Raw genomic sequence first — 56,340 nt, 5'->3', positions numbered from 1 at the left:
CTGATAGCGCGCCAGGCAGGCCTTGTCGCGCTCGATATAGCACTCGGTAAAAGGAATGCGCTCTTGCGTGAACCACGTGCGTGCGCGGTCGCAATAGGTGCATGTGGTGCTGGAGATCATCTGCAGCTGCCCGGGGCTCAGCAGCTGACGCAGAGCCTCAGCGTGGCGGTCCTGCTGCGACCAGCGCGCCCATTGCGACAAGCCCAGCACCACCCCCAACACCAAGGCCAGTGAACCCAGACCGCGCCAGCGCGACAAAAAGCTGCTCATCATGGGCGCCATGCTAGCGCCCCGGCCCGATTCAGTCGGGGATGCGGTAGTTGGCGCCGCTCATGAGGTCAATGCCGCAGTCCAGTTCGCGCGCCCAGTCGATGAACTGGCGCACCGCCGCACCCGCCATGGGCGAGCCGTGCTGGGGCACGATCATGTCAATGTCCAGCTGCGACACCATCTGCGCCCACAGCCGCATGACTTTGTTGGAGACCATGTAGCGGCGGTGAAAGCCCTCCATGCGCCCCACATGCGCGCGGTCCAGCTCCGTCACCACCTGGCTGGCCTGCAGCCCACTGCCCAGCGATGCCCCCAAGTCGCCCGAGAACAAGATGCGGCTGACCGGGTCGTAGAACTGGAAATTGCCCTCGGCATGCAGAAAGTGCGCAGGCAGCGCCCACAGTTCGAAACGGTCGTCGCCCTCGCCCAAGCTCAGCCGCGCACCCGCATCGGCAATGCCCTTCACACGGCCCACGGTTTTGCCGGGCTTGCAGAAGTGCGGAATGAAGCGCTCCCACACGCGCGAGATGTAGACCGGCGCACTGGTGGCCGTCATCCAGCGGTCCAGCGAGGCAATGATGTCGGGGTCGGCGTGGGAGGCCAAGATGCCCGCCAGCTTGTGCGGCGGGAAGTAGCGGTTCATCCCCAGGTACAAGTCGTTGTAGGCGAGATTGCCACCGGGGTCGAGGATGGCGCCGGTCTTGCCATTGACCAGCAGGAATTGGTTAGCTTGAACGCCCTCTTCGTCGCACGACACTTCCGAGAACATCAGACAGCGGTGCGAGCCGCGTTCAAACAACACCGTAGACATGCATCCCCCCAGCAGTTGGCAGCCGCTGCCTGGGGCAGCGGTCAAGCCGAGCACTCTAGGGGGCAGCGCGCTGAGCGAACTTGAGCGGCGTCAATTCCCGCTCGCTCAGCGGCGCACAGCTCACACCGCTGCGGTGATGACGATCTCCACCTTCCAGCCCGGGTTGGCGAGCGCGGCCTGCACGGTGGCGCGCGGCGGCGTGTGGCCGGGAGTGACCCAGGCATCCCAGGCCAGGTTCATGCCCGAGATCTCGCTGATGTCGGCGATATAGATCTGGGCGCGCAAGATCTTGCTCTTGTCGCTGCCCGCGCGCGCCAGCAGCGCGTCAATCATGTCCAGCACCTCTTGGGTCTGGCCGGTGATGTCTTTGCTGCAGTCGTTGGGCACCTGGCCTGCCAGGTAGACCACACCCTGGTGCACGGCCATGTCAGACAGGCGCGGGCCCACGTCGAAGCGTTCAATCGAGCTCATTTGCGAGAAGCCTTAGGTTTGGAGGAATGTTTGGCGTCGGCGGCGCTGGCGGCCTTGGCCTTGCTGCCGAGCTTGCTCTCGGTGCCGGCCAGCAGCTTTTTGATGTTGGACTCATGGCGCCAGATCAGCAGCAGGCTCATCAAGCCCACAGCCAGCACGCTGGGGCTGCCGCCCCAAACCAGCATCTGGAAAAAGGGGGCAAACAGCGCAGCACACAGCGCCGCCAGCGAGGAGTAGCGCGTGACATAGGCCACCGCCAGCCAGCACGCCAGTGTGGCGCCACCCAGCAGCGGATTGAGCGCCAGCAGCACCCCGGCCGCCGTGGCCACACCCTTGCCGCCTTGAAAGCGAAAGAACACCGGCCAGAGGTGGCCCACAAAAGCTGCCAGGCCCACCAGCGCGGCGCTGTCTTCGCCCAGGCCCAGGCGCTCGCCCCAGAAGTGCACGGCCAGCACGGGCAGCACGCCTTTGAGCGCATCGAACAGCAGGGTCAGCACGGCGGCTTTTTTATTGCCTGAGCGCAGCACATTGGTGGCCCCCGGGTTGCCCGAGCCATAGCTGCGCGGGTCGGACAAGCCCATGACGCGGCTGATGATGACGGCAAAGGACAGCGAGCCCAACAAATAGGCCGCCAAGGCGGCCAGCAACGGATAGAGGATGTCTTGCATGGGGCGCTATTCTGCACCGCCCACGCGCGCGGCCGGCCCTTGCGCGCAGCGCACCGCACGGGCCTGCAGCAGGGTTTGCAGCAGGCCCGGCTCCAGACTCACCAAATAACCGCGGCGCCCGCCGTTGATGTAGATGCGCGGCAGCGCCAGCACCGACTCCTGCACAAAAATGGGCAGCGGCTTGCGCAGCCCAAAGGGCGAGGTGCCCCCCACCTGGTAGCCGCTGTGGCGCTGCGCCACCTCAGGCGCGCAGGGCTCGACTTTCTTGCACGGAATTTGTCGCGCCAGCTCTTTGACGCTGACGGTGCAGTCCCCGTGCATCAGCACCACCAGGGGATGGGCATGCTCGTCTTGCATCACCAAGGTCTTGACGACGTGGTGCTCGTCCACGCCCAGCTGCCGGGCCGACTCGGTGGTGCCGCCATGCTCCACATAGTCGTAAGGGTGCTCGCCAAAAGCCACGCCGTGGCGGCGCAAAAACTGCGTGGCCGGCGTCTCGCTGACATGGGCTGATTTCTTGCTCATGGCGCCATTGTCCTCAAGCGCCAAGACGGGCGGACTGCGGCTTGCCCCAAGGCCGCAGGCCAAGGTTCTGGGCTACCTTCTTTCGGGGGGGCGGTGCTTGGCCCGCGCCATATGGGCCTATGCTGCGCCTACAGCGACCCAGCCCTGCGCGCCCCCTGAATGAACCTGCCGGACACTTCTACCCTGCCCCCGCGCCGCGCCAAACCCCAGCGAATTTTTGCCCTTTTGGCGGTGCTGGCTGGCCATGGATTGCTGGGCTGGATGGCGAGCCGCGCAGTGCTGAACACTCCGACCAAACCTCCAGACTCGGCCCAGTTCATCACCCTACGCTTGCTGCCTGAACGCACACAGCCCACCCCCACAGCAGCGCCCGCAGCGCAACCCCCGGCCGCCCGCGCTGTGCTGCAGCGGCCCCAGCGAGAACGCGACAGCCGCACACCGAGCGCCTCACCAGAGCCCACAACACCCAGCCCCGCGCCGCCGAGCCCCTCAAGCGCTGTGGCTGAGGCCGCCCTACCCAGCGAGGTCCCGGCTTCGGCCCCTCGTTACGGCAGCCTGCTGCAAAGCGCGGGCACACGCCATGCGCTGGGCCAGGCGGGCAAGGCACCGCTGCTGGCCGAGCGTGCTGACACCGCCACCCAAACCCCGCAGCGCCCCGATGCCAGCACCCGGCTGGGGCAAAACATTCAAAAAGCCGGTCACGGCGATTGCCTCAAGGGTGAGTTTGCCGGGGCTGGCGCCGGCCTGCTCAGCCTTCCCTTACTCGTTTACGCCCAAGCCACAGGCCAATGCGCACGATGAAACACTCCCTGAATCTCCTCACCGCCAGCTTGCTGATTTGCGGCGCCACCACCTGGCCGCCCCTGGCGGCACAAGCCCAAGCCACCCAGCCCCAAGCTGCGGCGGCCCCAGTGGCCGCTTCCGCCAGCCAGGACGCCGACCTGCCGCGCGTGGACTTGCAGCTCAAACGCGAAAACAGCGTGTCCATGGCCTTTGAAAAGTTCAACACCCTGCTGTGGACGCTGCAAAACCATGGTGAAGGCTTGTTTGCACTGACCATGAAAATCCAGAGCAAGGACAACACCCCCTTGCCCGACCCGCTCAAGTTGGCTCTGATCAGTGACGATCGTTACCTGCCCTTGGCCATCAATGCCCGCCACCGCTTTACGGTGCCCGCCGTGGCGCCAGAGCAAGCCAAGGGCTTGGAGCTGGTGGCCAATCTACCCAAAGGCAGCGCGATGTTTAACGGCTTCGTCACACTGACCACGCCCCCTGATCAGCTGGACCTGGCCACCGTGCGGCGCATCGTGCGCCTGGGGCAGAAGCTGCGCGGTGACCTTATTCCCTGGTATGTGCGTTGGATGATGCCCGAGCTGCGCGGCATCACCATCTGTTCCCCGTCCACCGACATGGCTCTGGAATGGCCCGAGCAAGGCCGCACGCTGCGCCTAGCACTCACACCCGACCCCAAGCGCCGCGACCCGGACCCCGAGGCCGATGGCTCCAAGCGCAGCTGCACCCAGCTCACCGGCCAGGAGCAGTGGCCTGACACCGCGCGCCTGGTGGCGGCACGCGGCACGCAAATCCACCCCTCATTCGCGGAGTAAGGCCGCTGCACAGAGCGCCCGCGCGTTGGCGCAAGCCCCATAAACTGTGCGGATGCTTCTGTATCACAACCCCCGCTGCTCCAAGTCTCGCGAGGCGCTGGCCCTGCTGCAGGAGCTGGGCCACGCGCCGGAGATCGTCGACTACCTCTCGCACCCTCCCACGCTGTCGCAGCTGCGCCAGCTCTGCAGCCTGCTGGGCGGCGGTGCGCGCGCCTTGCTGCGCGACGGCGAAACGCTTTACGGCGAGCTGCAGTTGCAGCGCCCTGAACTCAGCGACGAAGCCCTGCTGCAGGCCCTGGCCCAACACCCGCAGCTGCTGCAGCGGCCCATCGTCGTGCAAGGGCAGCGCGCCCTCATTGCCCGCCCGCCCGAGCTGCTGCGCCCCTGGCTGGACGCAGCCGCGCCGCAATCGTGAGCCTCTACACCCCCACCCGGACAGCGCGCAGCAGCTTTGTGACGCTGCGCGGGCTGCGCCAACACCTGCTGCAGTGGGGCCCACCGCCCGGCCCTGAAACACCCCTGCTGGTGCTGTTGCATGGCTGGATGGACGTGGCCGCCTCCTTCCAGTTTTTGGTCGACGCCATGGCCCAGGACCGCGCCGTGGTGGCCCTGGACTGGCGCGGCTTTGGCCACAGCGACGGCACCCCGGCCGACGGCTACTGGTTCCCCGACTACCTGGGCGACCTCGACGCCTTGCTCGACCTCCTCAGCCCCCAAGCGAGCGTGGACCTGCTGGGCCACAGCATGGGCGGCAATGTGGTGATGAGCTACGCCGGCGTGCGCCCGCGCCGGGTGCGCCGGCTCATCAACCTGGAAGGCTTTGGACTGCCCGACACCCAGCCCGAGCAAGCCCCCGGCCGCCTGGCAATGTGGCTGGACGAGCTGCGCCAACGCCCCGAGCTGCGCCACTACCCCAGTGCGGACGCGGTGGCGCTGCGCCTGCGCAAAAACAACCCACGCCTCAGCCCCGACAAAGCCCAGTGGCTGGCCCGTCAGTGGGCGCGGGAACTGCCCGACGGCCAGTGGCAGCTGCTGGCTGACCCGCTGCACAAACGCAGCCACCCCATGCTCTATCGCAGCGCCGAAATCCTGGCGGGCTGGCGCCTCATCCAGGCCCCCACGCTGTGGGTGCAAGGCGAGCACAGCAGCCCCACGCAAATATTTGGCGACCGCTACGGCGACGCCGAGCTGCAGCAGCGCCTGGCTTGCGTGCCACAGCTGCAGCGCCAGCGCCTGGCGCAAGCCGGCCACATGCTGCACCACGACCAGCCCCAGGCCCTGGCTCAGCTGCTGGAGCGTTTTCTGGCCTGAGCCCGCATCGCTCTCAAATCCCCAAACTCCGCCCCTGCACCACAACGTCCGCACATCACAGGAGATTGTTCGTCATGCACATGCCTCAGCCGCTCAAGCGCGCCCTCAAGCGCACGGCCCACGCCGCTGTTTTGGGCTTGGCCCTGCTGGGCGCGGCCAGCCAGGCAGAGAGCCCGCCCGAGCGCGTGCCCCCCGTGCCGCTGGAGTTCTTCTTCCAGCACGCGCGCACGCTGGAGGCCAAACTCTCGCCCTCGGGGGACTATCTGGCCCTGACCACCTCGCACGGCTCAGACCGCGTGGCCCTGGTGGTGGTGAGCTTCAAACCCTCCATCCAAGCCCAGCGCATTGCCCACTACAAAGACGCTGACGTCATCGACTTCCACTGGACAAGCGACCAGCGCCTGGTCTTCAGCGTGGGCGATCTCAAAGACGACGCCAACGCTGACGAATATGCCCCGGGCCTCATTGCCATGGACCGCGACGGCAAAAACCAGCGCCTGCTGGTCAAGCGCCAGGCTCAGTTTGTGACCGGTGGCGGGGCAGACCGCTCGCTGGAGTGGAACCACATGCTGTTGTGGAGCCTCCAAAACACCGCTGCCGAAATACCAAACGAAGTCATCGTTGGGCGCTTGAATTTCAGCGGCGACCGGCAGCTGCAATCCGTCACCCCGCTGTGGCTCAACACCGAAACCGGCCGCACGCGCAACGCCGGTGTCTTGGGCGCCCCCGACAACGTACAGCAGTGGCTGTTCGACAACAATGGGCAGGTGCGCCTGGCCATTGCCTTGGACAAAGGCCGGGTGAGCGCGCATTGGCGCGACCTCAAGGCCGAGAACACCTGGCGCACACTGTTTGACACCCCCCCGCTGGAGGCGCCGTTCGACCCCATTGCCGTCGACACGCAAGGCGCGCTCTACGTCAACACCAACACCGGCGCACAAGGCGAAGCCGAGCTCAAGCGCTTTGACTTCAGCAGCGGCCGCCCCGAGGCACAAGCCATCGTCTCCACACCGGGGTTTGACTTCACGGGTCGGCTGCGCATGGAGGCGGGCCAGCTCATGGGCGTGGACGTTCTGACCGATGCGCGTCAAACCGTCTGGCTCAAGCCTGAGCTCAAAGCCCTGCAGGCGCTGGCGGACGAAAAGCTGCCCGGCCGCATCAATGTGCTGAGCTGCCGCCGTTGCTCACAAGCCGATGCCGTGGTGCTGGTGCACTCCTACAGCGACCGCTCGCCCGGCGAGTACTGGATCTACCGCGCGGCAGAAAAGCAGTGGGAAACCATAGGCGGCGTGCGCCCGGAAATCGACCCACGCCGCATGGCCAGCGTGGACTTCCAGCGCATCAAAACCCGCGACGGGCGCGACATGCCGGTGTGGATCACCCTGCCCCAGGGCGTGAAGCCCGGCAAGCCCGCCCCCACGGTGGTGATGGTGCACGGCGGCCCCTGGGTGCGCGGTGGACAGTGGGAATGGGAGCCCATGGAACAGTTCCTGGCCTCACGCGGCTATCTGGTCATTGCCCCGGAATTCCGTGGCAGCACGGGCTATGGCGCCCAGCACTACCGTGCCAGCTTCAAGCAATGGGGCCAAGCCATGCAAGACGACGTGGCTGACGCCCTGCTGTGGGCCCGCAAAGAGGGCTTGGCCGATCCCGAGCGCGCCTGCATTGCCGGTGCCAGCTACGGCGGCTACGCCACGCTGATGGGCCTGATTCGCCACCCCGAGCTCTACCGCTGCGGCGTGTCTTGGGTGGCCGTGACCGATCTGCCTCTGCTGGTGGAAGGCTCGTGGCGCGTGAATGACGACACCGGCAACTTCCGCAAATACGGCATGGCCGACACCATCGGGCGCGCCAAAGAAGACCGCGCCATGCTGGAGGCCAACTCGCCCGTGCACCAAGCCGCGCGGCTCAAGCGCCCGGTGCTGCTGGCCATGGGTGAGAACGATGTGCGCGTGCCCCTGGCGCACGGCACCCGCATGCGCGAGGCCCTGGAAAAAGCTGGCAACCCACCGCAATACGTGGTCTACCCGGGTGAAGGGCATGGCTGGCGCAAGGTCAAAAACCGGGTTGATTTTGCGCAGCGCGTGGAAGCCTTCCTGCAGCAACACATCGGCAACGCGCCATGAGCATGGCCACCAGCACCCAGGCACACACAGCGCAGCCGGCGCGGCGTCGCCCGCTCCTGATGGGGCTGCTGGGCCTGCTGGGCGCCTTGAGCATGAGTGCTGCGACGCTGACACACGCCCAGCCCCGGGCTGAGCTGACGGTCTCCGCCGCAGCCAGCCTGGGCCCGGCGTACAAAGCCCTGGCCGCGCGCTTTGAGGCCCAAAACCCTGGCGTGCAGGTGCGGCTCAACACCGCGGCCTCAGGCACCCTGGTGCAGCAGTTGGCGCAAGGCGCGCCGGTGGACGTGCTGGCCACGGCCGATCAAGAAAGCATGGACCTGGCCCAGCGCCAGGGCTTGATTCAGGAGAGCAGCCGCCACAACGTGGTGGGCAACACCCTGGTGCTGGTCCAGGCCAAGGGTGGCGCCGCGCTGGGCAGCTTGCAAGCCTTGGCGCAGACCAAAGGCGTGCAGCGCATCGCCATCGGTCACGCAGGCAGCGTGCCCGCCGGGCGCTGGGCACGCGCCGTGCTGGAGCAGGCCGGGCTGTGGCAGGCCGTGCAAGCACGCCTCATCACCACGCTGAATGTGCGCCAGGCCCTGGACTACGTGCTGCGCGGCGAGGTGGATGCCGCCTTTGTCTACGCCAGCGACATCCATGGCAGCCAGGACCGATTGGGCCCGATGCTGCCCTTGGGCACACCCACCCCCATACGCTACGCCCAAGCCGTGACGCGCCACAGCCAGCAGCCTGTGTGGGCCCAGGCCTGGGTGAGCTACAGCCAAAGCCCCGCCGCCTTGCAGCTGCTGCGCGCGCATGGCTTTAGCGCGCCCTGAAAACCGACCGTCAGCACACCGTGCCTTTGGCTGAACTCTTCACCCCGGACACCTGGCAGGCCACCGCCGTGGCGCTGGGCCTCACGCTCAAAGTCGCGGCCTGGGCCACGCTCTTGAACCTGCTCACAGGCGTGGGCCTGGGCTGGCTCATGGCGCGGCGCAGCTTTGCCGGGCGCGGCCTGCTCGACGCCTTGCTCACCCTGCCCATGGTGCTGCCGCCCACGGTGCTGGGCTACTACCTGCTGGTGCTGGTGGGGCGCCAAAGCGCCCTGGGCCGCTGGCTGCAGGAGCAACTCGGGCTGCAGCTCATCTTCACCTGGCAAGGCGCCGTGCTGGCCGCCGCGCTGGTGTCCTTCCCCCTGGTTTACAAGGCCGCACGCGCCGCCTTCGAGGCCGTGGACCCGCAGCTCGAGCAAGCCGCGCAGGCGCTGGGCCTGCGCCCCTGGGCCGTGTTTTTGCGCGTCAGCCTGCCCCTGGCTTGGCGCGGCATTTTGGCCGGGCTGCTGCTGGCGTTTGCGCGCGGCATGGGCGAGTTTGGCGCCACGCTGATGGTGGCGGGCAGCATTCCCGGCCACACCCAAACCCTCTCCATCGCCGTGTACGAGGCCGTGCAAGCCGGGCAGACGCCGCTGGCCAACGCCCTGGTGCTGCTGACCTCCATCACCGCACTGGTGGTGCTGCTCAGCGCCAACCACCTGCTGGCCGGGCACAACACCCGCGCCCCTCAGCGACCATGACGCCCAACACCCCTCACCCACCCCTGGTGTGGGACGTGCAACTGCACGCCACCCTGGGCCAGGGCGCGCAGCGCTTTGAGCTCAAGCTCGAGCTGCGCAGCAGCGCGCGGCGCCTGGCACTGCTGGGGCCCTCGGGCTGCGGCAAAACCCACAGCCTGCGCCTGATTGCCGGTCTGGCCCAGCCCGACCCCAAGCACGCCAACCATGTGCGCATCCTCGGGCGCAGCTTGCTCGACAGCCGCGCCGGCACGGCGCTGGCGCCGCATGAACGCCAGCTCGGCCTGGTGTTTCAGGACTACGCGCTCTTCCCCCACCTCACGCTGCGCCAGAACATCGCCTTTGGCCTGCAAACCGGCTGGCTCAACCCGCGCCGCACCGCACAGGACGCGCGCGTCACGCAGTGGCTTGCACGCATGCAGCTGCAGGCCCAGGCCGAGCTGCTGCCCAGCCAGCTCTCGGGCGGCCAGCGCCAGCGCGCCGCCCTGGCCCGCGCCCTCGCTCCCGAGCCCCTGGCCCTGTTGCTGGACGAACCCTTTGCCGCCCTCGACAGCACGCTGCGCACCCAGCTGCGCCAGGACTTGGCCCAGCTCCAGGCCCACAGCCAAATCCCCACCCTGCTCGTCACCCACGACCCCGAAGACGCCGCGCTGCTGGCCGACGAAGTGGTGCGGCTGTATTGACAGCGCACCGCGGTGCGATTGACAGCAACTTCCCCCACAAATAGGGATGGGCTATCCGACTGAGCGCAGCTTCAATACCGCTCCCTCGTTCGGTGCGACGCACCGATAGCTCATCTACAACTGAAGTTCGTTATGAAGTCATCCGCAACAAAAGCATTCCTGGCATTGGCAACCGTGGCACTTACTGCATGCGGAGGCGGTGAAGGTGGCGACAGCAACGGCAACAACGTTGTCGTGAATGAGTCCGTCACGCTGTCTGAAGGCATGTTTCGCAGCTACACCTTGTCTGCTGGCAACTATCAAGCAGAAGTCACCAGCAGCACCAACGGCGTGATCGTGGAGTGGGTAGGCGGCAACAACTGCGCGAAATCCGCTGAAGTCAAGGCCTATTCACAAAGCTGCCAGCTGACCATCAACGGCCAGCTGCTGGTGACCAATCCTACCGTTTTGGGCTTGGGCGGTTCTGAAATCGTCACCGTCAAGGTGACCAAGCGCTAAGGCCACCAGCTCAACACAGTCGCAAGCGGGACCAACGGCCTTAGCAGTAAGGAGCGGCATATGCGTATGCCGCTCCTTACAATCCGCGCCCCGTCCCTGTGCTGTTGCTGTGCCATGAACATCGTTGTCCTAGAAGAACTGCGCGCCTATATCGACCCGCTCACCCCCGACGAGCACGCTGCGCTGGAGCGCTCCATCCTGGCCGAAGGCTGCCGCGATGCGCTGGTGCTGTGGGGCGATGTGCTGGTGGATGGCCACAACCGCTACGGCATCTGCACCAAGCACGGCCTGCCTTTTGAGACGGTGCAAAACCCGCGCTTCAAAAGCATGGAAGACGTGCACCTGTGGATGATTGACCAGCACCTGGGTCGGCGCAGCGTGTCGGATTTCCAGCGCGGCGTGCTGGCCCTGCGCAAGAAAGAGATTCTCGAAACCCGCCGCCGCGGCGCCCTGGCGCCCGACGACACGGCCGCCGCCACCGAAGCCGAGTCAGAAGCCGCACCCGCGCCCTGGGAGGGCGAAGACGGCAGTGGCGCAAGCGCCTCAGCCAGCCCCGAGCTGCCACCCGCACCCGCGCTCAAAAGCCGCGAGGCCGTAGCGCGTGCCGCGCGCATCAGCGCCGCCACGGTGAGCCAGATCGAAAAAATCCAAAAAGCCGCAGCGCCCGAGTTGGTGGCGGCGGTCAAGGCGGGGGAGATTTCCATCAGCGCCGCGGCCATCCTCACCGAGCTGCCCACGGAACAGCAGGCGCAGGCCGCCGCCGGGGGCAAGAAGGCGCTGCGCGACACCGCCAAGCAACTGCGCGCCACGCGCCAGCCACGCAAAGCCGCCGACAACGCCGAGCCCGCCAACAGCCAGACTGACAGCCAGACCGACACCCACAGCGGCAGCGCCGAGCCCCTCACCGACGCGCAGCGCGCCGGTTTTGAAGCCCAGGTCAGCGCCTTGCAGCAAGAGGTGCAGCGCCTGAACGCGGTGCTGGCCGAGCGCGACACCGCCCTCACCCAGCTGCGCCAGAACCTGGCGCGCGCGCAAACCCGCCTGGCCCAGCTCGGTCAGCCGCTGGAAGCGCCGGACGAAGGCGCCCCGGCCGCCTGAGGCTCCGCCGCCTCCTCGGCCGCGCACTGCGCGAGTGCGGCAGCGTGCAGCTCATCGAGCCGGTTCATGGTGCGGGCGTAGAAAAACACGATCAGGCAGAACACCACCAGGCCGCCTTGCGCGGCCATCCAAAAGCTGAAGGGCCAGCCGAAGAAGTCAAAGCTGAGCTCGCGCGCAAACCAGGTCACAACGACGCTGACCAAAAACCACACAAACAGCAAAGCCACCGTCAACGCCAGGGTGCTGCGCCAGAAATGGCGCTGCAGCGCGGCGCGGCGCAGGGCTGCGGGGCTTGGGGCGGCATCTGGGGGGTGCATGCGGTGATTGTGCGCGCTGGCTGCTGCACCATGCCTTGGGGCTTGTGCGGGCATGTGAAAATGGCGGGCTGACCGCGGCATGCTGCCGCCACAGAAGAGACACCATGGACATCGAACAGATCAACGCTATCGGCAATGCATTGGCCGATCTGCAAGCGCGTACCGACGCGCTAAGGGGGTATCTTTGACTACGACCGCAAAGCACTGCGGTTGAACGAAGTCAACGCTGCCCTGGAAAACCCCGCCGTCTGGAATGAGCCCAAGCGGGCGCAGGAACTGGGCAAAGAAAAGCGCTCGCTGGAGCAAGTGGTGGACACCATCAACCACCTCACCAGCAACCTGGCCGACAACCTCGAACTCTTCGAGATGAGCAAGGCCGAAGACGACTTCGACGGTTTGGCCGCCATTGAGGCCGACGCCCAGGGCTTGAGCGCCAAGGTCGAAGAGCTCGAATTCCGCCGCATGTTCAACAACCCCGCGGACCCGAGCAACTGCTTCATCGACATCCAGGCCGGCGCCGGTGGCACCGAGGCTTGCGACTGGGCCGGCATGCTGCTGCGCCAGTACCTGAAGTACTGCGAGCGCAAAGGCTTCAAGGCCGACGTGGAAGAGCAAACCGAAGGCGATGTGGCCGGCATCAAGAGTGCCACCATCAAGGTCGAGGGCGAGTACGCCTTTGGCCTGCTGCGCACCGAAACCGGCGTGCACCGCCTGGTGCGCAAAAGCCCCTTCGACAGCTCCGGCGGCCGCCACACCAGCTTCGCCTCGCTCTTCGTCTACCCCGAGGTGGACGACTCCATCGAGATCGAAATCAACCCCTCTGATGTGCGCACCGACACCTTCCGCGCCAGCGGTGCGGGTGGTCAGCACATCAACAAGACCGACTCTGCCGTGCGCCTGACCCACATCCCCACGGGCATCGTGGTGCAGTGCCAGGACGGCCGCAGCCAGCACAGCAACCGCGACGTGGCCTGGCGCCGCCTGCGCTCGCGCCTGTATGACCACGAGATGAAAAAGCGCCTGGCCGAGCAGCAAAAGCTCGAGGACAGCAAGACCGATGTGGGCTGGGGCCACCAGATCCGCTCCTACGTGCTGGACCAAAGCCGCATCAAGGACTTGCGCACCAACGTTGAAATCTCCAACACCCAGAAGGTGCTGGACGGCGACTTGGACGCCTTCATCACCGCCAGCTTGAAGCAAGGCGTCTGACGCCGCCTCACCCCCCGGCGCGCAGTTGCGCCGGGTTTGCCGGTTTGACCCGACACACCACACACCACTGGAAGGAAGCCCACCATGATGCGTGACGGCACCCCCACCTTGATCCGCCTCGAAGACTATGTGGCTCCCATCTACTGGATCCGCACGGTCGAGCTCAGCTTCGACCTGGACCCAGCCAAGACCCTGGTCACCAGCAAGATGCAAATCCAGCGCAACGCCGCTGTGCCACACGGCCCGCTGCGTCTGCACGGCGAGGAGCTGACGCTGCTGCGCGTGCTGATCAACGGCGAGAGCGTGTCCTTCCGCCAGGAGGGCCACGAGCTCATCATCGAAGGCGCGCCGGACGCGGACTTCACGCTTGAAATCCGCAACACCTGCGCCCCCGAGAAGAACACCGCGCTGTCGGGCCTCTACACCTCGGGCGGTGGCTTCTTCACGCAGTGCGAGGCCGAGGGCTTTCGCCGCATCACCTACTTCCTGGACCGCCCCGATGTGATGGCGGTCTACACCGTCACGCTGCGCGCCGACCAAGCCAAGTACCCCGTGCTGCTGTCCAACGGCAACCTGCTGGAGACGGGCGAGCTCGACAACGGCCGCCACTTCGCCAAGTGGCACGACCCCTTCCCCAAGCCCAGCTATTTGTTTGCGCTGGTGGCCGCAGACCTGGTCTCGCGCGAGCAGCGCATCCGCACCCGCGCGGGCAAAGACCATTTGCTGCAGGTCTATGTGCGCCGTGGTGACCTGGAAAAGACTGAGCACGCCATGAACTCGCTCATCGCCTCGGTGGTGTGGGACGAAGCGCGCTTTGGTCTGCCGCTGGATCTGGAGCGCTTCATGGTGGTGGGCGTGTCCGACTTCAACATGGGCGCCATGGAGAACAAGGGCCTGAACATCTTCAACACCAGCGCCCTGCTGGCTTCTGCGGCCACCGCCACCGATGCTGACTTCCACCGCATCGAGTCCATCGTCGCGCACGAGTACTTCCACAACTGGACCGGCAACCGCGTCACCTGCCGCGACTGGTTCCAGCTCTCGCTCAAAGAAGGCCTGACGGTCTTCCGCGACCAAGAATTCAGCCAAGACATGGCTGCCGCACCCAGCGCCCGCGCCGTGTGCCGCATCCAGGACGTGCGCGCCCTGCGCTCGGGCCAGTTCCCCGAGGACGCTGGCGCCATGGCCCACCCCGTGCGCCCGGACTCCTATGTGGAGATCAACAACTTCTACACCGCCACGGTCTACAACAAGGGCGCCGAAGTGGTGCGCATGTACCAGACCCTGGTGGGCCGCGCAGGCTTTGAAGCCGGCATGAAGCTCTACTTCGAGCGCCACGACGGCCAGGCCGTGACCTGCGACGACTTTGCCGCCGCCATGGCGGACGCCAACCCCGGCTCTGCCTTGGCCACGCGTCTGGAAGCCTTCAAGCGCTGGTATGTGCAAGCCGGCACGCCGCGTGTGCAAGCACGCGGCAGCTACGACGCTGAGACCCAGACCTACACGCTGACGCTGCGCCAAACCCTGCCCGACACCCCGGGCCAGACCCACAAGCAAGCGCAAGTCATCCCCGTGGCCATGGGCCTGCTGGGCGCTGACGGCCAGGCCCTGCCCCTGCAGCTGCAAGGCGAAGCCGCAGCCCAAGGCAGCGAGCGCGTGCTGGTGCTGGAGCAGCTGGAGCAGTCCTTCGTGTTCGTGAACGTGGCCAGCGCGCCCGTGCCCTCGCTGCTGCGCGGCTTCTCGGCCCCGGTGCTGCTGGACGATGGTCTCAGCGACACCGAGCTGCTCATGCTGCTGCAGCACGACGCCGACGCCTTCAACCGCTGGGAAGCCGGGCAGCGCCTGGCGCTGGCGCGCATCATCGGCGCCGTGCGTGCCGGGGCTGCGCTGCAGCTCGACGCCGCCTTCATCCAGGCCATGCGCGCCGTGCTGCGCCATGCTGAGCTGGACCCCGCTTTCAAGGCCCTGGCGCTGACCCTGCCCGACGAGGCCTACATCGCCGAGCAGCTCGCTGCCGCAGGCCACAGCGTGGACCCGCAAGCCATCCACGCCGCCGTCGAAGCCGCGCACATCCAGCTGGCTGATGCGCTGCACGAAGACTGGGCCTGGGCCTTCGATGCCCACCAGGTGCGCGGCGGCTACCAGCCCACGCCGCAGCAAGCTGGCCAACGCGCGCTGAGCAACCAGGCGCTGTCCATGCTGGTGCTGCACGCCACGCGCAGCGGCACCACGGTGTGGCCAGGTCGCGCCTACCAGCGCTTCAAGGACGCCAGCAACATGACCGACCGCCTGGGCGCGCTCTCGGCCCTGGTCAACGCCCACGCCGAGCTGGCCGTGCCCGCGCTGGAGCGCTTCCATGCGCAGTTCCGCCACGAACCGCTGGTGGTGGACAAGTGGTTTGCCCTGCAAGGCCGCGCCGCCGAGGTGGACGGCAAGACCTTTGCCCGCGTCAAGCAGCTCACCCAGCACCCGGACTTCACGCTCAAAAACCCCAACCGCGCCCGCAGCCTGATCTTCTCGCTGTGCATGTTCAACCCCGCGGCCTTCCACCGCAGCGACGCCGCAGGCTATGTGTTCTGGGCCGAGCAGGTGCTGCAGCTCGATGCCATCAACCCGCAAGTGGCGGGCCGCCTGGCGCGCGTCATGGACCGCTGGAACGTGCTGGCCCAGCCCTACCGCGACGCTGCCCGCGAAGCCATTGCCCGCGTGGCCGCCAAGCCCGAGCTCTCCAACGATGTGCGCGAAATCATCGAACGCGCACTGGCGCTGGACAGCCAGGGCTGAGGCCGGGGTCTCGATTTTTCAACTTCACGGAGCAAGTTCATGAGTCGTCGCGTCAGTCTGACCCAATACCTGGTCGAGCAGCAGCGCCAGCACGGCCACATCCCGCAGCAGCTGCGCCTGCTCATCGAGGTGGTGGCGCGGGCCTGCAAGCGCATTGCCATCAGCGTCAACAAAGGCGCGCTGGGCGATGTGCTGGGCAGCGCCGGTAGCGAGAACGTCCAAGGCGAGGTGCAGAAGAAGCTGGACATCATCGCCAACGAGGTCTTGATCGAGGCCAACGAGTGGGGCGGCCACTTGGCGGCCATGGCCTCGGAGGAAATGGAAGGCATCTACCTGGTGCCCAACCGCTTCCCCCAGGGCGAATACCTGCTGATGTTCGACCCGCTCGATGGCTCGTCCAACATCGACGTCAATGTGTCGATTGGCACCATCTTCTCGGTGCTCAAAAAGCCCGAGGGTGCCAAGGGCGTGAGCGAGGAAGACTTCCTGCAGCCCGGCCACCAGCAAGCGGCGGCGGGCTACTGCGTGTATGGCCCGCAGACCACCCTGGTGCTGACCGTGGGCGACGGCGTGGCCATGTTCACGCTGGACCGCGAGCAGGGCTCCTGGGTGCTGACCACGGAGGACGTGAAGATCCCCGAGGACACCAAAGAGTTCGCCATCAATATGTCGAACATGCGCCACTGGGATGCGCCCGTGAAGCGCTATATCGACGAGTGCCTGGCCGGTGAAGAAGGTCCGCGCGGCAAGAACTTCAATATGCGCTGGATTGCCTCCATGGTGGCCGATGTGCACCGCATCCTCACCCGCGGTGGCATCTTCATGTACCCCTGGGACAAGCGCGAGCCCAACAAGGCTGGCAAGCTGCGCCTGATGTACGAAGCCAACCCCATGGCCTTCCTGGTGGAACAGGCCGGGGGCGCGGCCACCAACGGCCGCCAGCGCATCATGGACCTGCAACCCAGCACCTTGCATGAGCGAGTGGCTGTGGTTTTGGGCTCCAAAAACGAGGTGGAGCGCGTGACGCAGTACCACCAGCCTCAGCCCTAAACAGGCCTCAAGGCCCCACAAGGGCCAACGCTGCGAAATTCTTCCACCCGCAGCGCCGCCACAAGGCTATAAGGACAGCCTCAGCACCCAACTCTTTTGGGGGGCCGAGGCTGTACATGGTTGACCTTCGTGCGCTGATCGTCCTAACTGCTCTGTTGTGCTGCCTGGTGGGAGGGATGCAGTGGCTTCTGAGGCGCAGCCTGCCTCAAGCCGTTCCAGGCACTGGGTATTGGGCGCTGGCCCCCTTTTGCGGGGCCTTGTCGGCAGCGCTCATCACCATGGTCCCCACCTGGCCGCATCTGCACTTGCCTATGGCGGGCAACGCTGCACTGTTGCTGGCGCAGATGCTGTACCTCCAGGGCACACGCCAGCACCTGGGCATGGCCCAACATGACCGCGCCATGCTCTGCGCCTGTGCACTAACCCTGCTGGGCCTGCTGCTCTTCACCTACGTCTGGCCGCACTATCGCGCGCGCGTTGCGCTGATGAGTTTTTGCATGGCGCTGATCTACGCGCGCCACGCCTGGCTTTTGTTGCGCCAGGGCGGCGCGGGCTTGGGCATGCGCTTTACCGGCTGCTGCCAGGCACTGATGTGCTCCATCATGATGCTGCGCTGTGTCTCCAGCCCCTGGACGCTGAACGACTCCAGTGCGCAACTGATGCCCACTCCCATGCAGGTGATCTACGTCGGCAGCTTCAGTCTGATGGTTTTGCTCATCAACATGGGCCAGCTGGTGATGGTCAGCGAGCGGTTGCGCGACGAGTACCGCCGACTGGCCACGCAGGACTCACTGACTGGCAGCCTCACTCGCCACGCATGGCTTGAGCTGTTCCACCATGAGCTGGCCCGCCTGCAGCGCCATCCCCAACCGCTGTGCGCCATGCTGATCGATATCGATTGGTTCAAAAACGTCAACGACCAATACGGCCATCTGGTGGGCGACCAGGTGCTGCGCCGCGTTTGTCAAACCCTGCATGCAGCCCTGCGCCCCAGTGACGGGCTGGGGCGCTACGGGGGTGAAGAGTTTGTGGTCCTGCTTCCCGCCGTCGACGCCCAGGGTGCGCTGCGCTGTGCGCAGCGTTTGTGCGCCGCTGTGGCGGAGTTGCCCTCCAATCAGGGCCTGCCCGGCTGCACCGTGAGCATTGGCGTGAGCGCCTGGCGTCCAGGCGAGAGCTGCCCTGAGCCCATGCTGGCCCGTGCAGATGCCGCGCTCTACCTGGCCAAAGCCCAAGGGCGAAACCGCGCCTGCCTGGACGAGGCGCTGCAGGACTCCGCCAACGTGGCCGCAGCAGGCAGCACCGTGCTGGCGGTGTAGCGAAATTTCCCTGAAATTTCACGCTATACTCTTAGGCTTCTGATTTTTCACAATCAGGCCGGCATAGCTCAGTTGGTAGAGCAGCGCATTCGTAATGCGAAGGTCGGGGGTTCGACTCCTCTTGCCGGCACCAGAACAGCACAACGCGCCATCCTTTACAGGGTGGCGCGTTGTTTTGCTTTGGGCCGCGAATTCATGTCGAATCAGCCGTCATCTGGTTTGTGTACGCTGCGGAAATTGGCCGAATCTTCCCCGTTTGCTAGCTCAAATGCCTCAGCACGGGGCGTGATTCACTCAACACCGCTCCCGCCCCCTCGGGCTGAAGCGCTGTGTTGCCGTACCAGGAGTCGTCATGAATCACCGCAATGTTCTTCAAGTGTTCGCAGCCGTTTTGGGCGCTTGCCTCACCTGGTGCGCCCAGGCCTCGGGCGGCCACCATGCCGTGGAAGACGCTGGGCTGTTGGAGCCCGGCCAATGCCAGGTGGAAATCTGGCAAGAGCGCGGCACGGATCACCGCCTCACTCATGCGGGTCCGGGCTGCCGTCTGGGGCCTGTGGAGCTGGCGCTGAACGTCGACAGGCTGCGGGAAGGCGGCACCACCACCGTGTGGGGCCCACAGGTCAAGTGGGGCACCGAGCTGGGTGCAGGCTGGAGCCTGGGGGCTGTTTGGCTGGTCAACCTGCAAGACCACCGACCCAAGTTCAGCGGGCACACCCTGGTGCTGCCACTGACCTGGCAAGCCAGCGAGGACTTTGCCCTGCACCTCAACCTGGGCCGCGATGTGCTGCGCGGCGCGGCCGACCGCACGCGCCGTGGCGCCGCGCTGGAGTGGCAGGCCACACAGCGCCTGCAATTGCTGACAGAGTGGTGGGACGACGGCAGCTTGCGCCACCGCCGCGCCGGTCTGCGCGTTTCGCTGCAAAAAGATCTGACCCTTGATTTCAGCCGAGCACGGCACAACGGCCCAGAAGGTCAGGGCTGGTGGACGCTGGGCTTGGGCTGGGTGTTTGACCGCTGAAGCTGCGGCCTATCACCGCACTTGCCCTTGCGCGGCAGCTCTGGCACGGCAACGAGCAGGGCTGCCGGACCTACACTGTGGCCCCGCTTTTGCTCTCGTCGCCAGACCTCTCGCCCATGCTGCGCCACATCAAATCCCCCACGCTGCGTTTTGCATTGCAGCTGTGCTTTGTGCTGATGGTGCTGGGCATTGCCACGCTGGCCTTCATGCCCCACCCGCCCCGGGAAGTGGATACGGGCTGGGACAAAGCCAACCACATACTGGCCTTTCTGGCCCTGGCCGCGGCCGGACGCTTGGCGTGGCGGCAACGCGCCCTGCCCTTGGTGGTCTTGCTGCTGGCCTACGGGGTGTTGATTGAGTTGGTGCAGGCCCGCATTCCGGGCCGCAGCGCCGACCCCCAGGACGTGGTGGCCGACAGCGTGGGCATTGCGCTGGGCCTGCTGCTGGCTGCCGCCGCCACCGCAGTGCTGCGGCGCTGGCGGCAAGCGCAGGGCTGAGGCTTCAGCCCTGCAGCGTGGGCAAGACCTCGCCGCTGCAACTGCCAAAGCCGATGCGCGGCGCACCCTCGCGTTGCGCATAGGCGCGCAGGGTGACGATGTCGCCGTCTTGCAAGAAGGTGCGCGTCTCACCGCTGCTCAGGCTCAGTGCCTGCTTGCCACCGGCGCTGAGCTCCAGCAGCGAGCCCCCCTCCTCAGGCAGCGGCCCGGACTGGGTGCCCGTGCCCAGCAAATCGCCCGGCTGCAGATTGCAGCCGCCGCTGGCGTGGTGCACCAGCATCTGCGCCAGCGTCCAGTAGGCGTGGCGGAAGTTGCTGCGCATGAGGCGCTGCGCGGCTTGACCGGCTGCGCGCATCTTGGCCGTCTGCAGCCACACTTCAAGCTCGATGTCGTAGCTGCCGCCCTCGGTGTTGGCTGCGCTGCTGAGGTAGGGCAGCGGCTGAGGGTCGCCTTCGGGGCGGGTGAAGGGCAAGCGGTAGGGCTCCAGCGCCTCCATGGTGACGATCCACGGCGAGACCGTGCTGGCGAAGTTCTTTGCCAGAAAGGGTCCCAGCGGCTGGTACTCCCAGCCCTGCACATCGCGCGCGCTCCAGTCGTTGAGCAAGCTCAGGCCGAAGAGGTGCTCGCTCACCGCCTCCATGGCAATGGGCTCGCCCAGGGCATTGCCGCGCGCCACATAAAGCCCCAGCTCCAGCTCGTAGTCCAGGCGGCGGCTTGGGGCGTAGCTGGGCACCTCGTGCTCAGGCCCTTTGAGCTGGCCTTGCGGGCGGCGCACCGGCGTGCCGTCCACCACGATGGACGAGGCACGGCCGTGGTAGCCAATGGGCACCCACTTGTAGTTGGGCAACAGCGGGTTGTCCGGGCGGAACAGCTTGCCCACCGTGGTGGCGTGGTGGATGCCGGTGTAGAAGTCGGTGTAGTCACCGATCTGGCAGGGCAGCGCCATCTCGGCCTGGCTTTGCGCCACCAGGCAGCGCTGCAGCGCGCCTTGCTGCGCACTGCCTTCGCACAGCGCCTCAAACAAGGCCGCACGCAGCGCACGGCGCTGTGCCAGCGGGGCGGCCATGAAGCGGTTCAAGTCGCCTTCGGCCAGCGCCTGCAGCCACACCTGCTGGCTGGGCTGCCAGCGCCCTTGGGCCGCGGCAGCGGCCAGGTCCAGGATTTGGCTGCCAATGGCCACGCCAATGCGCCAGCGCTCGTTGCTGCCAGCGCGGCGAAAGCGCCCATAGGGCAGGTTTTGCAGCGGGAAGTCAGACTCCGGCGCGTTGGCACAAGCCACCCAGCTGCGGGCTTCGGGGTCGTGGGTGTGATCCAGAAAACTCATGGCAAAAATCGGTGCAAAAGTGTGTAGGGAAAGCAGTGGCGGCGCTCAGTGTGGCGTGCCGGTGTCGAACTGCTTTTCGTGCATCCACGCGGCATGGCGCGGGGCTTTGCGCGTCTGCGCCCATTCATTGAGCATCTCCCACTTGCAGGCATCGAGCCGCTCGTACATCTCGGGCGTGCCCACGTCGGCCGCCAGCTCAATGCGGTGGCCGTTGGGGTCAAAGAAGTAGATGCTCTTGAAGATGGTGTGGTCGGTCACGCCCACCACCTCAATGCCTGCGGCCTGCAGCCGCGCCTTGGTGGCTTCAAGAGTGGCAAGGCTGTCGACCTTGAAGGCGATGTGCTGCACCCAGCCCGGGGTGTTTTCATCGCGCCCCATCTCGGGCGAGTTGGGCAGCTCAAAGAAGGCCAGCACATTGCCCTGGCCGGCATCGAGAAAGACGTGCATATACGGGTCTGGCGCCTGCGTGGAGGGCACTTTGTCCTCGGCGATGGCCAGCACAAAGTCCATGTTCAAGTGCTTGACGTACCACTCGACGGTTTGCTTGGCGTCCTTGCAGCGGTAGGCGACGTGGTGGATGCGGTCGATCTTCATCTCTGCTCCCTGGGTGCGGGTGTGGCGGTATTCAACGATGCGCTTGATGATAGTGGCACCGTTTGATATTGTCTAATCGATTCAACCCAATCAAACCATGACCACAAGCCCACCCAGCCCGCGCGGCATTCAAAGCATTGAGGTCGGCGGCGCCTTGCTGCGGGCCTTGGCGCACCAGGGTCAGGCCCTGGCGCTGAAGGATTTGGCGCGCGAGGCCGGCATGCCCGCAGCCAAAGCCCACCCCTATCTGGTGAGCTTTATCAAGCTCGGCCTGGTGGCGCAGCACGAGGACGGGCTCTATGGCCTGGGCCCCCTGGCACTGCAGCTGGGGCTCATCAGCCTGCAGCAGTACGACCCCGTGCGCCTGGCCACGCCGCGCATCGAAGCGCTGGCCGCCGAGCTGGGGCACACCGTGGCCATCGTGGTGTGGGGCAACCGCGGGCCCACAGTGGTGCGCGTGGCCCACGCGCCCACGCCGCTGCACATCAGCATGCGCCACGGCACGGTGATGAGCCTGGCCGACACCGCCAGCGGCCGCCTCTTTGCCGCCCATCTTCCCGAGACCCTCTGGCGCGAAACACTGCGCGCCGAAGGCCTGGCGCCCGCAGCCCTGCGCAGCGCCGTGGCCGCACTGCGCCAGCGCCGCGACGACGCCCTGGCCTGGGGCCTGGCCCAGACCCTGGACGAAGCCGTGCCCGGCGTTTCCGCACTGGCCGCGGCGGTGCTGGACCAGCGTGGGCAGCTGGCGCTGTCGCTCACCGCCGTGGGGCCAAGTTCTGCCTTTGATGCCACGCTGCAAGGCCCACTGGCAGCCGCGCTGCGCCGCGACGCCCTGGCCTTGACGCAGCAGCTGGGGTACCAGCCGCAATGGCAGGCGCTGCCCCCAGCCTAAAGCCCTGGCGCTGACACCCCCCTCGGTTCAAGGCCCCTGGTATTTGGCGCCTCAGCGCCTAAAATTGCAGCTTCGCTAGGGGTGCTGCTGCCTTCTTGCTGCCGCAACGCGGTGGGCTGGCTGCGGCTGAGAAACACCCTTTGAACCTGATCGCGTGCGTGCCGAGGTCCCAGATGCGGCACGCATCCGAGGTAATCCTCGCGCAGGGAACGCATGTGTTGCACCCAAACCCGCCGCCCACCTGGGCGCCGGCGGCGTTTGGGCCGCTGGCACGGCGCGCCCCGCGCCCAGCCCACACTGCACCATGCACCACAAGCTCTCCCACCCCCACCACCGCCTGGGCACTCTGGCCCTGGCCGCGCTGCTGTGCGCCAGCGCACAAGCCCAAAACACGGTCACCAGCACCCTGCCAGCCGTGCAGCTCAGCGGGCGCGCCCAGCTGCCATCGGGCGTGGCGGGCTGGGGTGACACCCCGGCCGCACAGCTGCCCATGCAGACCCTCTCGACCAGCCAGGAGCAGCTGCGTGAACGCGGCATCAGCAGCTTGGCCGGACTCACCGAACTGGACGCCAGCGCCAGCGACGCCTACAACGCCGCAGGCTATGTGTCTTACCTCAAGCTGCGCGGCTTCACGCTGGACAACCGCTTCAACTACCGCCGCGACGGTCTGCCCATCAACGCCGAAACCGCCCTGCTGCTGGGCAATATGGAGCGCGTGGAGCTGCTCAAGGGCACGAGTGGCTTGCAAGCGGGCACCAGCGCACCGGGCGGCCTGGTCAACCTGGTGGTCAAGCGCCCCTTGCGCGAAGACGCCAGCTCGCTGCTGCTGGCGGCCGACCAATACGGCCAGCTCGAAGCGGGGCTGGACCTCAACCGCCGCATGGGCAGCGTGGGCCTGCGCGTGAACGCCAGCGCCGCCCAGCTGCACCCGGCTTTGTACGACGCCAACGGCCAGCGCCGCCAACTCGCCCTGGCCGGGCAGTGGCAGGCCAGCGCGGACACCGTGCTGGATGTGGAGTACGAGCACAGCCAGCAGCGCCAGCGCAGCCAGCCCGGCTTCAGCCTGCTGGGCGCGCAGCTGCCCGATGCGCGCGCCATCAACCCCCGTGTCAATCTGAACAACCAGGACTGGAGCCTGCCCGTGCGCTTCCAGGGCGACACCACCTCGGTACGCCTGCGCCAGCAGCTCAGCGCCCAGTGGCAGCTGCAAGCCCAGGCCATGGCCCAGAACTTGCGCACCGACGACCGCCTGGCCTACCCCTTCGGCTGCACCCAAGCTGATGGCACCTACTGGGCCAGCAGCTACTGCCCCAACGGCGACTTCGACCAGTTCGACTACCGCAGCGACAACGAACACCGCCACAGCCGCGCGCTGGAGGTCAGCCTGCAAGGGCGCTTCAGCACCGGTGCACTGCAGCACCAGCTGCAAGCCAGCGTGCTGCGCAGCGCCTTCAACAGCCGCTTTGAGGGCCAGGCCTACAACTGGGCAGGCACCGGCAACATCAGCGGCCTGCCCCGCACCCAAGCCGACCCCAGCCTGAACGACGCCAACACCAACCGCGACGAACGCAGCACCGAACTGGCCCTGCGCGACACCGTGGCGCTGAGCGCCCAGGCCCAGCTCTTTGTGGGCCTGCGCCACACGCAGCTGCAGCGCGCCAGCGCGCGCGTGAACACCAGCAACCCGCGCGCCACCGACTACAGCCAGAGCTTCACCACCCCCTGGCTGGGCTTGAGCTGGACCCTGGCCCCGCAACTGCAGGCCTACGCCAGCTGGGGGCAAGGCGTGGAGTCTGAAGTCACCCCGCAGCGCAACACCTACGCCAACGCTGGCCAAGCCCTGCCCGCCCTGCGCAGCCGCCAGTGGGAACTGGGCCTGCGCGGCGAAAGCCCGCTGCTGGACTGGGGCCTGAGCGCGTTTGACATCAGCCGTCCGGCCTGGCGCGACATCACCCTGGCCAGCGGCCTGCTGGAGCGCCGCGCCGACGGCGTGCAGCACCACCGCGGCCTGGAAGCCCAGGCCACGCTGAAGTGGAACGGCGGCAGCCTCGCCGCCAGCGGCCTGTGGCTCAAAGCCCAGCGCCAAGACTCGGCCGACGCCAGCCTCAACGGCCTCAAGCCCGACAACGTGCCCGCACGCAGCGCACGGCTGCAGCTGCAACAAGCCGCCCTGCTGCCGGGCCTGCGCTGGGTGGCCAGCCTGCAGCACGAAGGCCCGCGCATGATCCTGCCCGACAACAGCCTGCAGCTGCCCGGCTGGACCACGCTGGAGCTGGGCGCACGCTACGACTGGACCCTGGGCGCCCACACCCTGGTGCTGCGCGCCGGGCTGGACAACGCCCTCAACCGCCGCGCCTGGCGCGAGTCCCCCTACCAGTACGAACACGTCTACCTCTACCCGCTCGCTCCTCGCACATTGCGTGCTTCGGCCAGCTGGAATTTCTAAGCAAACCTTGCGCAGGCTACTGAAACTGTTCTATACTCTTTGGCTTACCGATCCCCGATAGCTCAGTCGGTAGAGCGCCGGACTGTTAATCCGTAGGTCCCTGGTTCGAGCCCAGGTCGGGGAGCCAAATCAAGACGCCCAGGTGCCACCGTTTGCCTGGGTCGACATACCCAACAATTCCCCGATAGCTCAGTCGGTAGAGCGCCGGACTGTTAATCCGTAGGTCCCTGGTTCGAGCCCAGGTCGGGGAGCCAAAATCAAGCCTCACATGCGAAAGCCTGTGAGGCTTTTTCTTTACCCCACCACCAACACCCGCCATGACCACCCTGCCCGCCTGCCCGCTGTGCAACTCCGTCTACACCTACGAAGACGGCACCCAACTGGTCTGCCCCGAGTGCGGGTACGAATGGTCAGCCCTGGCACCGGAATCCACCCCCAGCGCTGACGCCGCCCCGGTCATCAAGGACGCCGTGGGCAACGTGCTGCAAGACGGCGACACGGTCACCGTCATCAAAGACCTGAAGATCAAAGGCTCATCGCTGGTCGTCAAAGTCGGCACCAAAGTCAAAAACATCCGCCTCACCGAGGGCGACCACGACATTGACTGCAAGATCGACGGCATTGGCGCCATGGGCCTGAAGTCGGAGTTTGTGCGCAAGGTGTAGATGGCAAGACCGACCCATGCCACGACAGGCAGCCAAGAGCCTGGCTTCGTACAACTAGGCTGGCCTGGCTGCAGGGCACCCCCACAGCCAGGCCTTGGCCTCAGGCTGAAGCCTTGGCCGCTCGGGCGGCGCGGCGGCGGCTTGGACTGACCAGGCCAATGAGGTCGTCCACATAGCTGAACACCACCGGGATGACCAGCAGGCTCAGGAAGGTGGAGGTGATGAGGCCACCGATCACCACGATGGCCATGGGCGAGCGGAAGCTCGGGTCCACGCCAATACCCAGGGCAATGGGCATCATGCCCGCACCCATAGCAATAGTGGTCATGATGATGGGCCGTGCACGCTTGCGGCAAGCATCCACGATGGCCTCCCAGCGCGACAGGCCATGGTCACGCCGCGCGATGATGATGTAGTCCACCAGCAAGATCGAGTTCTTGGTGGCAATGCCCATGAGCATGATGAGCCCGATCATGGAGGGCATGGACAGCGCAGTGTGCGTGACAAACAGCGCCACGAACGCGCCGGGAATGGACAGCAGCAAGGCCGCCAGAATCGTCACGGGCTGCACAAAGTCCTTGAACAGAAGCACCAGCACCACATAGATGCACAGCACCCCGGTGAGCATGGCCAATCCAAAGCTCTGGAACAACTCGCCCATGGCTTCGGCATCACCAATGGTGGCCTGCTTCACACCGGGCGGTAGATTCTTCAGGCTGGGCAGCGCCAGGGCCTGCTGCTCTACCAAGCCCAAGGGCTGGCCGTTGAGCTCAATCTCGAAGTTGATGTTGCGCTGGCGGTCATAGCGGTCGATCAGCGAAGCACCGCTGGCCATTTCAAGGGTGGCCACCTGTGACAGGGGCACCGGGCCCTTGCTGCCGGGCACGCGCAAGGCACCCAGCAGGTCCAAATCGGCGCGTGCACCCTGGGGCAGGCGCACCACAATGGGTACTTGGCGCTGGCTGAGGTTGAGCTTGGCCAGGGCTTGGTCGTAGTCACCCATGGTGGCCACACGCAGCGTGTCGGCAATGGCCGCTGAGCTCACACCCAAATCGGCCGCCCGCGCAAAGTCAGGCCGCACCACCAGTTCCGGCCGCACCAAGCTGGCACTGGATGTCACTGCACCAATGCCCGGAATGCCCCGCAGTTCCTGCTCTACACGCGCGGCGTGTTCGGACAACAAGCGACCATCTTCACCAGCGAGCACCAGCACGTATTTTTCGGACGAACCGCCAAAACCCACTTTGACACGCACACCCGGCAGGCCAGCCATGAGCTCACGCAGCTGCGCCTCGAGGTCCTGCTTGGAAATGCCCGGGCGATTCTTGCGATGCGTCATCTCCAACGTCAGGGTGGATCGGTTCACACTCGGGCCTGCCGTCACCATAAAGGGATCAGCCCCGGCACCGCCGCCGCCAATGGTGGTGTAGATGAGCTTGACGTGGGGGTTCTGGCGCACCAGAGCTTCGGCCTGCTGCGTGGCGGCACGGGTTTGCTCAAAGCTTGACCCTGGCGGCAGCGTCAGGCTGACCTGGGTTTGCGAGAGGTCGTCCGGCGGAATGAACCCCGTGGGCAGCAGCCCCACCAAGCCAAAAGAAGCCACCGTGAACACACCGGTGATGAGCAGCGTGGCAATGCGGTGTTTCAAACACCAGCGTGCCCAGCCGGTGTAGCGCTGCAGCCAGCGCGGCTCAGCATGTGCCACCTTGGGCGGCCGCAAGATATAGGCCGCCATCATGGGCGTGAGCATGCGCGCCACCACCAGCGAGAAGAACACCGCAATAGCCGCTGTCCAGCCAAACTGCACAAAGAACTTGCCGGGAATGCCGCTCATGAAGGCGGTAGGCAGGAACACGGCAATCAGCGTGAAGGTGGTGGCAATCACGGCCAGGCCGATCTCATCGGCCGCTTCCATGGCGGCTTGCAGCGGGGTTTTGCCTTGAGCCAGGTGGCGCATGATGTTTTCGATCTCGACGATGGCATCGTCCACCAACACCCCCACCACCAGCGACAACGACAGCAGCGTGACCACGTTGATGGAAAAGCCCATCAGGTACATCACCGCAAACGTAGGCAAGACCGACAGTGGCAGCGCCGTGGCGGCCACCAGCGTGGCGCGCCAGTCGCGCAGGAAGAAGAACACCACAATCACCGCCAGTGCAGCACCTTCGTACAGCAAATACATGCTGCCTTCGTAGTTCTCGCGCACGGGTTCAACAAAGTTGAAGGACTCCTCAAAGCGCACTTGCGGGTGAGCTTCGCTGAGTTCCGTCACCGCGGCGCGCACGCCATCGGCGACATCGATTTCGCCTGCACCGCGGGTGCGCGAAATCTCAAAACCCACCACCGGCTTGCCGTTGAGGTAGGCCGCCGAGCGCTGTTCACCCACGGTGTCGCTGACATGGGCCACTTGGTCCAGGCGCAGGCGCCGACCATCGGAGAGGCTGATCTCCATGGCCGCGAGTTCAGCCGCGGACTGCACCGTGGCCAGCGTGCGTACGCTTTGTTCTGCACCGCCCACTTCAGATCGGCCACCGGAGGCTTCTTGCTGGATGTTGCGCAGCTGGCGCGACACGTCCGCGGCCGTGGCGTTGAGCGCCACAAGCCGCGCCGGGTCCAGCTCCACGCGCACTTCACGCGTGACGCCACCCACGCGTGAGACCGCCCCTACACCTTTGACGGCGAGGATGCGCTTGCTCACCTCATGGTCCACAAACCAGGACAGCGCCTCGCCATCCATTTGGTCCGAAGCCACGGTGAAACTCAGCATAGTGCCGCCCGCCAACTCCATCTTGGTGATGGTGGGATCACGCAGGTCGGCAGGCAAATCAGCACGCACACGCGCCACAGCGTCGCGCACGTCATCCAACGCCTGCTGGGTGGGCTTTTCCAGGCGGAACTCAGTGGAGATCACCGCCACCCCGTCCTGCATGGTGGTGTAGATGTGCTTGACGCCTTGCAGCGTGGCAATCTGGTTCTCGATCTTGCGCGCCACCTGCGATTCCAGCTGCGCGGGCGAAGCCCCAGGCAGCGCTGCCGTAACGATGATGGTGGGCAGATCAATATCGGGAAAGTTCTGGATCTTCATCGCCCGAAAGCCAGCCACACCGGCCAGCGTGAGCATGATGAAGAGCAGCAGAGCGGGAATGGGGTTGCGTATGCACCAGGCTGATACGTTCATGAGTGTTGACTCCCTCGAGGGTGTATCAGCGCGCCGCAGCCGCTGCCGGGGTGGCGGGCACCTTGGCACTGCTGAGGATCTTCACGCGATCGCCATCGGCCAAAAAGGCCACGCCAGACGCCACCACAGGGGTGTTGGCGTCCAGACCCGCCAGAATCTCGATGCGGTCGCCCTGACGGCGCCCCACCGTGACCTTGCGCTGCTGCACGCGCTCGCTGGCCTCGTCCACACGATAAACATAGGCGAAGCCATCACGCTGCAGCACGGCCGCTTGCGGCAAATGCACCGCGCTGCTCTGGGCCAGCTCAAACACGCCGCGCACAAAACTGCCTGCACGCAGCGCTGCATGGCGTGGCACATCCACATAGGCCACGCCCATGCGTGTGTTGGCGTCCACCGCGGGCGCCAATTGGCGCACCCGCCCTTCCAGCGTCTGCGTCTGCCCCGGCAGGCTCAGGCGCGCCACGGCACCCGGGCGCAGCTGCGCCAGCGCGTCAGCGGCCAGCTCAGCACGCCACTCCAGGCGCTGCTGGCGAATCAGCCGAAACAGCTCCTGCCCCGGCTGCACCACGGCACCCTGAGTGGCGTGGCGCGCGCTCACCACACCGTCGTCCGGCGCGGTGATGCGCGTTTGCGCCAATCGCAGCTGCGAGGCCTGCACACGAGCTTGTGCGGCCTTGACGCGGGCGGCCGAGGCTTGCGCCTGCACTTGGAACTGCGCTAGCGCCTGCTCTGACAGGGCCGTGCTGCCCTGCGCCTGCAGCTGTGCGGCGCGGCGCGCATCGCCCTGGGCCTGTTGGTCGGCGGCCTGGGCTTCGGCCAGACCGGCCTCGGCCTGCGCCAGCTCGGCCCGCACGCTGGCGTCGTTGAGCTGCGCCAGCAGTTGCCCGCGGCGCACCACATCGCCCACTTGCGCGCGCAGCTCGGTGATCATGAGCCCGCCGGTCTCGGTGGAGAGTTGCATCTCTTGCCAGGGCGCCAGCGTGCCCACGGCACCGATGGTTTGCGGCCAGGCGCTGCTTTGAGCACGCACCAGGGTCACGCTCAAGGCGGCCCGCTGACCTTTGGGTGCGGGTTCGGCTTTGGCATCCTGGGCTTGCGCCGGCGTGCCCACACTGCCCAGCACGAGCAAAGAGGCGTAAGCGGAAATGGCCACCGCCGTGGCCGCTGCAATGGAATGAATACGCTTCACGATGTGGAATCCTGTGTTTGACTGTTCGATACCAGAGGCGCTTGCCAACCGCCGCCCACGGCCTTGTGCAAGGCCAGCCAGGCCGAGCGCTGTTCACGCTGCAGCTGCACCATGGCGGCGCGCGCACCCAGCGTCACACGGCGCTGGTCTTCCAATTCCTGGGCGCTAGCAAAGCCCGCCTGCCAGCGCTGCTGCGTGGCCACCAGGGCCTGCTCATAGGCTTGCAAGGACTGCTGCATGGGGGCCTGACGCTGCTGTGCCGCATCCAGCCGCACCAGCGCGTCTTCCACCTCGCGCACGGCCTGCAGCACCGCACCACGCCAAGCCGCCTCGGCCTGACGCCAGCGCGCCTGCGCGGCCTGCGCCTCAGCGCGGGCGCGCCCGCCGTCGAGCAGCGGCAGGGTCAGCCGAGGGCCAAAGCCCCAGCCCCGCGACTCGTCTGTGGCGCCACCCAGCTGTATGCCAGCCACGCTGAAGCTGCCCACCAAGCTGAGCTGGGGCCAGCGCGCGGCCTCTGCGGCACCGGCTGCAGCCCAAGCGGCCAGCGCCTGGGTCTGAGCCGCCGCTACATCCGGGCGCTGTTGCAAGGCCTGGGCTGGCACAGCCACGGCAAACGGCGCCCCCAGCTGTGGCCAGGCCCCGGGGCTGCGCGCCAGCAGGCTGCGCAGCTGCGCCTCCTCATGCGCGGTCAGCGCGGCCAGGGCCTTGAGCAGTTGCTCCCGCTGAGCGCGTTGCGCCAGCAGCCGCTGCTGGGCCTCGGCCGCAGCGCCTTGCAGCAAGGCACTGCTGGCACTGGCCTCCAGCCCCACCTGCTGGCGCTGGCGTGAGAGCTTGGCCACCTCGTTGGCCGAGGCCAGCTCCTGCTCGCCCAGCGCCACCAATTGCTCGGCAGCACGCAGGCTCAGGTAGAGCTCGGCAGTCTCGGTGGCCAGGCTCAGGCGCAGCGCCTGCACTTCCAGCGCCGAGGCCTCGGCGCGCAGGCTGCTGGCCTTGTTGAGCTGGCGGGCGCGGCCGAACAAATCCAGCTCCCAGCTCGCATCGAACTGACCCAGGCTGATGTTCTGGATGGGCAAACCTGCAGGCACAGCCTGGCGGCCGCGCTGCCATTGCCCCGTGGCGTTGAGGCCCGAGGCTGCGGCCGAGGCCCCAGCCAGGGCGCGCGCTTCATCCAGCCGTGCCACAGCCTGTTGCAGGCCAGGCTGGTCGGTCCAAGTCCAGGCCACGAGCTGGCGCAGCACGGCGTCGTCCATGCGCTCCCAGGCGGGCGCTGGGTTGGTCTGCGCTGAGGAGGCGCGAGCGGCCCAGTCAGCGGGTGTATGCCCTTGCAGCGCGCCGGTAGGCAGGGGCTTGTGGGCACAGCCTCCCAAAATCCACACCGCCAAGCCCGCCGACATCCACAGGCCCACGCGGCGGGCGCGGTGACGAGTTCGATCTTTCATGCACTTCCTTTCTGGGTCTTCAAAGACCTGGGCCATGACTGCAGACCTGGGCCAAAGTTGTACGCCCGCTGTAGCCACAGCGCTGGCGCGATATGCCAAGTTCAATCGGGTGGGTCGCCCCCACTGCGACGACGCGAACTCTCCGCCTCGATCATGGCTTGCGCCATACGCACCAGGCTGGCTTGCAGCATGGTGATGGCGCGCGCGCTGCCCAAGACCTGAGGCGTGGAGTTCTGAATGATGTCCACGGAATTCCAGTATTGCTCGATGATGGCCATCACCGCGAAGGTGAGGTGCTGCAGCGGCAGATCGACGCGGCGCGCGCCACAGCGGCGCCCCAGCGCGGCCTGCAGCGCCAAGCGGTGTGGTTCCACGCACTCGGCGCAAAAGCTCTGGCCAATCTCGGTGGGGTCTGTCATCTCGCGGCCCCAAATGCGCATGACATGGCGAAAGCGCACGTCCGACTCGCGCAGCGGCGCAAGCAAGAGCCGGTAGATGCCATCGAGCCATTCAGCCAAGGGCATCTCGTCACGGTCATACAGCGCCGCCACAGGCGCGAGCTGTTGCAGTGGCAAGCCCAACACTGCACGGTACAAGCCGCCCTTGTCGCCAAAGTGGTAGGCAATCAGCGCAATGTTGCACTCTGCCGCCAAGCCAATTTCTCTTGTACTGGCGCGCGCAAAGCCCCTCTCGGCAAAGCAGCGCAAAGCAGCATCCAAAAGCCGCTGGCGCGTGGCCGCTTCAGGTGGAGCGGCTGCGGTTGCCTTTTGGGCGCGCGGGGTGGGTGCAGATTCAGGCGCAAGGCCCGGCTTGGTGCGACGGCTCATGCGCTTCATTCTAGAAGTTAATCAATCGATTGATTAACCCCACACCCAAACCAGGGACTGAAGCCATCACCCCCCCTACTTGGAGGGGGTTAAAACAGTTCGACGCTGCTAGGGCTGTCTTCGTCTTTCAGATGCCCCAAAACCAACAGTTGCGCGTGATTGCACACTTGGTTGCGACCGTGTTCTTTGGCGTAATAGACCGCCGCATCAGCGCGCTGCAGGGCTTGCGTCGGGCTGTCCATGTCACGAATCTCGGTGTAGCCGACGCTGACCGTGAGCTCCCCCACCTGGGGAAAGGGGAACGCTTGGGTGGCGGCACGGAAGCGCTCAAAGGCCTGCTCCGCATCTTGCGCGCTCTTGCAGCGCATCAGCACCACGAACTCCTCACCACCAAAGCGGTAGACCTGGTCGTGGTAGCGAAAGGTCGAAGACATCAGACGGGCCAGCAGCAGCAGCACTTCGTCACCGATCAAGTGGCCAAACCGGTCATTGATGGATTTGAAGTGGTCAATATCCACCACGCCCAGATACCCTCGCACCTCACCAACGGTGTGACGGCGACCCACCGTTTCGTCCTGCATCAGGGGCTGGCGCTGCTGCAATTGTTTCAAAAATACGGTGTCAAAGGTCTTACGGTTGAGCAAACCCGTGAGGGTGTCACGCTCGCTGTAGTCGAGCAGGCCCATGAAATTGCGATAGATGCGCAACACCGCTGCCACCGTGCGGCGCGCCTGCTCACCCAAAGGCTCCGCCGAGGTGATTTCCAAAACGCCAACCACTTGTTGTTCTGAGGCCAGCGGGAACAAGGCAATGTGTCGATCGTCTTGCTGCAAGAAGTTCTCTTGCCCGCTTTCCAAGCACATCTGACGGTGCGGAAAATCCGCCACAGGCGGCAGCTCCTCGAGCCGCAACTCCTGCGCCGAAACAATGGTCTGCCCGGCGTTCATGCAAGCGCGCGTCACCCAGCGCTGATCACTGTGCTCGCCCAGCACACGATAAGCCGCGACAGACTGTGGCGCCAACATGTCGGCCAGCGAGCTGACCAGGGTGGCATCCATCACATCCCGGTCACGGAATCCGGTAAGCACTGCCAGGTGCTCAACCACCTCTGACATAACTGATGCCCCTCGCGTCGCGATGTGCTGCGCGTGTTGTGATTAAGCATTCCCCCGACACGGGACATGCGGCCCGCTATACGCAGCAAGAGGGACATGCCTTACGCGTTTGTGGCGGTAGTGTAACGACCGATCAAACGCAACAACAGTTCCTCGTCGTACGGCTTGCCCAAGTAGTCCACAACTCCCAGCTGAAACGCGTACTCGCGGTGCTTGGGGGCGATACGAGACGTGATCATGATCACGGGCAGCTGCGCCAGGCGGGGATCAGCACGCATGTGACGCACCAGGTCAAAACCGTCCATGCGCGGCATTTCGATATCAGAGAGCACCACACTGGGCAGCTCGCTGCCACTGAGCACCTCCATGGCCTCCATGCCGTCCTTGGCCAACATCACGCGCAAGCCCTCTCGCTCAAGCAAGCGCTGCGTGACACGGCGCACAGTCAGCGAGTCGTCCACCACCAAGACTGGCGGTGCGTCGGGGCGCTCTGCCAATTGCATTTGGTGCTGACCCTCGAGCGGTGCGGCGCGCATGAGTTCACGCGACCTGACCCCATAGCGCTGCGCCAGCAAAACAGGGTTGTAGAGCAAAGCCACTTCGCCACTGGCCAGCACGCTGATACCCGACAGACCCGGCACGCGCACCAGCTGCTCGCCCAGACTCTTGACCACCACTTCCTGGTTGCCCAACACCTCATCAACGTGCAAAGCCAGCTGCTGCCCAGCGCTGTGCACCAGCACCAAGGGCACATGGCGCCCCAGCAACTGCGCACGACTGCCTTCACCCAGCAGTGCACCCAGGGCATAGAAAGGCAAGGCATGGCCCGACAGCTCAATCTGACCGCTGGTATAGGCTTGCGCCACCTGCTCCACCGCCACACGCTGCACTGACAGCATCAGCTGCGCGGGCACGGCCACACGGCGCTCGCCCTGGCGCAACACCACCACGCGGGTGAGTGCGGTGGTCAGCGGCACGCGCAGCTCAAAGCGGGTGCCCTCGCCCTGGCGGCTGCGCGCACGCACACCGCCACCCAAGGTTTCCAGCTCGGTGCGCACCACATCCATGCCCACACCGCGCCCCGCCATTTCGGTCAGGGCCTCAGCGGTGGTGAGCCCGGGGGTGTAGATCAGGTCGACAAGCTGCTGCTCGTCCACTGCGCTGTCGGCGGCAATCAAACCTTGCGCCAACGCACGCTCGCGGATGCGGGGCAAATCCAGGCCCGCACCGTCGTCTTCGCAGACGATCAGCACCTCGCTGCCGGAGTGGCTCAAACGCAGCCTCACCTCGCCCTGCTCGGGCTTGCCTGCGCTCAGACGCTGCTGCGGCAGCTCGATGCCATGCACCACGCTGTTGCGCAGCAGGTGCTCCAGAGCACCCGTGAGGCGCTCCAGCACCGCACGGTCCAACTCGATATGCCCACCTTCGATGAGCAGCTGCGCCTGCTTGCCGGTTTCGCGCGCCGCCTGGCGCACCAGGCGGTGCAGGCGTTCACCCAGCGCCGACTCAAAAGCCATCATGCGGGTGCGCAGCAAATCGTCCTGCAGCGTGCGTGTCAGGCGCAGCTGGGCGGCCAATTCATCTTCACCCGTGCTGACGCTGCGGCGCAGGCCGCGCTGCACGGTGGCCACGTCGTTGACCGACTCGGCCAGCATGCGCGTGAGCTCTTGAAAACGCGTGAAGCGGTCAAACTCCAGCGGGTCAAAATCTTTGCCCGCGTTGTGCGTGGATTCCTGGCGCGCCGTGATGCGCGCCTCAGCCTGCAACTCCAGCTCGCGCAGCTGCGTGCGCAGCCGCTCCAAGTTGTCGTCCAGATCGCCCAGCGCGTGGCGCATCTGGGCCAATTCGGCACCCAGCCGCGTGCGCCGCACAGCCACCTCGCCGGCCAGAGCCGTCATGCGCTCCAGCACCGCGCCGCGCACACGCACCTGCGCCAGCAAGCTGGTAGGAGCTTGGTCCACCAGTGGGGCTGCAGGCGTGGTGTCAAAGCGCGCCCAATCGACCTGCACCTCAGACCGTGCGGGTGCGGCCACAGTGCCGTCTTCGGGTGGCGCAAGCTGGGGCTGGGGCTGTGTCTCGGCCACAGACGCCCTGGTGGGTTGGGCTTGCGTCACTGCGGTCGCAACGCTAGCCCCCAAATCCAAGGCTTGCAGTGCCTGCTCTAGGGCGTCGGCTTCCTCTTGCAAAGCCGCCAGAGCCGAAGGGCCCGCGCCATGCGCCAGCAAGCGTTCAATTTGAGATTCCAGCTCATGCGCCTGTTCGCCCACACCCATGGCACCGGCCAGGCGCGCCCCCCCTTTGAATGTGTGCAGCACGCGCATGGCCAGCACACCTGGCGCACTGTGCTCAGGCTGATGCCCCCAGCTGCGCAGGGCACCGTGCAGCTCTGTCAAAAGCTCGCGCGCCTCTTCCAGGAAGATCTGCAGCAGCTCGGCGTCCACATCCTCAGACAGGGGCTGTTTGATCGAGATGTCACTGCTGGCAGACAAGGGCAACACCGAGTCCTGCGGCTCCTTGCGCGGCACATCGGCAGCAGGGTAGTGCTGCAGGCGTTCGATCAGAACCTCGGGCGCTTCGCGCCAGAAACCTGCGGCGAATTGATGCAGGAGCTGGCGGATTTCTTGTGCTGCTTGCAGCAAAAGCTCGGCATCGGGCTCCAGCACATCGGCGCAGCGCACCAGCGCATGCTCCAAGGCTCGCGCCAGCTGCGAAAGGCTTTGGTGGCCCACGGTGGCCGAGCTGCCAGCCAGCGCATGGGCCAGCGCGTCCGCGCCCTGTGGCAGATCACTGCCAGGCACAGCGGCCCACTCTTGCAGCAAGGTAATGAGCTGACGCGAGCGCTCGTCGGCCTCGTTGAGAAAGATATTGAACAGCGCGATGGGCACACGCAGCGGCCCGATCACCTTGGCGCCCTCGGCGTCATCGGTGGCGGGCGCTTGGTCCTCATCCGGCAGCAAGGGTGCGGGAGCGCTCAGCGCCGTGCCACCGACCAGACTCAAAACTGCCCTGGGTTCGGCGACTTGCGCATAGGCCGCTGTTTCTGGCTCGGTTTGGGCTTCAACGTCGGCGTCGGTTTCAGTGTCAGCTTCAGAACCCGGTTCAAGCACAGCTGAATTTTGGTCCTGCGCGGGTTCACGCGTGAGGTCCAAATCCAGCCCAGCGAACTCTGGCGGCAGGGCCATCAGCTCGGACACATCTGGGGCAGCCATGGCCTCGGGCGCCAGCTCGCCCGGCACCGACTCATCCTGCGCCAAATCGGTAGCGGCAGGCGTGGTGATTTCACCCAGATCAAGGTTGAAGGCAGAGGTGTCGATATCAGCCTTGCCCTGCGCGGCCTCGGTGGGATCGAGACTGAGGTCAAGATCCAGCAGCAGGGGCAGCCCCTGCACCTCCAAGGTCGACGCCGCCTGCACAGGCGCGACTGACCGGGCCCCGACGAGATCGCGCTCGTCCACGGTTTCGGTAATGGTGGGCAGCTCCACCACATCGTCGAGCTGGGGCAACTCCAGCGCTGCGGTGGGCTGCGCGGGCATATCAGCCAGAGCGGCTGGCAGGGTCTCCATCGCCGAGGGAGATGGCGCTTGCGGCGCCATCTCCACGGTCTCGTGCAATTTTGGCGCCAAGCGCTGTGCGGTGTTGACCCGCCGCGCGGCGCGCCAGGCCAGGGCGTGCTGGCACAGCATCTCGGGCGAAGCCTCGGGCTGCTGCTGCTGCATCAGCGCCTGCACCCACTGGGCCAGGGCCTGCAGCGCAGCCGTGCTCAAGTCCAGCAGGGCCGGGTCAACTTGCGGCTGCGCCAGAGCAAGGCAATCGTTGTAGCACTGCTCGTAGGCCCATGCGGTAGCGCCAAAGTCGTTGAGCCCGACCATGCGCGAGCTGCCTTTGAGCGTATGAAAAGCGCGGCGCACGGTGGTGATCTCGGCCTCGGCTGCGGGCTGCAATTGCAGCCGAGCCAGCCCTTCGCGGGCTTGCTCCAGCACCTCTTGGGCTTCTTCCAAAAAGACCTCAAGCATGTCCTGATCGAGGTGCTCCGGCGTGGCAGCACTGGGCGCAGACTGCGGGAGCTCAGAGGGTGCGCAGGCAAGCTCGGTCCCACCATGGCCCAGCATCTGCTGCTGCACCTGCTCTACGGCAGCCACCACATCCGGCGCATCGGCCGCGCGGGCTTGCAGCGAGAGGCGCTCGAGCTCCTGTGCCACCTCGGTAGGGTTGTGTTGCGCGTCGTTGAGCGCTGCAGCGGCGGCCTGGGTCTGCGCACGCAGTCGGTCAGCTTCGTTGATGCGGCTTTGCTGCGGCTGCACCGTGGGCGGCTGCAACATGCCGCTGCTGGCGTCAAAACGGAACATCTTGGTGGTGAGCTTGGGCTGCACCAAGAGCATGTCAATCAAAAACCCCAGCGCGCCCAAATTGCGGGCCAGGCGGTCAAACGCAGCCTGCTGCTGTGACGCAACAGGTTGCGACTGCGCCAGAGCTTGCACCTCCTGGCGCATGCTCTGAACCACTTGAACCGCGGGCTCCAGCGCCAGCACATGGAACACCCCGCGCATGGCCTGCAACAAAGCGGGCACCGCTTCGAGAAAGTCCGTGCGATCAGGGCGACGGAAGTACTCGTCCACCAAACGCTCCACCTCGCCCAGGCTCAAGCGCAGCTCGTTCACCACCGAGCCGAGGTTTTGGCGGTCGGCAACACGACGGTACAAGTCCTCCATCCAGGGCTCTGGCATGTCCAAGCTGTGGCGGCGCAATGCCGCGTCCAGCCTGGCCGCCAGCGACTGCACACGCAGCGCTTGCTCGGCCTGATCGTAGGCCTCGTTTTCCAAGGTGGCCTCGACGTAGAGCAGACAAGTCGCCAGCTCCATGGCCAGCGTCGGCGATGGGGGCTGACCGCTAGTCAGCGTGGCGGCCACGGCTGTGCGCAGGCTTTGCGCCAGCGTCGCACCACGCGGGAACAGGCGCTCCAAACTCAGTCCGAGGTCCTGCGCACAAGCGTCCAGCGGCGCGGCGCGGTGCATCTCGCCATCAGCCACCGAAGCCCAGTTGTCTTTGAATTGCTGGACCTGGCGTTTGGCCTGTTGCACCCAGGCCGGGTCAATCCGCCCCAGACTGTCGTCCTCATAGCTGCCCAGTGTTTGGCGTAGGCCATAGGCCTCGCGCACAGCTGCAATGCGGTGCGAAAAGGCCTGATGCTCGGCACGCAGCTCCTGCCCCAGAGTACAGAAAAACAGCAGGTCTTGGGCGAGGCGCTCCGAGGCGGGCGCCTGTGCGCCGGCTTTGAGCTGCGCCAGCAACCTCGACCCCATGCGCTTGACCTGCACGTCCTCGTCAAACAGGCCCAGCGCCAGTGATTGATACATGGCCGCTGCCAACATCCAAAGCGTGCAGGCTCGCTCGTCTTGCAGACTGCGTGCGTAGCCCGCGCAGATGTCGCTCAACAGCAGTGCCTGGCCCGGTGTGGGCTGGCGCATTTGGCGCAGCAAGGTCAGCTCAAAGGGTGACCGCGCTTGCTCCGCACTGAGCATCCGGGCGCTGACATCGGCGGCCACCGGCCGCCACTCCCAGGGGTGCTCCCACAAATCAGCGGGGTGAATGCGTTCGGCACCATTGGCCTGCTGCAGCGTTCGATAGGCCGGAAACAGCGACAGCGCGTGCACGGGATTGCCCGCGAGCTGCTTGGCCAAGAATGACAACACTGCAAAGTTGGCACGCTCGATATCGTCTTGCTGTGCAGCTTCCAGACGCTCGGGTTGCGCCGCGAGGCTTTTCAATTCGGCTTCTGCTGCACGCAACACCCGTGAAGCTGCCCCCTGGCCCACCATGGCCAGGGCGCCCGCGGCCTGGTGCATCTGGTGTGCAGCGGTGTGCAGGTGCTGCACATGGCTGTCGTCGGGCCGCAGGGCCGAGCGCTGGCGCTTGTCGCGCAAGGCCCGGCGCAGGATTTTGTGCACTGACTCCAGGGAGTGATGCACCTCCTCCTTCACCCAGGCCAAAGGGCTGAGATCCAGAGTCGACTCGGGTTCGCGCTTGAGATCCATGCTGCAGCTTTAGTCCTTGGGGGCGAACTCAGGAAATCTTGAAGCGCGACACCGATTGCTTGAGCGCCTCGGCCGACCGCGACAACTCATGCACCATCTGGGCCGTGGAACGCGTGCCATCAGCGGTCTGCTCTGTCACCGCAAAAATATGCTGGATGTTGGTGCCAACCTCGTTGGCCGCTCGGGCCTCGGCCAGTGCAACCTCAGAAATCTGCGCAATCAACATGTCCAGGCGGCGCGACACAGCATCAATTTCTTCCAGCGCCTGTCCGGCCGCGTCAGACAGCTGCGTCCCTTGTACCACCCCCAGTGTGGAACGCTCCATGGCAGCCACAGCATCGTGGGTGTCGGTCTGAATGGTTTTGACCAGCGCAGCAATGCGTCGGGTGGCACCAGCCGAGCGTTCGGCCAGCCGCTGCACTTCTTCTGCCACCACCGAGAAGCCTCGCCCGGCCTCGCCTGCCGAAGCGGCTTGAATGGCAGCGTTGAGCGCCAGCACATTGGTCTGCTCGGTAATGTCGGAAATCAGCTCCGTGATCTCGCCAATTTCCTGGGAGCTCTCGCCCAGGCGTTTGATGCGCTTGGAGGTCTCCTGGATGTGGTCGCGAATCTGGTTCATGCCGCCGATGTTGTTCTGCATCGCCTGCAGACCTTTTTCAGCAGACTGTCGAGACTGGCGCGCCACCGCGGCGGTGGACTGCGCTTGCGCCGACACCTCATTGATGCGCTGAGCCAGCTGCAGCACCGCCTCGCCGGTGGCGCGAATTTCGCGCAGCTGCTCGGTCGATGCCGCCAGCAGCTCGGTCGATGTTTGGTCCACCTGGGCAGTGGTGCCCGTGACACGCTCTGCCGTGGTTTGCACCTGTTGCACGAGCGAGCGCAGCTCTTCCACCGTGTAGTTCACCGAATCGGCAATCGCGCCGGTGATGTCCTCCGTCACCGTGGCCTGGTGCGTCAGATCGCCCTCAGCCACTGACTGCAGCTCGTTCATCAAACGCAAAATCGCGGCCTGGTTGGCGTCGTTGATGCGCTTGGCCTCGGCCTCCTGCTGCTCGGCCTGACGCCGTTGGAATTCAGCCTGCCGAGCACGCTGTGCTTGCGAGCCCACGTACAGACGCAAAAAGCCCGCCGCACCGGCCAGCAAGGCGGCCAGAGAGCCCAACATCAGCATCAGCACAACGGGGTTCAAGCCACCTTCGGACTCCAGGGCTTGCGCCACACCGTCCAGGCCCACACGCAGGGCTTCGCTATCGGACAAGATGGCAGTCTGCGCCTCGCGCACCGACACCAGGCCCTGCAGGTTGGTCAGAATAGCCCCCGACTCCTTGCGCGTCTGCTCGAACTGCTCAATCAGGGCTTTGAGTCGCTCGCGCACTTGCGGATCTTTGGCTGGTGACAAATGCAGCTCGGCATTGCCGTCCACCAAAGCCTGGGAAATGTCTCGAAACGCCTTCAAGTCCTTGCCCAGCAAGAACACAGCCTCGGGGCTGACACCTTCGGAGGTGAGGAATTCGTTGGCGCTCTTACCGATACGCTGGGTCAACATCACCAGTTGGCCCAGCGCTGAAATCTCAGCCGCGCTGGCTGCACTTTGCAGCGACATGGCCGCCACAGCCTCAGCGCTCTCCAGCAGGTCCGAGGACTGACGGTTGATGACGCGCAGCGCCTGTCCCACCTGGGTCAACACCTTTTCCTGGTCCAGCACGACCTTGGCGTTTTTCTCAGCGTTGTCCACCATGGGCAGCAGGGGCTCGAGCAGGGTCTGCACAGCCCCCGGAGCCTTGGCCAATTCCCCGTCGCCAATGCGCAGGTCACGCACCACGCTCGTGAGAACTCGGGTGGCCTCGCGCATTTCCTCAAACGAACTCTTGCTACCTTGCAGCGCCGTGGAAGCGCCTTTGGCCAAGCGTTGCGACTGCATCATGGCCTGGCCCGTGGCCCGCACCTGAGCCGCGCTGCGATCCGACGCCACCAAGCTGTAGCCCACCGTCAGGGTGCTGCCCACCAAACCGGCAGCAACCAGCACGGCCAGCAAGTTTTGACGCCGGTCGCGTTGCGGTGCCGCCAGTGCGTCAGGATCAGGCAATTCAGAGCTCAGACGCGAAGTCTCGAATTCCTGCGTGCTGTCCTGAAAATTCAAGCTGCCGACTTCCGGCTCAGACACCCGCGCAGATTCAGCCACGACGGTCACGGTCGAAGGCAGGCTTGCGCCTTGCTCGGTGAGCTGATGGGTGCTTAGCGAGTCACCGTCATGGCCTGCCTCGGCCTTGGCACGGTCGGCCGCCAGTTTGTCCAGAAGATTCATCTCACCCCTCCAAATACCTGTTTGAGTTCTGGTCTCAGGCGCGGGCACCGGCACTCAGTGCGACGCGATCTGTAAAAAGCTCGGCGTCGAGGCCAAGACCTGTAAATCCAGCACCTGCCATGAACGCCCCTCAGCGTCACGCAGGCGCTGCGCAGCAAAGCTCGGGCGTCGCGGCACCGTCGCGTCTTCGGGCTCGCGGCGCAGCTGCTCCTCCATGCGCAAGCCCAGCAACTCATCCACCAACAAGGCGCAATTGAGACCCAGCTCGGACTGGAAAGACACCAAGCGCTGCCCCGGCGCGGCCGAGGCAGCGCTGCGCAAGCCCAGGAATTGCGCCAAGTCCACCACGGTGTAGAGCCCGCCGCGCAAATTGGCCACGCCCAACAACCACGGCACGGTATGAGGCACGGCAGTCATGGCCGTTGGCGTGAAGATCTCGCCAGCCTGGCGCAGCGACAACAGCACACCCAAGCCCGCACACTCCACCGCCAGCCACTGAGCCGCGGCAGAAACCTCCCGGACTGCCTGCATGCGCAGGGCCAGCCGTTGCTGAAGCTCCCTCAGGCCTTGTTTGCCGGACATCGCGCTCAGCCCAGCGCTTTGATTTTGGCCAGCAGCTCGTCAGCCTTGACGGGCTTGACGACATAGTCCCGCGCGCCTTGGCGAATGCCCCAGACCTTGTCGGTCTCCTGGCCCTTGCTGGTACACATGATCACGGGCACATCGGCATAACGCAGGTCTCGCGTGATGCTGCGAGTGAGCTGAAAACCGTTCTGCCCCGGCATCACCACGTCCATCAGGATCAGATCCGGCTTTTCTTGTTCCAGCGCCTTGAGCGCCTCTTCGCCGTTTTCCGCAGTGCGCACCTGGTAGCCCCGCTTGGTCAGGATGTCGCTGAGGTGGTGCAACTCCGTCTTGGAATCGTCTACGAGCAGAATTTTCTGGATCGGCATGTGTACTCCCCGCATGCGCGGCCGCAATCAAGCAGCCCGACGGTGCTGCTCGACGGCTTGCAGCAACTGGTCTTTGGTAAAGGGTTTGGTGAGGTAATCCTGCGAGCCCACCATGCGTCCGCGGGCCTTATCGAACAAGCCGTCTTTGGAGGACAGCATGACTACAGGCAAGGCTGCGAACTGTGGGTTGCGCTTGATGATGGCGCAGGTTTGATAGCCATCGAGGCGGGGCATGAGGATGTCGCAAAACACCAAGTCGGGCTGGTAGTCGCACAGCTTGGAGAGCGCGTCAAACCCATCTTCGGCCAGGACCACCTCGTGCCCACCTTGGCGCAGAAAAATCTCTGCACTGCGGCGGATGGTGTTGCTGTCATCAACCACCAGCACCCTGATGCCGGACTGTGTTTGTACGTGATCGACCAATCCCCACCTCCCTCAAAACAGAGCGGGTCGACCAAGGCCGCCCGCGCTGTGCTTAGATCTGGACCATTTCGAAGTCGTCCTTGCGGGCGCCGCACTCGGGACAGGTCCAGTTCATATCGACATCGGCCCAGGCAGTGCCGGGTTGAATTCCGTGCTCGGGATCACCTGCTGCTTCGTCGTAAATCCAGCCGCAAATGAGGCACATCCAGGTTTTGGGTTCCGCCACGATTTCCTAGTTATGGGTCACTACAATGATGCGCAAGATTGTAGCCACCGACCTGGTGCGTCCCAGCGCGAATAAATACCAATGCTGTATCGCACAAGCTCGTTCTGTAACACCCTTGATTCAGGTCAGCCCTGAGTCTCACCGGGGCTTGGGCCCCACCACCCATGAGCCGTCCTGACCACATTGCCCCCCCTGAATCCGACGAGCAGGAGGCCCCCGCTCCAGCATGTGTGATGAGCTTCAACGCCAGCGACGCTTCCGGCGCGGGCGGGCTGGGTGGCGACGTTGCCACCATTGCGGCCATGGGGGCGCATGCCTTGCCGGTGGTCACCGCCATCGTGCTGCGCGACACGGCCGAGGTCTTTGAGCACAGCACGCTCGAAGGCGAAACCATTGTTGACCAGGCCCGCTCCATCTTGGAGGACGTGCCCGTGACCGCCTGGAAGGTGGGCTTTTTGGGCAATGCCGAGGCCATCTCAGCCGTGGCCGAGGTGCTGGCCGACTACCCCGACGTGCCGCTGGTGGCCTATATGCCCAGCCTGGCATGGTTGGACGAAGAAGAGCAGCACAGCTATATGGACGCGTTTCGCGAACTGGTGCTGCCCCAGACCGCCGTGCTGGTGGGCAACCACACCACGCTGACCGATTTCCTGCTGCCAGACTGGGATGCGGGCCGCCCCGCCAGCCCGCGTGAGCTGGCCGTGGCCGCAGCGCAGCATGGCGCGGCCCATGTGCTGGTGACGGGCATCAGCACCTCGGGCCAGCATGTGGACAACGTTTTGGCTGCACCGCAAGGGCCCATCACGGGCGAGAAATTCGAGCGCTTCGAGGCCTCCTTCCTGGGTGCGGGCGACACGCTGTCGGCCGCCATGGCGGCCTTGCTCTCGGTGGGTGCAGACATCCCCAGCGCCGTGGGCGAAGCCCTGGCTTTTCTGGATCAGGCGCTGGAAGCCGGCTTTCGGCCGGGCATGGGCAATGTCGTGCCGGACCGCTTTTTTTGGGCCCTGCCGCCCGAAGATGAAGAGGCTGCAGGCGTGGACATCGGCACCTATGCCCAGCCCGATGAAGAAGACCCTCAACCCATGCCGCGCCCACCCAGCAAGCGCATGCACTGAACATGGCCCGGACAGGCGCCTCGCACACAGGCGCTGCCCGAGCTTCCTCGCCGCGCTGCGCCCTGCCCGCTTTGCCGCAGCACCGCGCCAGCGAGCGCCACTTTGTGAAGACGACACATCCTCATGAGCCGCAACCAAACCCTGTTCGAGCGCGCACAGCGCGTCATCCCTGGCGGTGTGAATTCACCCGTGCGCGCCTTTCGCGCCGTGGGCGGCACGCCACGCTTCATTCAGCGCGGCCAAGGCGCCTACATCTACGACGCTGATGCCAAGCGTTACATCGATTACATCGGCTCCTGGGGCCCGATGATTCTGGGCCACGGCCATCCGGCCGTGCTCGAGGCCGTGACCAAGGCGGCGCAGGAAGGTTTCTCCTTCGGTGCGCCCACCGAGCGCGAAATCGAGTTGGCCGAGGAAATCCTCAAGCTCGTGCCCAGCATGGAGCAGGTGCGTCTGGTGAGCTCAGGCACCGAAGCCACCATGAGCGCACTGCGCCTGGCGCGCGGCGCCACGGGCCGCAGCAAGTTCATCAAGTACGAGGGCTGCTACCACGGTCACACCGACAGCCTGCTGGTCAAGGCGGGCTCGGGCCTGGCCACTTTTGGCCACCCCACCAGCAGCGGCGTCACCCCGGGCGCGGCGCAAGACACGCTGGTGCTGGAGTACAACAACCTCGCCCAGTTGGAAGAAGCCTTCCAGCGCCACGGCAAGGAACTGGCGGCCGTCATCATCGAGCCCATTGCGGGCAATATGAACTTCGTGCGCACCCAGCTGGCCTATATGAAGCGGCTGCGCGAGCTGTGCACGCAGCACGGCGCGCTCTTGATCCTGGACGAGGTGATGACGGGCTTTCGCGTTGGCCTGCACAGCGCCCAAGGCCACTATGCCCAGCTGATTCCTGGCTTCAAACCAGACATCTCCACCTTCGGCAAGGTGATTGGTGGGGGCATGCCGCTGGCGGCCTTCGGTGCCAGCCGCGACATCATGAAGCACCTGGCCCCGCTGGGCGGGGTGTATCAGGCCGGCACGCTGTCGGGCAACCCTGTGGCCACGGCCTGCGGCTTGGCCACGCTGCGCGAAATCCAAAAGCCCGGTTTCTTCGAAACCCTCTCGGCCCGCACACGCCGCCTGGTGGACGGTCTGGCAGCCGTGGCGGCCGACAACGGCGTGCCCTTCAGCGTGGACGCACAGGGCGGCATGTTTGGCTTCTTCCTGTTCCCGCAGCTGCCGCAAAACTACGCCACGGTGATGAGCACGGACAAAGAGCGCTTCAACCGCTTCTTCCACGCCATGCTCGATGCCGGGGTCTACCTCGCCCCGGCGCTGTACGAGGCGGGCTTTGTCTCGGCCGCCCACACCGACGCCGACATCGACGCCACCCTGGAAGCCGCACGCAGCGCACTGCGCTGAGGCCACACGCCATGCACATTCACATCCTCGGCATTTGTGGCACCTTTATGGGAGGCTTGGCCGCGCTGGCGCGCGAAGCCGGGCACACCGTGACAGGCTGCGATGCCAACGTCTACCCGCCCATGTCCACCCAGCTGCAGCAGCTGGGCATTGAGCTCATCAGCGGCTTTGGTGTTGAGCAACTCGCGCTCAAGCCCGATTTGTTCGTCATCGGCAACGTCGTGACGCGCAGCGCCGAGGGGCGTTTCCCGCTGATGGAGGCCATTCTGGAACAGGGTCTGCCCTATACCAGCGGCCCGCAATGGCTGGCCGAGCATGTGCTGCAGGGCCGCCATGTGATGGCCGTGGCCGGCACCCACGGCAAGACCACCACCACCTCCATGCTGGCCTGGATTCTTGAGCACGCAGGCCTGAAGCCGGGCTTTTTGGTCGGTGGTGTGCCGCAGAACTTTGGCGTGTCGGCGCGGCTGGGCGAAGGCGCACCCTTTGTCATCGAGGCCGACGAGTACGACACGGCCTTCTTCGACAAGCGCAGCAAGTTCGTGCACTACCGCCCCCGCACGGCGGTCTTGAACAACCTCGAGCACGACCACGCGGACATTTTCCCCGACCTGGCCGCCATCGAAACCCAGTTCCACCACCTGCTGCGCACCGTGCCGGCCAGCGGCTGTGTGGTGGTGAACGCGCGCGAAGAGGCGCTGCAGCGCGTGCTCACCCGCGGCTGCTGGAGCCAGGTGCAGCGTTTTGGCAGCCGCAAGGAAGAACCCGGCACGCTGCGCGCACGCGGCGAGCCGCATGACTTCGACGTGCTGCGCGGTGCGCTCAAAGTGGCGCATGTGAAGTGGGATCTGGCCGGCGAGCACAACCAGCTCAACGCGCTGGCGGCCATGGCCGCGGCCGAGCATGTGGGCGTGAGCCCAGAACAATCGGCCGCCGCGCTGGCGCTGTTTCAAAACGTGCGCCGACGCCTGGAGCTGCGCGGCGAGGCCGGTAGCGTGAAGGTCTACGACGACTTTGCCCACCACCCCACGGCCATGCGCACCACCATCAACGGACTGCGCCGCCGCATCCACCCCAACGAGCGCATCCTGGCGGTGTTTGAGCCGCGCTCCAACACCATGAAGCTGGGCACCATGAAGGCCCAGCTGCCCTGGGCCTTGGAAGAGGCGGACCTGAGCTTTTGCAATCAAAGCGGCCTGGATTGGAACGCGGCAGAAGCCCTGGCCCCCCTGGGCAAGCTGGCGCAGTGCTGCGACGGCGTGGACGCGCTGGTGCAAGCCATTGCCACGGCCGCACGCGCGGGTGACCACGTGCTGTGCATGAGCAACGGCGGTTTTGGCGGCATCCACGAGCGCCTGCTCGAACGCCTCAAGACCTGAGCCTGAGGCACAGCCTGTCCACCCTGGCTGTGGACAAGTGGCGGGACAAGCTGGTGCCTGTTGCGCTAAGTGGCTGTCGCCACTAGGGAAATGCTGCAGTGCCGCAAAAAGCGGCACAAACACCCGCCAATTGCGATGTTCAGGTCGGATTCAGTAGTCCGTCGGCCCGCAGCAAGGTCTCCAGGGCCTGCTCCCGCAGCCCGTAAAACGCCTTGATGTCCTGCAGCTGCGCCAACAGTTCGGCCCGGCGCGCCTGACTCAGCGGCTGCTTGCGCCGCACGGCCAGCACCATCTTGTTCTTGCTGGTGTGCTCCAGGGCAATGAACTCGATCACCTGCGTGGCATAGCCCATCAACTCCAGCAGCAGTGCCCGCAGCGCATCCGTCACCATCTCGGCCTCCTGGCCCAGATGCACGCCGTGCTGCAGCAAGGGGCGCAGCGCAGCGGGCGCGCGCAGCTGGGGGCGTATCTGCTTGTGGCAACAGGGGGCGCACATGATGATGCGCGCGCCGCAGCGCAGGCCGTAGTGCATGGCGTAGTCGGTGGCGATGTCGCAGGCATGCAGAGCCACCATCACATCCAGCGGCTGGGCCTCGCGCTCGCGCACATCGCCCTCAGCAAAGCGCAGACCCGCAAGACCGTGACGTTGCGCCAGGGCATTGCACAGCTGCACCAGCTCGGCGCGCAGCTCCACGCCCTCGACCTGCGGCTGCAGGCCCTGCGCCGCCAGGCGGGCGTGCATGGCCACCGTGAGATAGCCCTTGCCGCAGCCAAAGTCAGCCAGGCGCACGGGCGCGCTCAGGTCCGCATCGCGCATGGCGGCATCGAAGAGTTCGATGAATTTATTGATCTGCCGCCATTTGCGTGCCATGGCGGGCACCAGCTGCACCTGGCCGCGCTGCTCATGTGTCAGCCCCAGGTCCTGCCAAAACGGCAGCTGCATGTCCAGCGGGCGCGGCTTGGTGCGGTCGTGGGCAGCGGGCTCGCTGGGCGGCATGGCCTCGGTCTGGCCCTGAGCGCGCGGTGCCACATGCAGCGCAGGCTTGCCCTTGCGGGAAAAGCGCAGCTGCACCTCGTGCGTGGCGGTGTGCAAATGGGCGTGCCCAAAGTGTTCGCCCAACAGCGCCTGCAGCTGCGCCAAGCCAGCGGCCAGCTCGTGGTTTTTGGTTTCGTCGCGCGTGCTGTAGCGCCACAGCAGGCTCAGGGCCGGGGCGCCCCGCCATTCGATGCTGCGCACCGTCACGCGCTCCAGCCCGGGGTGGGCTTGTTTGGCGGCGCTGGTGGGCTTGCTCAGCACCAGGCGCTGCAAACCTGCACTGGCCAAAGCCGTGCGCAGCAACTGCATGAAGCGCGCCAGCGCGTCGCCCGAAGTGGCTGGCGTGTCGGCCGGGGAAATCAACTCGGAGAACATGGGCGTGCGTCTGGCAAATAGGACCGATTGTCCCCCACCGTCGCGAGACATCCTCCGGTGTGGCGCGGTTTTTCCTGCCTGCACCGCCGATCAAGCGGCAAGCCCTCCCCGCACAATGCCTATCAAGTCCAAGCTTGGACACCGCCATTTGACTCCCCGCCGTATTGCATGAGTCTGCCCCCCGAGACACTCATCACCACCGTGCTGCGGTGGCACAACCGCCATCCCCTGGCACGCCGCATTCAAAGCAATGACGTGCACACCTGGGGCGTGGTGGCACTGCCTATGGCCCTGCAGCCCAGCGCTGCGGGGGCGCAAGAGCCCGTGCTGGAGGCCCCAGCGGGCAGCGCCGAGCACGCCGCACCTACAAACCCTGCCCCCGCCGAAGCTGCGGCAGACGCCGCCGAAGGCCCACCCAGCGAACTGCTGGCTGGCTTGCTCAAGGACGAAGGTGAGGCGCCCGCCACAGCACCTGCGGCAGCGCCAGCGCCGAGCACGCCACCCGCCAGCACTGCAGCTCCCGCCCCTGCCCACGCCACCGAGCCCGGCGCCGCAACGCCCAAAGCCCCGGCTTGGCGCGCCTGGCTGAGCTTTCTGCCGGGGCAAGGTCCTGCGGCCAGCGGGCTTTTTAGCGAACGTTTTTTGCACGGGCTCTCGCCCAAGCGCATTGCGCGGTTTGCAGCCCGGCATGGCTGGACAGCCTCCCCCGCCCCTAACGCCTGGCCGCTGCGGCGCATTGCTGCAGACCCACGGCTGGAGCCACCATCCGGCCAACAAGCTGGCGCGCTCTATCTGTTGACTGTGGCCATAGACGCGGGTCCCATGCGCAGCCGCGTGCTGGTGGGGCAAAACGGCCAGATCCTAGGAAGGCGCTGCCTGGCCCCCAAACGCATGCTGCTGGCCGCTTTGGTGTCGCTGCTCTTGCTCAGCTGCGGCTTGCTGCTGGCCTGGAAGGCCCAGGTGCGCGCGCACGAAGCCGAGGTTCAAGCCGCCGCCGACGCCGCATCGGCCGCGGCGGCCGCTGCAGCAGCTTCGGCAGCCAGTGCGGCGGCGGCCCAGGCTGCTGCTGCGGCAGAAGCCGCTGCATCGGCGGCAGCCGCGGCATCAGCAGCTTCTGCCGCGGAGCTGGCGGCCAGCGCAGCGTCCGAGGCGGCGTCAGAGCCCTCTGCGGCCGAGGCAGCCTCGGCTCCTGCCAGCGCCGACCAAGCCGCCAGCGACGCACTGGCCCCCGCTGGCAGCGTGCCCGACATCCGCCCCCGCCTGGTGGACCCCAAAACGGGGCGCCCACCGCTGCATGCGAGCGTCAACAAGGCCGAGAAAGCCCCTGCGCCCACCCCAACCCCAACCACCCCCGCCGAGCCCAGCAAACCCGCAGCTCCGGGCAAATCTGCGGCGGCCAGCAGCCCGGCCGTGCCGCTGGAGGAAAGCGGCTTGGTCGGCTCCTTGAAGCGCGCCGCACAACAAAGCGACGCCCATGTGGCGCTGGTCGGCGCAGCCTTCAAAGACAAAGCCCAAGCCCAGGCCCAGCTCGAACGCATGCGCGAGCTGGCGCAAACCACCTGGTCTGAGGCCAACAAGCTGCAAGGTGGGGTGTTTCAATCAGCGCAGGGATGGCGCGCCGCCCTGTGGCCGTTTGACTCGCGCGAGCAGGCGGCTCTCATTGGCGCCACCATGGTGGCACGCGGCGTGCGTGCGCGCCCGGTGGAGTTTTGAGCGGCGTTTGAAAACGCGCCGCGCCGTTTACGAGCGGTAGTCGGCGTTGATGCGCACGTACTCTTCGCTGAAATCGCAGGTCCACACCAGCGCCTGCGCAGTGCCGCGGTTCAGGTTCACATGCACGGTGATTTCTGCCTGACGCATGACGCGCTGACCATCCTCTTCCCGGTAGCTGGGGTGGCGTCCGCCGCCCGTGACCACATGCACATCGTCGAGGTACAGCTCAATGCGGGACTGGTCCAGATCGGCAATACCGGCATAGCCCACGGCCGCGAGGATGCGCCCCAGATTGGGATCACTGGCAAAAAACGCCGTCTTGACCAAGGGAGAGTGCGCCACGGCATAGGCCACCTGGCGGCACTCGGCTTCGTCACGCCCGCCGCTGACCTGCACGGTGATGAATTTGGTGGCGCCTTCGCCGTCGCGCACGATGGCCTGAGCCAGCTGCTGCGCCAGCGCGGTGAGCGCCTCACGCAGCGCGCGGCCTTCGGCGCTGTCAAGCGCTGTGATGGGCGCATGCCCGGCCTGGTGCGTGGCAATGAGCACAAAGGAATCGTTGGTGGAGGTGTCGCCGTCGATGGTGATGCGGTTGAACGAGGCATCGGCCACTTCGCGCAGCAGGGGCTGCAGCAGGTCGGGGGCGATCACCGCGTCGGTGGCCACAAAACCCAGCATGGTGGCCATATTGGGCCGGATCATGCCCGCCCCTTTGGAGATGCCGGTGAGTGTGACCGTGCGGCCCTGGATCTGGATCTGGCGCGACGCTGCCTTGGGCAAGGTGTCGGTGGTCATGATGCCTTCGGCCGCCTCGGCCCAGGCGTCTGCGCGCACGGCCGCCAAGGCCGCGGGCAGGCCCGCCACGATGCGGTCCACAGGCAGCGGCTCCATGATCACGCCGGTCGAAAACGGCAGCACCTGCTGCGGCTGCAGCTGCAGCAATTGCGCCAGCGCAGCACAGCACTGGCGCGCGTCGTTGAGCCCGCTGCTGCCCGTGCCCGCGTTGGCGTTGCCGGTGTTGATGAGCAAGGCGCGAATGCCCAGGTCTTGCTGCAAATGCTCGCGGCACAGCTGCACCGGGGCGGCGCAAAAACGGTTGGCCGTGAACACGCCAGCCACACTGGCACCCTCGTCGAGCAAGAGCACGGTGAGGTCTTTGCGCTGGGCCTTGCGCACGCCCGCCATGGCAATACCCAGGCGCACGCCGGGCACAGGCAGGATTTGAGCAGGGTCAGGAGCTTGCAGAAGTACGGGCATTGTTTTGAATTTATTGAGCAGGTTGAAGAGGCGTCGCCATGTCAGTGCAGGCGCGGCAGGCTGTGCAACGCTTTGACCGCACCCTCGCCCACCGCGGCGCCAAAACGCTTGGCCAAGCGCTCGGCCACGTTGTCGTGCGGCGTGTAGTCGATCACCTCTTCGGCCTTGACGATTTCACGCGCCACATAGTCGAGGTTGCCCATGCCATCGGCCAGGCCCATTTTCACGGCCTGCTCGCCATTCCAGTACATGCCCGAGAACATCTCCGGCGTTTCCTTGAGGCGCTGGCCGCGCCCTTCGCGCACCACGTGAATGAACTGCTGGTGAATCTGGTCGAGCATGGCCTGGGTGTGCTGCAACTGTGGCGGGCTCACAGGCAGATAGGGGTCGAGCATGCCTTTGTTCTCGCCCGCAATCACCAGGCGGCGCTCAATGCCCAGCTTCTCCATCAAGCCGGTAAAGCCAAAGCCATCCATGAGCACGCCGATGGAGCCCACCATCGAGGCCTTGTCCACATAGATGGCGTCAGCGGCGGCGGCAATGTAGTAGGCCCCCGAGGCGCACATTTCCTCCACGACCACATAGACTTTTTTGTCGTGCAGTTGCTTCAAGCGCCGAATCTCGTCGTAAATGATGCCCGCCTGCACCGGGCTGCCGCCGGGTGAGTTGACGCGCAACACCACGGCGCGCGCGGCCTGGTCGCTGAAAGCGGACTTGAGCGCCGACAGCACCAACTCCGCGCTGGCCTCGCTGTCCACGGCAATCTCGCCACGCACCTCCACCAAGGCGGTGTGCGGTGAAGTCGGAGGCGCCACATGGTGGCCCTGGACAAACAAGGCCCAGACCAGCACCACCAAGACCCCCAGCCAACTCAGTCGCAGCAACAGGCGCCAGCGCCGCTCGCTGCGGCGCTCACGCAAATACTCCTGCGCGAACTGCGCCAGCACCGCCTCGTACGCGGGCTTGGGTTCTGCCGGCACGACCGCGGGTGCAGGCGCACCGGCAGCCTGGAACAGGTCCTCCGGGCGCGCGGTGGCGTCAGGGATGGGCGGCGGCAAAGTGGCGCCGCGATCGGGATCTTGGGGGGTGGTGTTCATTCAGTCCTCAAAGGCGGGACGGGTGTCGCGGGAAGGATACCAATAGACCTCGTCGTCGATCTGACGAACATCGAGCCGTGTCAGCCCAATGCGACCACAACGCCCTGTCACACAACGCCCATCCAGGGGGTCATAAACCGCGCCGTGGATGCTGCAGATGATGAAGCGCCGCTCGCTGTCCAAAAACTCGCCCGGCTGCCAGTCCATCTCTACAGGCACATGGGCGCAGCGGTTCAGATAGCCCACCACCACTCCGTCAAAGCGCAGCGCAAAGGCCGAGACCGGCTCGCCGTGGTGCAGCACCTCAAAGGTATGGGCCTTGCCGCGCTCGGCCAAATCGGCGGCGGCGCACAGGCGCTGGGGGGCTATGTCATCGGCAGGACTGTCGTTCATGGGGAGCGGCGGGTTGGCGACCCAAATAGGTATCACGCGTGCTGCAGCAGCCAGGCCTGCAGCTGCGCCATGTCGTGCGCAATCGCCAGGGGCTCACAGGCCTGCAGCGCGGGCAGCTCATGCGCCCCCCAGGCCACGGCCAGGGACGCGCACCCGGCGTTGCGCGCCAGGCTCAAGTCATGGCTGGTGTCGCCCACCATGAGCGTGCGCTCGGGCTCGGCGCCGAACTCGCGCATCAGCTCGAACAACATCTGCGGGTGGGGCTTGCTGGCGGTTTCATCGGCCGTGCGGCTGCCATCAAACAGCGCGTGCAGGCCGGACTGCTGCAGCGCCTCGTCCAGGCCCCGGCGGGTTTTGCCCGTGGCCACGGCCAGCCAGTGGTGGCGCGCTTGCAGCTCGCGCAGCAACTCGGGCACGCCCTCAAACAAGGTCAGCTCACCCTGCCCATGGGCGTAGTGATGCCGAAAGCGCTGGCCCATTTCAAGGTAGCGAGCCTCGGGCAAGCCGGGCATGGCGTGCTGCATGGCATCCACCAGACCCAGTCCGATGACATGGGCCGCGCGCTCACGCGGCGGGGGCGTCAGACCCAGGTCCAGCGCCGCGGCCTGGATGGCGCGCACGATCAGGGCCGTCGAGTCGTACAGCGTGCCGTCCCAGTCGAAAACGATCAGATCAAAACGTTGCGGTCGCGAGCGCATGGCAGTGGCAGAGGTGAATCGGGTGGGCAGCGTCGCCCAAAGCCAGGCGCTGGCGGCGCATCAGGGCGCACCCGGCGGTGCGGCCTCTGCGCGCAAGGCTTGGAGGAGTTGCGTGCATTCTGCAGGCAAGGCCGCTTCGAGGCGGATTTCCTCACCGGAAGCGGGGTGGATAAAGCGCAACAAGCGCGCATGCAAGAACATGCGCTCGAACCGGCGCGCGCCCCGAGCCATGGCCCGGTTGGCCTCGAAGTCGCCGTACTTGGGGTCGCCCACAATCGGGTGGCCAGCTTGCGCCAGATGCACGCGGATTTGGTGGGTGCGACCGGTTTTGATGGTCACATCCAGCAAGCTGTGTCCCGGCAAAGCCTCGGACACCCGCACCAGGCTGATGGAGCGCTTGGCCTGCGCCTGGCCCGGATCGTCAGGCCGCGTCACGGGGCGCACCCAGCGCTCGCCATCGGCGCCGACAAACTTCAGCAGCGGCACATCCACCACTTTGCAAGAGATGGGCCAGGCACCGCTGACCAGGGCCGCATAGGTCTTGCCCGTCTCGCGCTCGCGGAACTGGTCTTGCAGGTGTGCCAAGGCGCTGCGCTTTTTGGCGATCAGCAGCAGGCCCGAGGTTTCTTTGTCGAGCCGGTGCACCAACTCCAGAAAGCGAGCCTGCGGCCGCGCCCGGCGCAGCTGCTCAATGACACCAAAGCTCACGCCCGAGCCGCCGTGCACCGCCACACCGGCGGGCTTGTCCACCACCAGCAGGTGCTCGTCTTCAAACACCACGGGGAATTCGCGCGCGGGCACCGCCTGGGCGTCGCTGCGCTGCGCCAGGCGCAGGGGCGGTATGCGCACCACATCACCAGGCACGAGCCGGTCCTCAGCGCTGCAGCGCCCTTTGTTGCGCCGCACCTCGCCGCTGCGGATGATGCGGTAGACCAGGGTTTTGGGCGCGCCCTTGAGTTCGCGCAGCAAAAAGTTGTCCAGACGCTGTCCGGCCGACCCTTCATCCACCACCAGCTGGCGCACCGCCGGTGCTGGCGCAGGCTCTTGCGGCGGCGGCGCCACAGGGCGTGGCACAGCCGCATGACGCGGCGATACAGGCGCGGGCACTTTGGCACGCCCCTGTTTGCCCAAGGCCGAGGCCTTGGCTTTAGACCCTATAATGCGGCTTGCCACGATTGCGTTCTAAGTATTTGATTTTTTTGATTTTACCGCGCATACCCTGATTTTTCGGGTTTACACGGAGTGAACGCAATTTAGGCGTGGCGGCCTCAGATGGAGATATCTGCAGCCGCCAACCAATGGTGATGCATTGCCTGGTGCAGCCAGACGGGCCGTCTCCCCAAGTGAGCCGGCGGTCTTGACTCCCAGTCAACAGAGCCACGTAAGAAGAACCATGGCTGCCGGTGATGTTTATCTTGGCCGCCATCCTCACAAAAGGTTTCATGGCGCAAGCCGCGAGAGGGGCTTTGTAGAGCCCCATTCAGAGCTTGCGCCAGCGCTCGGAATACTGTTGTCCATGATGTGCCCCATCCCCCTCACCCCCCGCCTGCCCAGGGCGCGCACCGGCTCGGACCGGTTCGCCCTGTCGGCCCGTGGGCGGGTCGCGCCTGTTGCTTGGGCGCGCTTGCGGGTCGGCCTCTGTGGTGACCCGCCCGATGCGCACGCGCCAACGCTGCTGCGTTGATCGAACTCTTTCGATCTCACCTCAGTCCAGGGCGATTCCTTCCACGGTTCCTCCACGTGTCTCACGCATCGTTGTGGTTGCCCTGCGGGTTTGCGCCCCAGGGTAACGGGCTTGCTTGCACGCCACCCAGGCGCTTTGAAAGCGCCGGACGCGTGGGGAGTTGAGATGAAACGCATGCTGATCAATGCGACGCAGCAAGAAGAGCGTCGCCTGGCCATCGTCGATGGCCAAAAACTGCTGGACTTTGAAACCGAAATCGAAGGGCGCGAACAGCGCAAAGGCAATATCTACAAGGCTGTGGTGACGCGCGTTGAGCCGTCGCTGGAAGCCTGTTTTGTGGATTACGGCGAGGACCGTCACGGGTTTTTGCCCTTCAAAGAAATCTCCCGCCAATACTTCAAAGAAGGCGCCGACGTCCGCTCAGCCAAGATCCAGGACGTGATCCGCGAGGGCCAGGAACTGCTGGTCCAGGTTGAGAAGGAAGAGCGCGGCAACAAAGGCGCGGCGCTGACCACTTTTGTGTCCCTGGCCGGGCGCTACCTGGTGCTGATGCCCAACAACCCGCGCGGCGGCGGCGTGAGCCGGCGCATCGAGGGTGAAGAGCGCGAAGAGCTCAAAGAAGCCCTCGACCAGCTCGACTACCCCAAGGGCATGAGCCTGATTGCCCGCACCGCTGGCATCGGCCGCACCGCTGCCGAGCTGCAGTGGGACTTGAACTACATGCTCAAGCTCTGGACCGCCATCGACGAGGCGGCACAGGG

The 56,340-nt window shown here is 65.8% G+C and carries 49 protein-coding genes and 3 tRNA genes (2 of these 52 only partly in view); 27 read left to right on the top strand and 25 right to left on the bottom strand.

The genetic code is table 11. From position 1 onward, the window contains the following. The 5 genes from ACG0Z6_RS03315 to ACG0Z6_RS03295 form a co-directional block, all read right to left on the bottom strand. Positions 1–270 carry the 5' portion of a glutaredoxin family protein gene (locus ACG0Z6_RS03315; protein ID WP_394458639.1) on the bottom strand. It extends 102 nt beyond the left edge of the window, so 270 of the gene's 372 nt are visible here — the first part of the coding sequence; the start codon lies at positions 268–270; its stop codon lies beyond the left edge, outside the window. A 31-nt stretch (positions 271–301) separates the two neighbouring features. Beyond that, positions 302–1,081, bottom strand: a complete 780-nt coding sequence (locus tag ACG0Z6_RS03310; protein ID WP_394458638.1) for an oxygen-binding di-iron domain-containing protein — start codon at positions 1,079–1,081, stop codon at positions 302–304. Positions 1,082–1,201: 120 nt separating this feature from the next. Next, the gene (locus ACG0Z6_RS03305) at positions 1,202–1,552 is read right to left on the bottom strand and encodes a RidA family protein (RefSeq protein WP_394458637.1); all 351 of its coding nucleotides are present in this window, start codon (positions 1,550–1,552) and stop codon (positions 1,202–1,204) included. Continuing rightward, positions 1,549–2,220: a glycerol-3-phosphate 1-O-acyltransferase PlsY gene (plsY, locus tag ACG0Z6_RS03300; protein ID WP_394458636.1), complete on the bottom strand. Its 672-nt coding sequence runs from the start codon at positions 2,218–2,220 to the stop codon at positions 1,549–1,551. The genes ACG0Z6_RS03305 and plsY overlap by 4 nt, the downstream gene beginning before the upstream one ends. Positions 2,221–2,226: 6 nt before the next feature. Continuing rightward, positions 2,227–2,745: an aminoacyl-tRNA deacylase gene (locus ACG0Z6_RS03295; RefSeq protein WP_394458635.1), complete on the bottom strand. Its 519-nt coding sequence runs from the start codon at positions 2,743–2,745 to the stop codon at positions 2,227–2,229. Between the two features lie 159 nt (positions 2,746–2,904). Here ACG0Z6_RS03295 and ACG0Z6_RS03290 point away from each other — a divergent pair, with 159 nt between their 5' ends. From ACG0Z6_RS03290 to ACG0Z6_RS03245, 10 genes are all read left to right on the top strand, one after another. Beyond that, a complete protein-coding gene (locus ACG0Z6_RS03290; protein WP_394458634.1) occupies positions 2,905–3,546 on the top strand; it encodes a hypothetical protein in 642 nt (213 codons plus the stop codon). Next, positions 3,543–4,352 (top strand): hypothetical protein, encoded by an 810-nt coding sequence (locus ACG0Z6_RS03285; RefSeq protein WP_394458633.1) that lies wholly within the window; start codon positions 3,543–3,545, stop codon positions 4,350–4,352. Before ACG0Z6_RS03290 ends, ACG0Z6_RS03285 begins: the two co-directional genes overlap by 4 nt. Before the next feature lie 52 nt (positions 4,353–4,404). After that, positions 4,405–4,767, top strand: coding sequence for an arsenate reductase (glutaredoxin) (arsC, locus tag ACG0Z6_RS03280; RefSeq protein ID WP_394458632.1), 363 nt, complete (start codon positions 4,405–4,407; stop codon positions 4,765–4,767). Beyond that, a complete protein-coding gene (locus ACG0Z6_RS03275; RefSeq protein ID WP_394458631.1) occupies positions 4,764–5,663 on the top strand; it encodes an alpha/beta fold hydrolase in 900 nt (299 codons plus the stop codon). Before arsC ends, ACG0Z6_RS03275 begins: the two co-directional genes overlap by 4 nt. A 74-nt stretch (positions 5,664–5,737) precedes the next feature. Then, the gene (locus ACG0Z6_RS03270; protein ID WP_394458630.1) at positions 5,738–7,789 is read left to right on the top strand and encodes an alpha/beta hydrolase family protein; all 2,052 of its coding nucleotides are present in this window, start codon (positions 5,738–5,740) and stop codon (positions 7,787–7,789) included. Further along, on the top strand, positions 7,786–8,604 hold the full coding sequence (gene modA / locus ACG0Z6_RS03265; protein WP_394458629.1) for a molybdate ABC transporter substrate-binding protein: 819 nt from the start codon (positions 7,786–7,788) through the stop codon (positions 8,602–8,604). The genes ACG0Z6_RS03270 and modA overlap by 4 nt, the downstream gene beginning before the upstream one ends. A gap of 26 nt (positions 8,605–8,630) precedes the next feature. Beyond that, entirely contained in the window at positions 8,631–9,341 is a 711-nt protein-coding gene (gene modB, locus ACG0Z6_RS03260; protein WP_394458814.1) for a molybdate ABC transporter permease subunit, read from the top strand. Continuing rightward, a complete protein-coding gene (locus ACG0Z6_RS03255; RefSeq protein WP_394458628.1) occupies positions 9,338–10,021 on the top strand; it encodes an ATP-binding cassette domain-containing protein in 684 nt (227 codons plus the stop codon). Before modB ends, ACG0Z6_RS03255 begins: the two co-directional genes overlap by 4 nt. A gap of 132 nt (positions 10,022–10,153) precedes the next feature. Continuing rightward, positions 10,154–10,519 carry a hypothetical protein gene (locus ACG0Z6_RS03250; RefSeq protein WP_394458627.1) on the top strand — a complete coding sequence of 122 codons (366 nt, stop codon included), beginning with the start codon at positions 10,154–10,156 and terminating at the stop codon, positions 10,517–10,519. Positions 10,520–10,633: 114 nt separating this feature from the next. After that, the gene (locus ACG0Z6_RS03245; protein ID WP_394458626.1) at positions 10,634–11,617 is read left to right on the top strand and encodes a ParB N-terminal domain-containing protein; all 984 of its coding nucleotides are present in this window, start codon (positions 10,634–10,636) and stop codon (positions 11,615–11,617) included. Here ACG0Z6_RS03245 and ACG0Z6_RS03240 read toward each other — a convergent pair. Continuing rightward, positions 11,575–11,934 carry a DUF4212 domain-containing protein gene (locus tag ACG0Z6_RS03240; RefSeq protein WP_394458625.1) on the bottom strand — a complete coding sequence of 120 codons (360 nt, stop codon included), beginning with the start codon at positions 11,932–11,934 and terminating at the stop codon, positions 11,575–11,577. The two genes, ACG0Z6_RS03245 and ACG0Z6_RS03240, sit on opposite strands and share 43 nt — an antisense overlap. A 104-nt stretch (positions 11,935–12,038) precedes the next feature. Between ACG0Z6_RS03240 and prfB the strand changes: the two genes are divergently transcribed. The 7 genes from prfB (at position 12,039) to ACG0Z6_RS03205 (ending at position 19,808) form a co-directional block, all read left to right on the top strand. Then, positions 12,039–13,143 (top strand): peptide chain release factor 2 gene (gene prfB / locus ACG0Z6_RS03235; protein WP_394458624.1). Its coding sequence is split into 2 segments (ribosomal slippage): positions 12,039–12,119 and positions 12,121–13,143, totalling 1,104 coding nucleotides; the frame shifts between segments, so codons are not numbered across the junction. Between the two features lie 87 nt (positions 13,144–13,230). Further along, positions 13,231–15,927, top strand: a complete 2,697-nt coding sequence (pepN, locus tag ACG0Z6_RS03230; RefSeq protein ID WP_394458813.1) for an aminopeptidase N — start codon at positions 13,231–13,233, stop codon at positions 15,925–15,927. A 39-nt stretch (positions 15,928–15,966) separates the two neighbouring features. Next, positions 15,967–16,977, top strand: coding sequence for a class 1 fructose-bisphosphatase (locus ACG0Z6_RS03225; protein WP_394458622.1), 1,011 nt, complete (start codon positions 15,967–15,969; stop codon positions 16,975–16,977). A gap of 278 nt (positions 16,978–17,255) precedes the next feature. After that, positions 17,256–18,293: a GGDEF domain-containing protein gene (locus tag ACG0Z6_RS03220; RefSeq protein ID WP_394458621.1), complete on the top strand. Its 1,038-nt coding sequence runs from the start codon at positions 17,256–17,258 to the stop codon at positions 18,291–18,293. Between the two features lie 57 nt (positions 18,294–18,350). Continuing rightward, positions 18,351–18,426, top strand: a tRNA-Thr gene (locus tag ACG0Z6_RS03215). A gap of 219 nt (positions 18,427–18,645) precedes the next feature. Next, positions 18,646–19,311 carry a hypothetical protein gene (locus ACG0Z6_RS03210; RefSeq protein ID WP_394458620.1) on the top strand — a complete coding sequence of 222 codons (666 nt, stop codon included), beginning with the start codon at positions 18,646–18,648 and terminating at the stop codon, positions 19,309–19,311. Positions 19,312–19,388: 77 nt separating this feature from the next. Continuing rightward, positions 19,389–19,808, top strand: coding sequence for a VanZ family protein (locus ACG0Z6_RS03205; RefSeq protein WP_394458619.1), 420 nt, complete (start codon positions 19,389–19,391; stop codon positions 19,806–19,808). Positions 19,809–19,812: 4 nt separating this feature from the next. Here ACG0Z6_RS03205 and fahA read toward each other — a convergent pair whose 3' ends face one another. Further along, complete coding sequence (gene fahA, locus ACG0Z6_RS03200) at positions 19,813–21,132, bottom strand: fumarylacetoacetase (RefSeq protein ID WP_394458618.1); 1,320 nt, start codon at positions 21,130–21,132, stop codon at positions 19,813–19,815. Positions 21,133–21,177: 45 nt separating this feature from the next. Beyond that, the gene (locus tag ACG0Z6_RS03195; RefSeq protein WP_394458617.1) at positions 21,178–21,726 is read right to left on the bottom strand and encodes a VOC family protein; all 549 of its coding nucleotides are present in this window, start codon (positions 21,724–21,726) and stop codon (positions 21,178–21,180) included. Between the two features lie 97 nt (positions 21,727–21,823). On the opposite strand from ACG0Z6_RS03195, the gene ACG0Z6_RS03190 reads away from it, so the two are divergent. The 5 genes from ACG0Z6_RS03190 to ACG0Z6_RS03170 all read left to right on the top strand — a co-directional run bounded on the left by ACG0Z6_RS03190 (position 21,824) and on the right by ACG0Z6_RS03170 (position 25,729). Then, complete coding sequence (locus tag ACG0Z6_RS03190) at positions 21,824–22,618, top strand: IclR family transcriptional regulator (protein ID WP_394458616.1); 795 nt, start codon at positions 21,824–21,826, stop codon at positions 22,616–22,618. A 304-nt stretch (positions 22,619–22,922) separates the two neighbouring features. Next, positions 22,923–25,064, top strand: a complete 2,142-nt coding sequence (locus tag ACG0Z6_RS03185; RefSeq protein ID WP_394458615.1) for a TonB-dependent siderophore receptor — start codon at positions 22,923–22,925, stop codon at positions 25,062–25,064. Positions 25,065–25,115: 51 nt separating this feature from the next. Then, a tRNA-Asn gene (locus ACG0Z6_RS03180) sits at positions 25,116–25,191 on the top strand. A gap of 51 nt (positions 25,192–25,242) precedes the next feature. Next, positions 25,243–25,318, top strand: a tRNA-Asn gene (locus tag ACG0Z6_RS03175). A 63-nt stretch (positions 25,319–25,381) separates the two neighbouring features. Beyond that, positions 25,382–25,729: a zinc ribbon domain-containing protein YjdM gene (locus tag ACG0Z6_RS03170; protein WP_394458614.1), complete on the top strand. Its 348-nt coding sequence runs from the start codon at positions 25,382–25,384 to the stop codon at positions 25,727–25,729. Positions 25,730–25,829: 100 nt separating this feature from the next. On the opposite strand, the gene ACG0Z6_RS03165 is transcribed toward ACG0Z6_RS03170, so the two are convergent. The 11 genes from ACG0Z6_RS03165 to ACG0Z6_RS03115 all read right to left on the bottom strand — a co-directional run bounded on the left by ACG0Z6_RS03165 (position 25,830) and on the right by ACG0Z6_RS03115 (position 43,401). Beyond that, complete coding sequence (locus ACG0Z6_RS03165; protein ID WP_394458613.1) at positions 25,830–28,910, bottom strand: efflux RND transporter permease subunit; 3,081 nt, start codon at positions 28,908–28,910, stop codon at positions 25,830–25,832. Positions 28,911–28,935: 25 nt separating this feature from the next. After that, entirely contained in the window at positions 28,936–30,102 is a 1,167-nt protein-coding gene (locus ACG0Z6_RS03160) for an efflux RND transporter periplasmic adaptor subunit (protein ID WP_394458612.1), read from the bottom strand. Next, positions 30,099–31,541, bottom strand: a complete 1,443-nt coding sequence (locus tag ACG0Z6_RS03155; RefSeq protein ID WP_394458610.1) for an efflux transporter outer membrane subunit — start codon at positions 31,539–31,541, stop codon at positions 30,099–30,101. The genes ACG0Z6_RS03160 and ACG0Z6_RS03155 overlap by 4 nt, the downstream gene beginning before the upstream one ends. A 101-nt stretch (positions 31,542–31,642) precedes the next feature. Next, positions 31,643–32,368 (bottom strand): TetR/AcrR family transcriptional regulator, encoded by a 726-nt coding sequence (locus ACG0Z6_RS03150; RefSeq protein WP_394458609.1) that lies wholly within the window; start codon positions 32,366–32,368, stop codon positions 31,643–31,645. An 89-nt stretch (positions 32,369–32,457) separates the two neighbouring features. Further along, positions 32,458–33,483, bottom strand: coding sequence for a GGDEF domain-containing protein (locus tag ACG0Z6_RS03145; protein ID WP_394458608.1), 1,026 nt, complete (start codon positions 33,481–33,483; stop codon positions 32,458–32,460). A gap of 101 nt (positions 33,484–33,584) precedes the next feature. Beyond that, positions 33,585–39,515, bottom strand: coding sequence for a hybrid sensor histidine kinase/response regulator (locus ACG0Z6_RS03140; RefSeq protein WP_394458607.1), 5,931 nt, complete (start codon positions 39,513–39,515; stop codon positions 33,585–33,587). Between the two features lie 28 nt (positions 39,516–39,543). Continuing rightward, on the bottom strand, positions 39,544–41,820 hold the full coding sequence (locus ACG0Z6_RS03135; protein ID WP_394458606.1) for a methyl-accepting chemotaxis protein: 2,277 nt from the start codon (positions 41,818–41,820) through the stop codon (positions 39,544–39,546). A 54-nt stretch (positions 41,821–41,874) separates the two neighbouring features. Next, positions 41,875–42,402 carry a chemotaxis protein CheW gene (locus tag ACG0Z6_RS03130; protein WP_394458604.1) on the bottom strand — a complete coding sequence of 176 codons (528 nt, stop codon included), beginning with the start codon at positions 42,400–42,402 and terminating at the stop codon, positions 41,875–41,877. Positions 42,403–42,407: 5 nt separating this feature from the next. Then, the gene (locus ACG0Z6_RS03125) at positions 42,408–42,773 is read right to left on the bottom strand and encodes a response regulator (protein ID WP_394458603.1); all 366 of its coding nucleotides are present in this window, start codon (positions 42,771–42,773) and stop codon (positions 42,408–42,410) included. A 27-nt stretch (positions 42,774–42,800) separates the two neighbouring features. Further along, positions 42,801–43,196 carry a response regulator gene (locus tag ACG0Z6_RS03120; protein ID WP_394458602.1) on the bottom strand — a complete coding sequence of 132 codons (396 nt, stop codon included), beginning with the start codon at positions 43,194–43,196 and terminating at the stop codon, positions 42,801–42,803. Between the two features lie 52 nt (positions 43,197–43,248). Beyond that, positions 43,249–43,401, bottom strand: a complete 153-nt coding sequence (locus ACG0Z6_RS03115) for a rubredoxin (RefSeq protein WP_394458601.1) — start codon at positions 43,399–43,401, stop codon at positions 43,249–43,251. Between the two features lie 185 nt (positions 43,402–43,586). Between ACG0Z6_RS03115 and thiD the strand changes: the two genes are divergently transcribed. The 3 genes from thiD to mpl all read left to right on the top strand — a co-directional run bounded on the left by thiD (position 43,587) and on the right by mpl (position 47,326). After that, positions 43,587–44,537: a bifunctional hydroxymethylpyrimidine kinase/phosphomethylpyrimidine kinase gene (thiD, locus tag ACG0Z6_RS03110; protein WP_394458600.1), complete on the top strand. Its 951-nt coding sequence runs from the start codon at positions 43,587–43,589 to the stop codon at positions 44,535–44,537. 123 nt (positions 44,538–44,660) lie between these two features. Beyond that, positions 44,661–45,947, top strand: coding sequence for a glutamate-1-semialdehyde 2,1-aminomutase (gene hemL / locus ACG0Z6_RS03105; protein WP_394458599.1), 1,287 nt, complete (start codon positions 44,661–44,663; stop codon positions 45,945–45,947). 11 nt (positions 45,948–45,958) lie between these two features. Beyond that, on the top strand, positions 45,959–47,326 hold the full coding sequence (gene mpl, locus ACG0Z6_RS03100; protein WP_394458598.1) for a UDP-N-acetylmuramate:L-alanyl-gamma-D-glutamyl-meso-diaminopimelate ligase: 1,368 nt from the start codon (positions 45,959–45,961) through the stop codon (positions 47,324–47,326). A gap of 139 nt (positions 47,327–47,465) precedes the next feature. On the opposite strand, the gene ACG0Z6_RS03095 is transcribed toward mpl, so the two are convergent. Then, the gene (locus ACG0Z6_RS03095) at positions 47,466–48,737 is read right to left on the bottom strand and encodes a class I SAM-dependent methyltransferase (RefSeq protein ID WP_394458596.1); all 1,272 of its coding nucleotides are present in this window, start codon (positions 48,735–48,737) and stop codon (positions 47,466–47,468) included. 168 nt (positions 48,738–48,905) lie between these two features. Here ACG0Z6_RS03095 and ACG0Z6_RS03090 point away from each other — a divergent pair, with 168 nt between their 5' ends. Further along, positions 48,906–50,450, top strand: a complete 1,545-nt coding sequence (locus tag ACG0Z6_RS03090; RefSeq protein ID WP_394458594.1) for a hypothetical protein — start codon at positions 48,906–48,908, stop codon at positions 50,448–50,450. Between the two features lie 27 nt (positions 50,451–50,477). Here the strand turns inward: ACG0Z6_RS03090 and argJ are convergent, their stop codons facing one another. From argJ to ACG0Z6_RS03065, 5 genes are read right to left on the bottom strand one after another with little or no spacing between them, the layout of a single operon-like run. After that, positions 50,478–51,707 carry a bifunctional glutamate N-acetyltransferase/amino-acid acetyltransferase ArgJ gene (gene argJ / locus ACG0Z6_RS03085; RefSeq protein WP_394458593.1) on the bottom strand — a complete coding sequence of 410 codons (1,230 nt, stop codon included), beginning with the start codon at positions 51,705–51,707 and terminating at the stop codon, positions 50,478–50,480. Between the two features lie 41 nt (positions 51,708–51,748). Next, positions 51,749–52,804: a S49 family peptidase gene (locus tag ACG0Z6_RS03080; RefSeq protein WP_394458592.1), complete on the bottom strand. Its 1,056-nt coding sequence runs from the start codon at positions 52,802–52,804 to the stop codon at positions 51,749–51,751. Continuing rightward, positions 52,805–53,197 carry a Rieske (2Fe-2S) protein gene (locus tag ACG0Z6_RS03075; protein ID WP_394458591.1) on the bottom strand — a complete coding sequence of 131 codons (393 nt, stop codon included), beginning with the start codon at positions 53,195–53,197 and terminating at the stop codon, positions 52,805–52,807. A gap of 32 nt (positions 53,198–53,229) precedes the next feature. Next, positions 53,230–53,895 carry an HAD family hydrolase gene (locus tag ACG0Z6_RS03070; RefSeq protein WP_394458590.1) on the bottom strand — a complete coding sequence of 222 codons (666 nt, stop codon included), beginning with the start codon at positions 53,893–53,895 and terminating at the stop codon, positions 53,230–53,232. A 60-nt stretch (positions 53,896–53,955) separates the two neighbouring features. Beyond that, complete coding sequence (locus tag ACG0Z6_RS03065; RefSeq protein ID WP_394458812.1) at positions 53,956–54,918, bottom strand: RluA family pseudouridine synthase; 963 nt, start codon at positions 54,916–54,918, stop codon at positions 53,956–53,958. Positions 54,919–55,744: 826 nt separating this feature from the next. Here ACG0Z6_RS03065 and ACG0Z6_RS03060 point away from each other — a divergent pair. Further along, positions 55,745–56,340 carry the 5' end (the start) of an Rne/Rng family ribonuclease gene (locus tag ACG0Z6_RS03060; RefSeq protein ID WP_394458589.1) on the top strand. The gene runs 2,305 nt beyond the window's last position, so the window shows 596 of its 2,901 coding nt (coding positions 1–596); the start codon lies at positions 55,745–55,747; its stop codon lies beyond the right edge, outside the window.

This window comes from Roseateles rivi, assembly GCF_043555845.1.
GTDB lineage: Bacteria > Pseudomonadota > Gammaproteobacteria > Burkholderiales > Burkholderiaceae_C > Roseateles > Roseateles rivi.
Note: the sequence above shows the minus strand (reverse complement) of the source record. Positions and strands in the feature narration are given on the sequence as shown.

Excerpts from the sequence above, each read along its gene's own strand:
- ACG0Z6_RS03310 (WP_394458638.1), bottom strand. The coding sequence starts at position 1,081 with ATGTCTACGGTGTTGTTTGAACGCGGCTCGCACCGCTGTCTGATGTTC.
- ACG0Z6_RS03305 (WP_394458637.1), bottom strand. The coding sequence starts at position 1,552 with ATGAGCTCGATTGAACGCTTCGACGTGGGCCCGCGCCTGTCTGACATG.
- plsY (WP_394458636.1), bottom strand. The coding sequence starts at position 2,220 with ATGCAAGACATCCTCTATCCGTTGCTGGCCGCCTTGGCGGCCTATTTG.
- ACG0Z6_RS03295 (WP_394458635.1), bottom strand. The coding sequence starts at position 2,745 with ATGAGCAAGAAATCAGCCCATGTCAGCGAGACGCCGGCCACGCAGTTT.
- ACG0Z6_RS03290 (WP_394458634.1), top strand. The coding sequence starts at position 2,905 with ATGAACCTGCCGGACACTTCTACCCTGCCCCCGCGCCGCGCCAAACCC.
- ACG0Z6_RS03285 (WP_394458633.1), top strand. The coding sequence starts at position 3,543 with ATGAAACACTCCCTGAATCTCCTCACCGCCAGCTTGCTGATTTGCGGC.
- arsC (WP_394458632.1), top strand. The coding sequence starts at position 4,405 with ATGCTTCTGTATCACAACCCCCGCTGCTCCAAGTCTCGCGAGGCGCTG.
- ACG0Z6_RS03270 (WP_394458630.1), top strand. The coding sequence starts at position 5,738 with ATGCACATGCCTCAGCCGCTCAAGCGCGCCCTCAAGCGCACGGCCCAC.
- modA (WP_394458629.1), top strand. The coding sequence starts at position 7,786 with ATGAGCATGGCCACCAGCACCCAGGCACACACAGCGCAGCCGGCGCGG.
- ACG0Z6_RS03255 (WP_394458628.1), top strand. The coding sequence starts at position 9,338 with ATGACGCCCAACACCCCTCACCCACCCCTGGTGTGGGACGTGCAACTG.
- ACG0Z6_RS03250 (WP_394458627.1), top strand. The coding sequence starts at position 10,154 with ATGAAGTCATCCGCAACAAAAGCATTCCTGGCATTGGCAACCGTGGCA.
- ACG0Z6_RS03245 (WP_394458626.1), top strand. The coding sequence starts at position 10,634 with ATGAACATCGTTGTCCTAGAAGAACTGCGCGCCTATATCGACCCGCTC.
- ACG0Z6_RS03240 (WP_394458625.1), bottom strand. The coding sequence starts at position 11,934 with ATGCACCCCCCAGATGCCGCCCCAAGCCCCGCAGCCCTGCGCCGCGCC.
- pepN (WP_394458813.1), top strand. The coding sequence starts at position 13,231 with ATGCGTGACGGCACCCCCACCTTGATCCGCCTCGAAGACTATGTGGCT.
- ACG0Z6_RS03225 (WP_394458622.1), top strand. The coding sequence starts at position 15,967 with ATGAGTCGTCGCGTCAGTCTGACCCAATACCTGGTCGAGCAGCAGCGC.
- ACG0Z6_RS03220 (WP_394458621.1), top strand. The coding sequence starts at position 17,256 with ATGGTCCCCACCTGGCCGCATCTGCACTTGCCTATGGCGGGCAACGCT.
- ACG0Z6_RS03210 (WP_394458620.1), top strand. The coding sequence starts at position 18,646 with ATGAATCACCGCAATGTTCTTCAAGTGTTCGCAGCCGTTTTGGGCGCT.
- fahA (WP_394458618.1), bottom strand. The coding sequence starts at position 21,132 with ATGAGTTTTCTGGATCACACCCACGACCCCGAAGCCCGCAGCTGGGTG.
- ACG0Z6_RS03195 (WP_394458617.1), bottom strand. The coding sequence starts at position 21,726 with ATGAAGATCGACCGCATCCACCACGTCGCCTACCGCTGCAAGGACGCC.
- ACG0Z6_RS03190 (WP_394458616.1), top strand. The coding sequence starts at position 21,824 with ATGACCACAAGCCCACCCAGCCCGCGCGGCATTCAAAGCATTGAGGTC.
- ACG0Z6_RS03185 (WP_394458615.1), top strand. The coding sequence starts at position 22,923 with ATGCACCACAAGCTCTCCCACCCCCACCACCGCCTGGGCACTCTGGCC.
- ACG0Z6_RS03170 (WP_394458614.1), top strand. The coding sequence starts at position 25,382 with ATGACCACCCTGCCCGCCTGCCCGCTGTGCAACTCCGTCTACACCTAC.
- ACG0Z6_RS03165 (WP_394458613.1), bottom strand. The coding sequence starts at position 28,910 with ATGAACGTATCAGCCTGGTGCATACGCAACCCCATTCCCGCTCTGCTG.
- ACG0Z6_RS03155 (WP_394458610.1), bottom strand. The coding sequence starts at position 31,541 with ATGAAAGATCGAACTCGTCACCGCGCCCGCCGCGTGGGCCTGTGGATG.
- ACG0Z6_RS03150 (WP_394458609.1), bottom strand. The coding sequence starts at position 32,368 with ATGAGCCGTCGCACCAAGCCGGGCCTTGCGCCTGAATCTGCACCCACC.
- ACG0Z6_RS03145 (WP_394458608.1), bottom strand. The coding sequence starts at position 33,483 with ATGTCAGAGGTGGTTGAGCACCTGGCAGTGCTTACCGGATTCCGTGAC.
- ACG0Z6_RS03140 (WP_394458607.1), bottom strand. The coding sequence starts at position 39,515 with ATGGATCTCAAGCGCGAACCCGAGTCGACTCTGGATCTCAGCCCTTTG.
- ACG0Z6_RS03135 (WP_394458606.1), bottom strand. The coding sequence starts at position 41,820 with ATGAATCTTCTGGACAAACTGGCGGCCGACCGTGCCAAGGCCGAGGCA.
- ACG0Z6_RS03130 (WP_394458604.1), bottom strand. The coding sequence starts at position 42,402 with ATGTCCGGCAAACAAGGCCTGAGGGAGCTTCAGCAACGGCTGGCCCTG.
- ACG0Z6_RS03125 (WP_394458603.1), bottom strand. The coding sequence starts at position 42,773 with ATGCCGATCCAGAAAATTCTGCTCGTAGACGATTCCAAGACGGAGTTG.
- ACG0Z6_RS03115 (WP_394458601.1), bottom strand. The coding sequence starts at position 43,401 with ATGTGCCTCATTTGCGGCTGGATTTACGACGAAGCAGCAGGTGATCCC.
- thiD (WP_394458600.1), top strand. The coding sequence starts at position 43,587 with ATGAGCCGTCCTGACCACATTGCCCCCCCTGAATCCGACGAGCAGGAG.
- hemL (WP_394458599.1), top strand. The coding sequence starts at position 44,661 with ATGAGCCGCAACCAAACCCTGTTCGAGCGCGCACAGCGCGTCATCCCT.
- mpl (WP_394458598.1), top strand. The coding sequence starts at position 45,959 with ATGCACATTCACATCCTCGGCATTTGTGGCACCTTTATGGGAGGCTTG.
- ACG0Z6_RS03095 (WP_394458596.1), bottom strand. The coding sequence starts at position 48,737 with ATGTTCTCCGAGTTGATTTCCCCGGCCGACACGCCAGCCACTTCGGGC.
- ACG0Z6_RS03090 (WP_394458594.1), top strand. The coding sequence starts at position 48,906 with ATGAGTCTGCCCCCCGAGACACTCATCACCACCGTGCTGCGGTGGCAC.
- argJ (WP_394458593.1), bottom strand. The coding sequence starts at position 51,707 with ATGCCCGTACTTCTGCAAGCTCCTGACCCTGCTCAAATCCTGCCTGTG.
- ACG0Z6_RS03080 (WP_394458592.1), bottom strand. The coding sequence starts at position 52,804 with ATGAACACCACCCCCCAAGATCCCGATCGCGGCGCCACTTTGCCGCCG.
- ACG0Z6_RS03075 (WP_394458591.1), bottom strand. The coding sequence starts at position 53,197 with ATGAACGACAGTCCTGCCGATGACATAGCCCCCCAGCGCCTGTGCGCC.
- ACG0Z6_RS03070 (WP_394458590.1), bottom strand. The coding sequence starts at position 53,895 with ATGCGCTCGCGACCGCAACGTTTTGATCTGATCGTTTTCGACTGGGAC.